The sequence below is a fragment of the Psychrobacter lutiphocae DSM 21542 genome (assembly GCF_000382145.1).
In the GTDB taxonomy this organism is placed as follows: domain Bacteria; phylum Pseudomonadota; class Gammaproteobacteria; order Pseudomonadales; family Moraxellaceae; genus Psychrobacter; species Psychrobacter lutiphocae.
This window is the reverse complement of sequence record NZ_KB907625.1, coordinates 80,291-123,604: the sequence shown is the minus strand read 5'-3', so window position 1 is coordinate 123,604 and position 43,314 is coordinate 80,291. Positions and strand designations below refer to the sequence as shown.

The window sequence follows — 43,314 nt, the reverse complement described above, 5'->3', positions numbered from 1 at the left end:
TTACAGTGATTGTCATGGATAATGCCAGTATTCATCATGCCAAGATTATCCAAGCTAGATTACCCATTTGGCAAGAACGAGGCTTGTTTATCTTTTATTTACCGCCTTATAGTCCGCATCTAAATATCATTGAGCGGTTATGGAAGGAGGTAAAACAGGCTTGGCTAAGACCTTGTGATTATGTTTCTTTCGATACGTTGTCTTATGCAGTTAATCGGGTTTTTGCTAATATTGGTGATTCCCTGTCGTTAAATTTTTCTACATTTAAAGTATAGGTATTTAATTTTGTTCGATTACTTAAGAGTTCTTGTTATATATTATATAGATATATTCAACTATAATTGATAAATATAGTATTCAATTATTATATAATCCTTATATTAACTATTCAAAAATATAAATATGAAAAAAATAATATTAATATCTATTGTAGCATTTACCTCTATGGGTGCGAATGCTTCAGAGTGGGTACATCTTTCATCAGTCTCATTAGAGTCAGGTTTAAATATTAGTTTTTCAATTGATGCTGAATCTATATCTGAAACAGGAAGATATAGAACAGCTTTCAGACGTGTGGATTATTCTGAAACACAATTTGATGAAGAAGGTTCATATAACTTGGTAATTACTCTTAATATGTGGGATTGCAACAATAAACCAAAGAGAAATAAAATTTTATCTTTTTTATCTCGTTTAGGTAATAATACTGTGTCTTTTTTTAATTATAAATCCGAGGATTGGCAAATTATATATCCTGATACAACAGGGGAAACTTTAGCTACCTTCGTCTGTTCCTATTAATTAATCTTTAGCGCCTAACACTACCTTCCCTTAAACTGCGCTTCACGACGCTCAACCATCGACATCACCCCTTCTTTGGCATCATCAGAGTTAAACAGGGGCGGTAAAAAGCTATGGATATTCGCCAGTGCACTGTCAGCGCCATGACGGGCGGCATCTTGTGCAGAGGCTAATAGGGACTGAACGCCAAGCGGTGCGGCTTTGCTAATCTCGGTAGCCAGTTCAAAGGCTCGATCATACTGCTTACCTTTGGGCACCACTTCACTGACCAGACCTAGTTTATCGGCAGTAGTGGCATCAAATGGCTTACCGGTTAATAGGTACGGCATGGCTTTTTGCCAACCTGCCGCCGCCACAAAACGTACGGTTGCGCCCCCAAATGGCATGATGCCACGCTGCACTTCCATCTGTGCGAAGTTACAGTCGTCGCTCGCAATGACCACGTCACTGTTGAGCATCAGTTCAATCCCTGCGGTAAAGCAAGTGCCTTGTACTGCAACTACCACAGGTTTGGTGCGCTGTTTGCCACTGATGCCCCACGGGTCAATCTGAGTGCTATCAAACGCAAATACCCCTTTATCAAGCTTGTCTTGTAATTCCATCAAGTCCAGCCCTGCGGTGAAGTGCTCACCATGCGCAAAGATAAGCGCACAGCGCAGCTCGCTGTCAGCTTCATAATCAGTGAGCGCCTGTGATAACTGGGCAATCATATGGCTGTCAAAGGCGTTGCGCTTATCAACTCGATTAAGACCAATGAGGCAAACATAGCCGTCTGTTTGGTAGGTAATTCGTTTGTTCTGTGTGTTTTTCGTATGAGTTATTGTCATAATTATTCCTTATTTACTGTTCCCAAAATGGTATTGTTTGAGGCTGCGATTGTTATTATTTAAAGGTGTGTATTTATTATTATGTCGTATCTGTGCTCTTAAACCATCAACTATGAGTAATATCATCATAGGTAAGCTAAACCTGTTACACTAGCGGTTACTCCTTTTTAATTTTATAAGTTTTAACACCCTATGACACAAAACACAAGTCACACGACCAACACAAAAAACAGCACAACAACAAGTGATAAACCAGCTACGACACCTCAACGTAAACCTACTACAACGGTTAAACCCCAAGCTAAAAGCACCTTGCACCCACGCAATCCACATCAAGGTCGCTACGACTTTGAAAGACTGACCAAAGCTCTACCTGAGCTAGCTCAGTATACGATTACAAACCCTAGCGGTGAGCCGACCATTAACTTTTCTGACGCTGAAGCGGTGCTGACTCTTAATAAAGCCTTGTTGGCGCTGCATTACAATATTAAATATTGGGATTTGCCTAAAGGCTATCTGTGTCCGCCCATCCCTGGTCGTGCTGACTATATTCATCAAGTTGCTGATTTATTGAATGACAATAACAGTGGTTCAGAGAATAAAAAGCCGCATGTATTAGACATAGGTACTGGCGCCAGTTTGATTTATCCGATTGTCGGCAGTCAAAGCTATGGCTGGTACTTTACCGCAACCGATATTGACCCTGTGTCGATTAATACCACAAAAACCATTTGTGAAGTTAATCCCAATCTAAAAAAGATGGTGACCGTTAAGCAGCAAACCAATCCAAAAAATATCTTTAAAGGTATTATCGGTGAACACGATTACTTTGATATCACTGTCTGTAACCCTCCGTTCCATGCCTCGATGCAAGATGTGCTCGATGCCAATAATCGCAAACAGACTAAGCTACAAAAAAACCGTGCACGTCGTAACCCCAACAGTCAAAACGCAAACCGTTTCGCTGATGCCAAAAACAATCTGAATTTTGGTGGACAAAATGCGGAGCTGTGGACCGAAGGTGGTGAATATGCCTTTATTACACGCATGATCAACGAAAGTGTTGACTATGCCCAGCAGGTCAATTGGTTCACTACTTTGGTTTCTAAAGCGGAAAACTTAAAGCCTCTTGATGCGCTACTACGCCGAGTTGGTGCGCAGCAGATTAAGACGATTAATATGAAGCATGGGCAAAAGTCGAGCCGAGTTTTGGCATGGCGGTTTAAATAAGTGCAACCAAGATACGAGGTAAAAGCTCCTTGCATTTATTTTATTATTTTGCCAAAATCTGAAATACTTAGTAATGGATTTAACTATCTGACAGCCTGTAATTACAAACCTTGAATTTAAAAGGATTTTTATGCGACTTATTATTGCAATCTTCTTACCATTTTTATTGTTTTTTACTATTGGTCGTCCATTTGCTGGTATTATTTGTTTAATACTACAAATTACCTTAATTGGTTGGTTACCTGCTGCTATTTGGGCTGTGTATGCGTTAAGCCAATATAAGACAGATCAAAAAATCAAAAGAGCAAAACTATCATCTTCAGCAAGACCTTAGTCATCTTTTTTACTCTGGTCTTTATTTTAATACCATTGACAAATATTAGCCTTAATGAAGATCGGCTTGCTGCTATCTTCTTTATCTAATACCAAATCTGAAAATTAAGATATCGAGGAAAAAGAGTGCAGACGCTACAAGTAGTAGGTTTAGCGAGTTTGACAAAGATAGGTTATTTTTCAGAAAAGGTATAAAAACTAAATTACCATTTTAATACCAATAGCGATTAACACCAAACCGCCTAATATTTCTGCTTTATCTTCCAGCCAAGTACCGGATTGACGACCTAAATAGACTCCAATAAAACTCGATACAGCCGTTATCATAGCAATAATCGTACAGGCTAACCATGCATTAACGGATAATAGGTTTAAGGTAAAGCCCGCTGCTAGTGCATCGATACTGGTAGCAATCGCCAAAGAACTCATCAACTTATGATCAATCTTGCTCGAAGTATCAGCGGCTTCTAGTTTACTAGCTTCATCTTGACCTGTCACAGCTTCGTACAGCATTTTGCCGCCCAAACCGATTAAGATGAGACAGCCAATCCAAGGCGCCGCCGAAGCCAACCACCCCAATACGGCAGAGCCTAACAAATAGCCGATTAAGGGCATTATGCCTTGAGCGATACCAAAATACACACCCGCTGCTAGAGCCAATTTCGCTATTAGTGATGAGCATTTTTTTGATAACTGAGATGAATTAGTGTGTTTAGCCCCAAGCCCAATAGATACCGAAAACGCATCCATTGCTAAGGCTAAGGCCAATAATATGAGTTCAAGCATAGTTTAACAATCCTCAGTTGCCGAGTGGTTAATGGTTAATAAACCAAACCGCTCAGCTTTATAGTCAGCGAAAGGTTTGAGTGTATATTAACACCTAGCCAAACTTAACCTTGTTTCACGTGAAACAAAAAAAAGCCACCTTACAATTAAGATGACTTTTCTCAAAACAAACTAAAAATATACCTAATACAACTTTAGATATCTAAGTTAGTCACTGTTAATGCATTCTCTTCAATAAACTGACGACGTGGCTCTACATCATCTCCCATTAGGCAGGTAAATAGATGGTCCGCAGCAATCGCATCTTCAATGGTCACTTTTAACATACGACGATTTTCAGGATCCATTGTCGTATCCCATAATTGATCCGCATTCATCTCACCCAGTCCTTTATAACGCTGAACTGATAAGCCACGGCGGGCATCTTGCATGACTTGTTGCCATAGATGATCAAAGTCACGCAATGGAGTATCTCTTTCACCACGGCGGATAAAGGCAGTGTCTGTTAGTAGGGTGTTCCACTCTTGAGATAGGCGCATTAAGCGTGCATATTCACCTGAGTTAATAAAGCCTGCATCCATTAGATAATGCTGTGCCAACTGATGCACATAGATGGTAATACGTGGTAACCACTGTGGTTTTTTTGCCACCTTATCATCCGCTTCTGTACCAGCACTATCATCGACAGTACCAGTCTCATTCGGCTCAATATCTAGTTTAAACTTAAACTGATTATTGGCATCTTTTACCGCTTCTGACTCATCATCACGCATAGGTTCATGAATGTTATCTAGCTCAATGACTGGGTGCAAATCGCTACCAAAACGCTCTAGTTGCGCCTGTAACGCTGTCTTCCACTTACTCATGGCGTCATGGTCATAAGTCATGTCTGTGGTCAGCTTAGGCACGTGAGTAAGCGCATCTAATAACACCGCAGGATAGCGAATCTGGAGTCGTGACTTAACCAATTGCGTTTGGTTATAGTCATTTAATAGCTGCTCTAGCGCTTGACCAGTAATGGCTGGCGCATCTTCGCTGATGTGTAGATTCATCTCATCGATAGTCGATGACAACAGATACGCTTTTAACGCCTCATCATCTTTTAGATACAGCTCCTGACGGCCTTTTTTCACCTTATACAAAGGTGGTTGAGCGATATAAATATAGCCACGCTCGATCAGCTCTGGCGTTTGACGGAAGAAGAAGGTCAACAGCAAGGTACGAATGTGTGAACCATCAACGTCAGCATCGGTCATGATGATGATTTTGTGATAGCGCACTTTATCTGGATTATATTCATCTGGACCAATACCACAACCTAGTGCGGTAATTAAGGTACCGACTTCTGCAGATGACAACATCTTGTCAAAACGAGCACGCTCGACGTTTAAGATTTTACCTTTTAGTGGCAAAATGGCTTGTGTCTTACGGCTACGACCCTGTTTTGCAGAGCCGCCCGCAGAGTCCCCTTCCACAATATACAATTCTGATAATGCTGGATCTTTTTCTTGGCAATCTGCCAATTTTCCAGGTAGGCCTGCAATGTCTAACGTGGTTTTACGACGGGTTAATTCACGGGCTTTACGTGCGGCATCACGCGCACGGGCAGCATCAATAATCTTATTTGCAATCGACTTGGCTGCGGTTGGGTTTTCTAGCAGATAGTCATTAAACTTATCGTGCATCGCAGACTCGACCGCTGATTTTACCTCGCTTGACACCAGTTTATCTTTGGTCTGGCTCGAAAACTTAGGATCAGGTACTTTAACAGACACAATGGCAGTTAAGCCTTCACGCGCATCATCACCTGTGGTATGTACTTTTTCTTTTTTCATCAAATTTTCGTTGTCCATATAAGTATTTAGACAACGAGTCAGTGCCGAACGGAAACCTGATAAGTGAGTACCACCATCTTTTTGCGGAATGTTATTGGTAAAACACAATACCTTCTCGTTATAAGTATCTGTCCACTGTAGTGCCGCTTCTACTACGATGCCATCATCTTGCTCACTGACAAAGTGGAACACCTCATTAAGGCCTTCTTTGCCTGAATTGATGTAAGCCACAAATTCAGACAAGCCGCCTTTGTGTTCAAATACGTGCTGCTTATCGATACGCTCATCAGTTAATACAATGCGGACACCTGAGTTTAAAAATGACAGCTCACGCAATCGTTTCGCCAACACTTCAAGATCAAAAGTCGTGCCAGTGAATACATCAGGGCTTGGGTAAAAGCGGATTTGAGTCCCTGTTTTTTTGGTTTCTTCTAGCATTTTGATGTCTGCATCTGGCACGCCGTCACTATATGTTTGCTGATAGTGATGGCCTTCTCGCCAAATATTCATCACCAATTTTTTTGACAGTGCGTTCACAACCGACACACCCACGCCATGCAGACCACCAGATACTTTATAGCTGTTGTCATCAAACTTACCGCCAGCATGCAGTACAGTCATAATAACTTGAGCAGCAGATACCCCTTCTTCTGGGTGGACATCGACTGGAATACCACGACCATTATCCATTACGCTGACAGACTCGTCTTCATGGATGATGATGTCGATTTGATCACAGTGCCCAGCTAAGGCTTCGTCAATTGAGTTATCCACTACCTCAAAGACCATATGGTGCAGACCGGTACCATCATCGGTATCACCGATGTACATACCTGGGCGTACACGCACCGCTTCTAATCCACGTAATACACGAATGTTTTTTGAGCTATATTCTTCTTCATGCAACGCTTCAGGCACTGCCTCTGGTGGCAATCCTGCAAGTGCTTCTTGCTCGGTATTGTGGTTTGACTCACTCATGATATATCCTTTCCTAAAACGGCGATACTGATACACTCAGCAATTCAACTGGCATCTGATATGATTGTCTATTCCATCATTTTTTTATCGAATAGTCTTTTATCGAATAAAGTAGCAGGCAATGGCTTATACTTGGCGAGCGCTTAGGTAAAGCTAGCACAGAACCTACACAGTCCAATTTTGCCAAACACCTGTTTTATCATGCCAATAAAATAGGGGCAAAAACTAGCCCTTATTATAGCATTTACTGACAATAAAAGCATGGGCGATATTGGCGGCAATTACCCCTTATAATAGGGGTTAGGCTGTGTTATAGCGTCTTGTTGCGCCATTTATAATTTCTACAAATAAACAAACTGGTTATCTGTTTAAAAACACCTCACACCGCCTCAGTAACACTACCTTGTTTCACGTGAAACAACTTAGCCTGTGGCCAATAGTTGATTATCTTATCCATAATTTGTGTATCTAAACTAGTAATAAATACCTGACACGACAGCTTAGATAATGTCTGAAGTAAAATCTCTAATCCCCGCTCATCGAGTTCAGCGGTGATATCATCTAACAACACCACTGGCAATGCCTCACTCACTGCTTCCTCTAAAGAGACACCAGAAGACGATAAAGAGACCAACAAGGGCAACTGTGACAATCTTAGTGCGGTAATCAATAACTTTTTCTCACCACGTGACAGCACATTCGCCGCCTGCTCACGCAGGGTATCCTCCCCTAACGTAGGTTGGCTTAGTTCTGATTGAAGTGCTTGCTGCTGCTCAAACTGAAGTTGCCGTGTCTCATCATCATCTACCCATAACACTTGCACATCGGCTCGATGACAACCAATGCGGGTATAACCCATATGACAATCCTGAGCCAGACGTTGTTGCAGCAGTTCATCTAAAGCAAACTTAGTATTATAACCAGCTGAAAATTTAAGCTGAATAAAAGGCGCATATTCTGGTAATAACTTCTCTATTAACTCTTCAAATACTGGCTTCCATTCTACAAATGCCTGCTGTCGATAATGAGTAATCAAAGCCGCATGTGTCGCTAACCCTTTATCCCATGCCATCAACTCTTGCATTTGGTAAGTCGATAAACGTGGCGACTGCTTTAATAATACATTTCTTTGTTTGAGCAAACGTTGATACGCCAGCCACTGCGGATGAAACCCAGGTTTCACGTGAAACGCTATCCAATCGAGTAACTGACGACGACTACCACTGCCCATTTCTAAGATATCCATAGAAGATGGATCTATCAGTAAGCTAGGTAATTGTTTGGCCAAAGCACTTTGTACATACACGTTTTGTTGCCCCAAACGCATCACACTACTGGCATCTTGTGCCTTTTGAATGGCCATACTGCCCCCATCAGCAAATTTGGCATGCACAGTGGCAGTCTTTGCATGATGGGTGATGTAGCGCTTTGGCTGATGATGACGGAAGCTTTTACCACGAGATAATAAATATAACGACTCTAACAAGGATGTTTTGCCACTGCCATTAGCGCCAACAAACACATTGCACTGGCCAAGACTTATATTAACAGTTTGCAAATTGCGTAATTGATAAATACTTAGATGCGTCAGCATAGTAACAACCTTGCCATAGTTATCGAGCTTGAATACATTCGTTTTATCACTTTATTAGAATTAAGATTAAGATACCTAGTTTAAATCAGCAACGACTAATAAGCACCCGTTAACCACAGACTTATACCTTTTCTAAAAAACAACCTATCTTTGTCAAACTCTCTAAACCTACTATATGTAGCGTTTGCACTCGTTTTTCTCGATAGCTTAATTTTTAGATTTGGTATTATTATGCTGTATTTTCTGTTATTAACACTTCTATTTCTTATGATCATCAGTTTTATTATTTCCAACCCATTGATTTAACATAATATACCTTCTGTCCTCCACACTTTGATTATGTTAAATGAAATAAACTAAAAGGCAGCTTATGTAGCGAAAAATAAACGCCAAAAAAAAGCAAGATCTTCAAGATCTTGCTTTTTTAAAGGGCTACACCACGTCGATTAAGGAGTATTACGTTAAATACGCATTGGCATAATCACATACTGATGCTGGCTATCGTTGTGCTGATTAACCAATACCGAGCTATTGGCTTGACTCATATTAAGCTGTACATCACCGCCTAACACATCAAGCACATCTTGCAAATAAGCGGCATTAAATGACAACTCAATAGGTTCACCTTGATACTGAACTTGTAGCGCTTCAACAGCCTCATCTTGCTCAGCATTATTAGCACGTACCTCTACCAATCCATCTTGAGCAAACTTAAAAATCACCCCACGTGATTTTTCATTACTTAAAATAGAAACTCGTCTAAGTACATCAAGCATTTTTTCTTTATTTACCAGTGCAACTTTATCAGTGTTGGTTGGCATCACTCGGCGATAATCAGGAAACTTACCATCAATCAAACGTGCGGTGAAGGTTATCTTTACTGAGTCATCTATTTGACCTGTGCTGTCAACGTTTCCAAACGGTAAACTGACTTGCAAAAACTCACGGCCAAAGCTTAAGATTAGGCTACCGTCTTTATCCCCCACCAGTTTGCCTAACTCATTGGCTAAACGCTCAAGTTCAATTACGGCTTTGCGAGGCAAAATAGCCTGCAAGGTAAAGTCATCTGCGACATCAATTACACTACGTGCAAGCGCCAAACGATGTCCATCAGTCGCCACAGTGGTAAGTTGCCGCTGTTCCACTTCAAATAACATACCTGTTAAATAATAGCGCACATCTTGAATGGCCATGGCAAACTGAGTCTTGGTCATCAAATCTAATAGCACCAAACGATTGATAGTCAAGGCTGTAACGTTAGCAGGACTTCCTAAAAGAGGAAAGTCTGCTGCTGGTAATGTCCCAAGCATAAATCGACTTTTACCACTAGTGATGACACAGCGCTCATTACCTTCGGCATTGATATTAATCTGGGCATCTTTTGGCAATAGTTTGCATATCTCATGTAGCTTGGTCGCAGGTAGCGTTGTCGCACCTATTACACCTGAAGCTCCATTACCTAGCTTGACTTCAGCACTAAGCTCAACTTCTAAGTCAGAGGCAGTCAAAATCAATGCTTGCTCAGTAACCTCAAGCTTAATATTACCTAAAACTACCATGTTATGACGTCTATCTGCCGCCTTAGCAATCAGATTAATGGCTTTTAGCAGCAGTTCACGATTTATCGACAGTTGCATAATAATAGGACTCTTTTATTGGGTCTTAAATTGGGTCAAAAATTAATCATATATGGCTAGTATAACTAAATATTAACGGCTATGCACCGTAAGTATGCCCCACTCTACCCAGCTTGTAAGGTCATCGCCAATGCCTTGTACTCTTTATCCAGTACTGGATCTTCTCGACGCAATTCTGCCACCTTATCACAAGCATGCATGACAGTGGTGTGATCACGACCGCCAAAGGATTGTCCAATATCTGGAAAACTGTCTTTGGTTAATTCACGGGCAAGTGCCATCGCAATCTGTCTGGGTCTTGCAATACTACGGGTGCGTTTTTTGCTCATCAAATCCTTTACTGATACATCATAGTATTCGGCAACGACTTTGCGAATATTATCCATACTCACCGCCTGTGAGCGGATGGCTATCACGTCTTTTAGCGCATACTGCACCATATCCAAATCAATAGGATTCCCCGTTAAATTGGCAGTGGCTAAGACTTGGTTTAACGCGCCTTCTAAGCGCCTGACGTTGGATACCACGTTTTGCGCTATAAACAGCGCACACTCTTTGGGTAATTCTACACCAGATAGATGTGCTTTTTTCTGCAAAATCTGCATTCGTGTTTCCATCTCTGGCGGATCAATCGAAACCGCCAATCCTGATGAAAACCTTGAGCGAAAGCGCTCATCAAACTCTGTCATCTGTGACGGATGCCTATCTGAGGCCAAAATTACCTGTTTGCCTTCTACCATAAAATCAGCAAATAATGACAAAAACTCACTGCTGGATTTGTTTTTCCCAGCCAATACATGCACATCATCAATAATCAACAAATCAACGCGTTTAATTTTTTTCTTAAACTGCTCAATTTTTTGATTACGTAACGCATAGACCAGCTGATTAATGAATTTTTCGGATGAAAAATAATAAAAAGTTTTGCCAATTTTGAGGTACCGATGTGCCACCGAGTGCATCAAATGAGTTTTACCCAAACCAGATGCACCATACAAAAACAAAGGATTATGCCGATTTTGAGACTGTTTTTTTCCCAATTCTAAGCAGGCTTTGTAGGCCAACATGTTAGATTTACCAGTCACAAAAGTCTCAAACGTATATAAAGGATTAATATAACTTAATGCCTTGTCACTACTGATGGGGGTATCAGCTTGTTTTTTCAGCGTAGCAGATGCTGGCGATGATGTAGAGGATATTTGCATACTATCGACAACACTACTAACCCCATGAGTCGGTTTTGATTGCACACTACTTTCAACCTGTATCACAACCTGCTTTATGCTACCTTGGCTATGATGTTTGGCCAATTTCTCAATTTCTGTAAAGTGATGTTGTTGTACATGTGACACAAAATACTGGTTGGGTGCTAGCAGTTCTAAAGTGTCACCATACTCATTAGCTGATAATGGACGCAACCACATCGTAAACTCATTTTCTTTGAGCTGATATCTTAAGTCATCAAGACATCTATCCCATAACGACAAACTATCTGACATGACCTATCCTATTTTGATAGAAAAAAGATGCGCTTAAAACAACAAAAAATAGGGGATGGGGTGGCTATTTTCAGCAACCCAATCTTATTTATTGGGGTTACTTTAGCATACAAATTGAGAAATATCACCCTAATTATTCTGTGGATAACTTTGTGGTTAATGTTGTGGATAACTTAAAATAGCAAGTTATACAGGTTTTAGTAACAGCTTATCAACACCTTTAACCACAACATAATATTATGATTTTATTAGCTTTTTTATAGTTATGCACAGATAATCAAGGTGCTAATAATAACAAAAGAACTATTATATATATTATTATGGGGTAAACTGATTTCTGTGGATAAGTTTTTTAACTCGAATGTTGTTTTTTTTAACAGCTACCTTTACCAACAGTGGTTTACAAGCTTATTACCATTCTAAAACAAGCTGACTAAAACATCAGAAAATCCTAAGACTTGCATAATAATTGGTTGTATTATGACTATCACAAACACTAAACTATTAAAATTTTAGTCTACTAAAATAATAAACAAGACATGTTATGACTAAATCATAATTAGAATCAAAGATAGAGTTAGAAGTAGCATTGATAACTAATAACTACCTTGACATAGGGGAAGCCTAATAACTACTCCTTTCTTTGCAACCAACTCTTAACTTTTGTGCTAACTGTGGTTTTACCTAGCATACTTCATTAGCAACAGGTTTAATTACCAGCAGATATAATTGAAGGTTACGTTTGGTTGGGCAAAAAATACTAGAACCTGTCTTTATTTTGGAAGTGGTAATAAAAACAAGATTAATTGTAGTTAGACTAGAAAAATACGCAGATAACATCATTGCCATTATGATTAGAGAACCACTAAAGCTCGCTAAGCCTACATGAGTAGTACTTGCATTCGCATATCTTGCAACCATTTTAGACTGCTTTGATTATATATTGACCAAAAGTCAGTAAAGATGATTTTTTAATCTTTACTATTTAGTTTTTATTGATTTAATCGTATTATTTTCGGTGTTTTTTTGTTAAGTTTTTCTTATTGTATAACTGTATTTTGTTTATTGCTTTTCTTATTTTTATTTAGTTAAATTTAACTATTTGTTTATTGTGCTTATTATGTTTAGTTTTAGTTTTAGTTTTAGTTTTAGTTTTAGTTTGGTAGGCTTATGTCTATCGTTTTAAAAACGCTTCTTTGTATTGACACTAAGCAACTGATATGGCATAATCGCTTGCTACTACAAATTCTTAGTAAACTCTATTTATTTAAAATTTACATTCTTTTCTTTGCTGTCAAAGGTGATTTATGAAACGTACATTCCAGCCAAGCGTTATCAAACGCAAGCGCACTCACGGTTTCCGTGCTCGTATGGCAACTAAAAAAGGCCGTCAAGTTTTAGCACGTCGCCGTGCAAAAGGTCGTCATCGTTTAACAGTATAGTTAGACTTTTACCGACTTGCCGATACTAAATAAACTTAGTTTTGATAAACCCTAGTATTGATAAACTTAGTTTTGATAAACTTAGTATTGGGTTATCTGGTAAGACACAATACTGACAACTTATGATAGGCACATTGATTTTTATTGTATTAAAAGCACCTAGTTATTAGGTGCTTTTTTTGCTTATAGCATCCAAAAAACACGACATCCAAATAACGTATATAGCACCCTCGACACCTAACATCCTTAATAGACATACAGACGTCAATGGTTGATGTTGTTGTTCAAGGTGTTGTTGTTACTAATTATGCTGTTTTACGCTATCTAATTTAGGTATATTGACCAACCATGACCGATTATAGTTATCCCAAAACAAAGCGTTTATTAAAGCCAGATGAGTTTAAACAGGTATTTAACCAGCCGTTGTTTAAAGTGCATCAAACACATCTAATGGCATTTGCTTATTCCTCTAATCGCACTCAAGCAAGATTGGGTATGGCAATTACCAAAAAGAAGATTCCGACAGCGGTTGCTCGAAATCGTATCAAGCGTCTGATACGAGAGCAGTTTCGTCACAGTCATGGTGATTTACCTGCATTAGATATGATATTTATTGTCAAAAAATCGCCAAAAGCATTAACCAACATTCAGTTAACGCAAGAAATACAAGAGTTGCTGGTCAAAATAAAACATAAACATAAAGTGGTTCAAAAAAGGCAAACTGTGTAGGCAATATGAGTAAAGCAAATGGCTAACACAAGCAACCCCCGAGTCAACTTAGCGTCACGTATCTTACTGCTCATTATCAAAAGTTATCAAACCTTTATCAGTCCTGTGCTACCCGCACGTTGCCGATATTACCCAACTTGTTCTGAATACGGTAAGCAAGCCATCAGTTGGCATGGTGCGGGTAGGGGTGGACTGTTGACAGTGAAGCGTATTTGTCGCTGTCATCCATTGGGTGGTCATGGTATTGATTTTGTGCCTTTGCCTTTATATAAAGATCTGTTTTACCCAGTTGTTAAGATGGAACAGGGGACAGCTTTAAAGTCACTCCCTACTGTTTCACGTGAAACAATGTTGATTGAGCGTGGTGTTTATCAAGACAACAGCAGTTATAGCGCTCGACTTAATGCGCAGATGCAGCGCACTAATAATGTGTTAGGCTAATCCAATTCTTAATTGATTACTTACCCTGATTAGGGGTGTAGTTTTCGCATGAGCAGCGGCTGTTTTGGCTTAAAAACAGATTCTATATCATTTACCATGGTTTTTTAGTAAAATAGTGACCATTTTGTAAACGTTTTTAAGGTTATTTACGCCATACAAGCTACTTTAACAAGGTTGTTTTGGTTAGCAAAAAAGAGCCACTAGCCCTGCTGTTTGTTTATAAAACATAATTGTAGAGTAATACATTGTTTTATCTTTTTGGGTAAGGCGTAATCATAGTTTTATCTTGTTGGGTAAGGCGTAATCATAACGTTTGCCTTGTTTTGGTTTTAATTTTTATAACATTTTTAGAACATTCATTTTGAGTTGTTTAGGACAATCTTATGCAAAAGATACTACGGGTGCTCATCATCATTGCGATGCTGATTACCGCTTATTTGTTGGTGCTAGCATGGCAAAAAGACTATGCCAATGCGCCAGCCCCATCAGCAGACGCAGTAACCCCTTCTGTATCCACCACGACTGGTTCAGACATTCCAACCAGCTCTGGCGTCAGTGACAGTGATATTCCTGTGTCATCAGTGACGGACATTCCTGGCACCCCACAAGTGGGTGAGACCACTGAAGTGGCATCAGATCAGCTGATTAATGTCACAACAGATCGCTACCAAGTCAAAATTGATCCTCAAGGCGGTAACTTAGTATATGCTGCATTGCGTGATTATAATGCGACTTTAGATAGTGAAAATCCGTTTGTCTTATTAGAGAACTCAGCTCAGCGTGTCTATATTGCTCAGTCTGGTTTGATTGATTTCAATAACAATGGTGATGGCATTGATAAGCCAGGTAACCCTGCAAAATACAGCTATCAATCTAGCAGTTATGACATGCAGCCAGGTCAAGATATCCTAGAAGTGCCTTTGGTATATGAGCAAGATGGTTTGCGTGTGACCAAGACCTTTGTCTTCACTCGTGGCAAATACCCAATCAATGTTAACTACAACATTAATAACACCACAGACAAAGACTGGAACGGTACCTTGTTTGCTCAATTAAAGCGTGACAGCAGCAAAGATCCTGGCATGGATGGCAAAGGTGCACTAAGTATGGCAACCTACTTAGGCGGCGCTTGGGGCGTACCCAATGACGAATACAACAAACTTAAATTTAAAAACTTTAACGATGGTGAATTAACCGCCAACAGCAGCAAAGGTTGGGTTGGTATCGTACAGCATTATTTCGTTTCAGCTTGGACACCAGGCAACTTTACCGGCAAATTCTTTAGCCGTGAAACCGCCAATGGCGACTACATTATTGGTATGCTGAGTCAGCCTCTGGCCGTTCCAGTTAACAAACAAATCAACGTTAATGCGACCTTATACGCTGGTCCAAAAGTACAAGAGCAGCTAAAAGGTTTTGCACCAGGCTTTGAGAAAACTGTTGATTATGGTTGGGCATGGCCAATTTCTAAGTTCTTATTCTTAATCCTATCGACCATTCATAGCGTAGTCGGTAACTGGGGTTGGGCGATTATTGGTTTGACCTTATCAGTGAAGTTGGCCTTGATGTGGATCTCGCACAAAAGCTACTATTCAATGGCAAAAATGCGCGCTCTAGCGCCACGTCTGGCTGCATTGAAAGAAGAGCATGGCGATGACCGCATGAAGATGTCACAAGAGATGATGGCGATTTACAAAGAAGAGAAGGTCAATCCAATGGCGGGTTGTCTACCTATCTTACTGCAAATGCCTATCTTCCTTGGCCTGTACTACATGCTGGTAGAAAGCGTTGAGTTACGTCATGCACCATGGATTTTATGGATTCAAGACTTGTCATCGATGGATCCTTGGTTCATCCTACCTATCTTGATGGGTGCCAGTATGTTTGCGCAGCAGTCGTTTAGCCCGCAGCCGACTGATCCAATGCAAGCCAAAGTGATGAAATTCTTACCAATTATCTTCACCTTATTCATGCTATTCTTCCCAGCAGGCTTGGTACTATACTGGACCGTGAACAACTTATTTACCATGGGTCAGCAGTACTTAGTCAACAAAAAAGTTGAAAAAGAACAGCGTGAAAAAGCCGCCAACGCCGCAAGTTAAGCGCAGCATTTAATCGAACTGAATGAACAAATTAGCGCCCATATTCATCAATATGGGCGCTTTTATTTTGTCTGCTTTTTTAACGAATATTGGATTGATAACCCTCATAACCAGCCCCAAAAAGCTAAGAAAAAAACTAAGACAACAGCAAAAAACAAAAAGCATAGCCTCAGCATCTGGGCTATTTTCACCCTACCAAATATGCCTCTTCCTATCCCTTGTTTCTATCCACAGTGACGCGCGCTTCGTCCCTCAGCGAAAAACAGCTTACTAACTTATGTTGAATATCACTCACCAAGCACCTACTATAAGCTTATTAACTCTATTCTTATCACATCAAACCCAATATCACCATTCAAATTGAGCCCATTTTTATGACACAGATATCACAGACAAAAACAATTGCCGCCATTGCGACCCCAGTGGGTCGAGGCGGTGTGGGTATCATCCGCCTGTCTGGATCCAAGGCCTACCAAATTGCCTGCCAACTGACTGGTAAAGACAGTTTTACACCAAGATTAGCCAGTTTTTGCCGTTTTTATGACGCCGATCACAATGTGCTAGATGAAGGGCTGGTACTCTACTTTAAAGCACCTCATTCGTTCACAGGAGAGGATGTCATCGAGTTGCAAGGTCATGGCGGCATGATTCTACAAAACCAGATGCTCGCCCGTGTATTCGAGCTGGGCGCACATCAAGCGCAAGCTGGAGAGTTTTCTTATCGTGCCTTCGAAAATGACAAGCTGGACTTACTGCAAGCAGAGGCCATTGCTGATGCGATTGATGCAACCAGTGCCGCTGCCGCCAGTAGTGCCATTCGCTCATTAACCGGTGCTTTTTCGGTGAAGATTAATGACATCTTAGAAGCCTTGATTGAGCTAAGATTGTATGTCGAAGCATCAATAGACTTTCCGGACGAAGAGGATGTCGACTTTTTAAGTGATGGGGTTATTGAAGGTAAGTTGTCTGCCATTCAGAAGAAGCTAGCCACTATTATGGCGACTGCACAGCAAGGTCAGCTACTGCGGGATGGGGTACATGTGGTGCTTGCAGGGCGACCTAATGCGGGCAAATCAAGCTTGCTAAATAGTCTGGCAGGGCAAGAGCGTGCGATTGTCACCGACGTGGCAGGCACCACTCGAGACACACTGCAAGAGACCATTGTGCTCAATGGGTTAACCATTCATCTCACAGATACCGCTGGTTTACGAGACACCACAGATGCGGTAGAGCGCATTGGTATCGAGCGAGCACGCGATGCCATTAAGCAAGCAGATCTGCTACTTTTGGTGTATGATTTATCGCAGCAAGAAGACCCTATTGAATTAGCCACTGAGCTATTTGGTAGCACGGATACAGGCGCACCAAGCTTCGATACCAGCAAGCTATTGCTTATCGGCAATAAGAGAGATTTGGTTGAGCAGGGTGACTCGCCACACTTGGCTGATCAAGAGACAGTTGCCGGTTATCAGCAAATTAATGTTTCATGTGAAACATCAGAAGGTATTGAGCAACTAATCACCACCTTGTGTGACAAAGTCGGCTTTCATCCCCCTGAAAATAGCCTAATAGCCCGTACCCGCCACATTGATGCACTCAGACGCACCCAACAGCATTTAGCGGATGCCCATGAGCAATTGGTAGCCTATCAAGCCGGTGAGCTGGTCGCTGAAAGCTTGCGACAAGGCCAGTATAGTCTGGGTGAGATTACCGGTGAATTTAGCGCCGATGACTTACTAGGTCGTATTTTTGGCAGCTTCTGTATTGGTAAATAGCGCCAGAATATTAGTCGTTTAGAAAAATAACACGAGCCATTTCGATAAATAACACGAGTCATTCAGATAAATTGCAACAAAAAATGCAAGATTCAAATACTCGAAGACTGACAGATGCAAAAACGATAACCGCTATTTAGCCGTAAGTTTTATTAACCATATCCAAAGTTTGCTAGAAATCCATTAAAGCTAGAAGTTTATTAAAGACAACTAAGAGAATACGCCATGCAGTGTCCTTATTGTAATGCCGATGACACCAAAGTCATCGATTCACGTTTAGCCGCTGAAGGGGCGCAAGTTCGCCGCCGCCGTCAGTGCAATCAGTGCCAAGAGCGCTTTACCACTTTTGAAGTGGTCGAGGTGGTGATGCCACGCATCATTAAGTCTAATGGCCGTATTGAGCCGTATGACTCACAGAAGCTACGTCGATCTATTCAGTTGCCATTACAGAAGCGTCCAGTCACCTTAGATGAGCAAGAGGCAATGATCAGCCGTATTGAGAAGCGTGTTCGTCAGCTGGGTGAGCGTGAAATAAGCAGTAAAGACTTAGGTGAGATAGTTATGAGTGAGTTAAAAGAGCTCGATGACGTTGCTTATGTACGCTTTGCCAGCGTCTATCGTGACTTCCAAGATATAGAGGCTTTTCGTCAAGAATTACAAAATATTCGTCCTATTGACGAGCAGTAAAGGAGTTTGCTGCGATGAATACAATCACTTCAAATAACAGCGCATCTACCACTGTTTTATCCGCCAATGATGCCTCGGTAGTGGCAGCACATGAGCAAATGGCAATCGATAATTATTACATGATGTTAGCGATTGAAGAAGCTAAAAAAGGACGTTTTTCGACACGACCAAACCCAGCTGTCGGATGTGTCATTGTCAATGATAACTTAATTGTTGGTTCTGGGTTTCACCCCAAGGCAGGCGAGCCCCATGCAGAAGTTTTTGCTTTAAGACAAGCTAAACAATCAGCGCAAGGAGCAACTGCTTATGTGACCCTTGAGCCATGCAGTCATACTGGCAAAACACCGCCCTGTGCACGTGCTCTTATCGAGTCTGGTGTGGCTCGCGTGGTCGTTGCTGGTTTGGATCCAAATCCTAAGGTCGGTGGACGTGGCATAGCTATGCTCAAAGAGGCGGGCATTGAAGTAACTGTTGGAGTGGGAGAGAGCCAAGCAGCACAGTTAAATGCAGGCTTCTTAAAGGCGATGCGCACTAAGATGCCTTATGTACGCTTGAAAATAGCCACCAGCTTAGATGGCCGCACTGCTATGGCCTCAGGGGAATCAAAGTGGATTACCGGTCCTGCTGCACGTGAAGATGTACAGGCTTTACGTGCTATGAGTGGTGCTATTATCACAGGCAGTCAGACTGTTATCGACGATGATCCTAGTTTAAATGTGCGCTCTACCCAGTTAGGCGTTGAGCAAGAGCGTGTTCCACAGCCAAAAGTGGTCGTCCTTGATAGGCGAAGGCGGCTACAAGGCAGCGACTATCAAGTATTACAGCGCCAAGATACTCTAATCTGGTCTCAAACTGATTTAAGCCAGTTATTGCAGACGCTAGTTAGAGATTATCAGGTATATGATGTGCTGGTGGAGGCAGGTTCTCAGGTGGCAGGCAGTTTTTTAAAAGCAAACCTGGTTGATGAGCTTGTTGTTTACCAAGCACCGTGCGTATTGGGCAATAAAGCAAAACCGATGCTGATGTTAGATGTTGATAATTTGGCAGAACAAAGACGTTTTAAACTTGTTTCTGTTGCTCAGTTTGGTGAGGATTTAAGATTGGTATATCAACCTTATACAGATAGTTTAACGTCAAACTAGAGCATATCCTTGGGTTTAATTTGAGATTGCAAAGTGTTGATTTAAGCGGGCTTATTGAATAGTTATCCACAATTGATAAGTTATTTATTCGTTTTTTTTGGTTGATCTAGAGTGTTTCACATGAAACTGTGGATTAATTAGGTTTCATGTGAAACATTGAAATTAGCTTTTATTGCTTAAGGCTTGTTGTGTAAGGGTTTCACGTGGAACCAAAGTTGTCACCATGAGTGTTTGGTGTTTCTGCATCACTTGTGGATAACTTTTTTTATAATCCCTTTGCTTACGGTGTGTTTGTTGGTAATTTAAAAGTTATCCACAGGTTGTTTTAATTAAGTATTAATGTATAAGTAACAGAAAAATAGCCATTAACAGAGAAGATAATAGGAGTCATTATGTTTACAGGAATAATAGAAAGTACGGGTATTTTAAAATCTATCGAAGAGGTAGGAGGAGATGTTCGTTTAACAATAGAGTCCAATAACTTAGATTTTAGTGATGTGAAACTAGGTGACTCTATTGCCAGTAATGGTATTTGTCTCACTGTAATAGATATGACAGATAATAGTTATGCAGTAGATGTTTCACGTGAAACTTTAGCAAAAACCACCATGAAGCATTGGCAACCAGGCGACACCTTGAACTTAGAAAAAGCCATGCTACCAACAACCCGTTTTGGAGGGCACATGGTGTCAGGTCATGTAGATGATGTGGGTGTAATCAAAGTGATGCGTGAAGATGCACGGTCTATTTATATTGAAATTGCCATTCCTGATGCGCTAAAGAAATATGCTGCCACCAAAGGTTCTATTACAGTAGATGGGATTAGCTTAACCACCAACCTAGTTAAAGATAATATTGTCTGTTTAAATATTATTCCACATACTGCGGAAGTGACCAATATTGGTCGTCACTGGCAAGTAGATGGTGAAGTGAATATTGAAGTGGATTTGATTGCCCGTTATCTTGAGCGTTTAAACAGTTTATCTTGAGCATTTAAACAGTACCGAAGCCGAATAAAGGTGAGTAGAGGTGCGTACAAGTATGATTTACGACTTATTTTTTAAGGTTTAAGTGACGGATATTACAAAAAAGGGCTTTAAATTATGACAAACAGTGATCAAAACACGCAAAAACAGCGTGTTATTTTTGCAGGTACGCCTGAGTTTGCTGCCATCAGTTTGCAAGCGCTCATTGAGCAGCAACAGGCGCTAAATATAGAGATAGTGGCAGTCTATACCCAACCAGACCGTAAAGCTGGGCGTGGTCAAAAGCTAACCGCTTCTCCTGTGAAACAGTTGGCACTTGAGCATGGTATTGTAGTTGAGCAGCCATTAACTTTTAAAAAGTCAGTGGCAGAAGGGCAGGTAGCTCGTGATACCTTAGCCAGTTATCAGCCAGATGTGATGGTAGTGGCAGCTTATGGATTGATTTTACCACTAGGCGTGTTAAATACGCCGACTCATGGCTGCCTAAATATCCATGCGTCCTTATTACCACGCTGGCGTGGGGCAGCGCCGATTCACCGTGCGTTATTGGCTGGCGATAAGCAAACTGGCATTACCATTATGCAGATGGATAAGGGCTTAGATACCGGCGATATGCTGTATAAAGTGGCCTATGACATTGCGGCTGATGAGACTACAGCTAGTTTGCATGACAAAATGGCAGCACTTGGTGCTAAAGCCATTGTCACTGTTTTAAAGGACTTGCCTTACTATCAAGCAAGGGCTGAACAACAAGACGATAACTTGGCCAATTATGCAGAAAAGTTAAGTAAATCTGAGGGTGAAATCGACTGGTCGCAGCCTGCTGAGCTTATTGAGCGTCAAATACGTGGCATGCATCCTTATCCAGGGGCTTATACCTTTTTGGCGGACTCAACCAATAACAGCGAGCCAAAACGGGTGAAAGTATTGGCAGCATTGCCAGTAAATCCGTCACAAACGACCGTTGTTGTGCCAGGTACGGTGATTAGTGTCGGTAGAAATGCTATCTTGGTGGCTTGTGGCAAGCCAGAGTCGGATGCTGATGCAGAAAATACAACCTTGCGTCTCACTAAGTTACAGTTTGCAGGCAGTAAGCCTGTCAATGCTGAGCAAGTTTGTCACGGCAATCAGTTGAATGATAACGATCAGTTTGTGCCACAAAGTCAGTAATTTAAATTAAACCCTCTCAAATCCCCCTTTGATGAAAGGGGGAGGTGTCTATTAAGTTTCAACCTGTCATCCAATTAATTTATCCAAATTAGGCCATCAATGAGCAGTCAACCAAACCATGTTCCACAGCATAAAAAAAACGTCCGTGTCGCCGTCATCAATACCTTATTATCCATCCAACAAGGGCAGTCATTAAGTAGCTTGTTAGATCCGTTATTAAATGGCATCAATGGCGATGATAAAGGTTTTGCGCACGCTTTATTACTCACCACGTTACGGCATTGGCACGCCACCGCACGTCTACTAGACAGCCTAGCAGACAACCCAATTGATGAAATCGAAGTGCGCACCACCATTCAATTGGGGATTACCCAGCTGCTGTATCTCAATGTCGCTGACCATGCTGCGATTCATGAAACGGTCGAGGCGGTGAAACACATCGACTTTGCGCGTGCGTCAGGTCTGGTCAATGCCATCTTGCGCAAAGTGGCAAAAAATACCCATAAATTCCGTAAAAAAGCCAATAAAAACCACAGCTTGCCAAACTGGTTAGCACAACAGTTAAAAGCTGATTGGCGTGAGCAATATGATGAATTGACTCAAAGTCTGCGTCAGTCAGCCCCGATGTTTTTGCGGGTAAATGCTCTGCAAACCGACAGTCAAAGCTATCTAGAACAGCTTGCAGAAGAAGAAATTTCAGCCGAACTGGTGTCACTCGAGACAGCTATTAAATTGGACGGTATTGAAAATAGTATTGAGATTAAACAGCATGCGATTGCGCTGGTCGATAGCGTGCCTGTCAGTCGCCTGCCTGAGTTTGAAGAAGGCATTGCCAGTGTCCAAGATGCGCATGCACAACTGGCAGCACCTATTATCGATGCGCTGCTGCAACAGGCAGCTAGTGCCAATCCAAAACAGAATATACGCTTGCTTGACGCTTGTGCGGCACCAGGCGGTAAACTGGCGCATTGGCTAGAACTATTGGGTGTGCAAGAAAGCGAGCAGACTGGACTGTTTCACGTGAAACAGTCGGATAATCAAGAGGCTAGTCTTAGTAAAGTTGACCTGCTTGCCATTGATAACGAGCCCAATCGTATTACCCGTATCTTTGAAAACTTAGAGCGTTTGCAACTGCCAGCGCCCGTGGTCAATAGCAAACTGCATTTGGAAATCGAGTGTGTTGATGCGACTAAGTGGCAGGCAATAGCGGTAAAAGAGGCGGGTGATGAGTCGACTGGCTTTGATGCTATTTTACTAGATGCGCCTTGTACTGCAACAGGCGTTATTCGCCGTCATCCAGACATTACCTTACTGCGTACTGAAGAAGATGTGCAATATACCGCACAGTTACAACAGCAAATCTTAGACAACTTATGGCCACAATTGAAGGTGGGTGGTCATTTGTTATACGTGACTTGCTCGATATTAAAGCAAGAAAACGTGGAACAAATGCAAGCGTTTCTTGAGCGTCATAAGGATGCAGTAGCACTCCCGTTTGATGATAGGCAAACCAACTGGGGGATTGAACAGGTAATTGGCCGTCAGTGCTTGCCGTTAAATGAGCAGGATCAAGCAGGTGGAGATGGCTTTTATTATGCCATTATTAAAAAGCAAGGTTAAAAAAAGGTTGGAAAGTGGGATTGTATATTAAGTTGCTGTTAATTTGAGTCAGTTACGACAAGCGCAATATGCCACGACGCTAAATCAGAGTAAGTATTCTGCTAAGGTTAGCAGTGGCTCCTACGGTGGTGTGATTGCTTTTGCAAGTGAGCCATCTCAAAATAAAGTGCAGACATGGGGTGAGGTCTATTTCCCAGAGTTATCTGCTCAGCTAAGCCAAGGTTATATGGGATATGATGGCTTTGCTATTAACAACAATCAGTTGGTCAGACAGTTTAAGCTATATTTGGACGGTGATACCAATGCCAATCTTACTGGCAAAACTCGCCAGATCAGCTATCGTTTAAAAGATGGCGATGCCTCACATCAGTTTGTGGTGGATAAGGTGGTTGAGTTTTAAGTTAATTTTAGCCTGAATTCCTAAATCTAAGTATCTAAACTTAAGTACCCAAACTTAAATACCTAAACTTAAGTATCTAAAAAGGTTTGAAAAAAAAAGCCCGGTGCTAACTTAGAACTGGGCTTTTGTGTGCTATAAATCCTAGTCAAAACATGACCAATCCGCTTTACAATGGATTAGTTGAAGTATTTGCTTAACCCTGAATCTAGCGCTTCTTTGATTTTGCCTTTCAATGGCTTAGCCAAAAAGCCTAAAGTGGCTTCAAAACGTATTTTGTTGGCATCCAAAGTGGCTTTGCCATCGATGCCTTTACGAGTAATTGTTACTTGGTCTTCATTGTCGCCTTCGATATAGTTGGCCTCGATACCAAATTTATCTTTGGCGCTTTCTAGCCATTTTTTGGCTTGTTCACGGGCGGTATTAAAGTCAAAGTTGTGTTCTTTTTCGATTTCGATATCTGCCATGGTGTTATACCCTTATGATAAATGGTTAAGTGGTTAAATTGAGTGTCTATACTGAACTGACAGTTTTATCAGCCAGAAATATATATAGTCAGTGAACGATTAATCGGTTACTGTATTAACCTTGCTAAGTCTACATTTGTGGTGCTTAGGCTCGGTTGTGTTGTAACTATTTTAGACTTCTTTGACTATAATAGCCTATTTATATCATTTAATTGTATGGCTAACAATTCAGTTGTGTAGTGTGCGTGAAAAAATAATCATTAAGGGGTGCTATGCACGCTTACTTTTCAAAAAAAATATTCAGCTTTAACCTTCAATTCATTAATAAGACTTTATTGGTGTTAAAGGTTTTATTGGTGCTAATAGCTATCAGCAGTATATCAGTAGCATTCGCTGGTAATAGTGAGGCTGACTATGAAAAAGAGCTTTTAGAAAGTGAAGGCGGTCAATTGGCAACTGAAATCATAGATAGGCTGAATACGTCTGTATATCGTGGCAACAGTAATGAGCAAATGGTCAGTGAGTTTATTAAAAAATACTTCGATGAGTTGTATGTTGTTGAAGTGAAAATAGCAAATGAAATGGCGAAAGAAGAAAGTGATAGAACACTAATGGATAACTATCTTGAGCAGAAGCGACAAATATTTAATCGCTACTGGTTACAAGATGATCCTCAAACCGTTTACTACTATTATCCGATAAGTTGGTCTGGTACACCTAGCCATGATTGGTCGAAAGTAGAAAACGTGTCTATTTTTGAAACAGGCGATGAAGTTAAACCACAGTATCTAATGAGTTATACCTATGAGGGTATTACCTACGTATTCTCGCTTATTTATCATAATAATGAACTTAAGATTCAAGACTTTTTTTTTAAGATTTCATAGCTTAAGCAAATGCTTGTAATTACTGTAAACGTCAACTGGAGGCGCGGTTTAGCCCCGATTGAAGCGGATATACTGTCTGGCAGAACGAGTTGCATGCGCTTGCGATGCGGTGGCTCACGAAGTAAGAGACAGCGCATCGCTTAGCGAATGCCTCGGTATGACGGACAGATAGTAGCGAAAAGCGGGATTAGCTCCCATAAAAGTAAAAAAAGCATCACATACCCCACCACAAAAACCAATAAACCGTTTATTTAATATGGCTTATCTCTCAAAATATGATACTCTTTTTGTTATAAAAATTTATGTAATCTTTTGACAGGATAAGACGAGATATGAAATATATCAGTACACGTGGTCAGACTGAGCCGATGGAATTTAGCGATGTGTTGTTGATGGGGCTGGCGCCAGATGGTGGTTTGATGCTACCTGAGAGCTATCCGCAGATTGATGGGGCGACTTTGGATGAGTGGCGTGGTTTGAGCTATCCGGAGCTGGCGTTTGCGATTATGCGCCTGTTTGCGACCGATATTGATGAGGCCGATTTAAAAGACATTATCGAGCGTACTTATACCAAAGAAGTGTTTGGTAGCGATGAGATTGTGCCGGTGCGTCAGCTAAAAGATGACTTGTATATCTTAGGTCTGTCAAATGGGCCAACGCTGGCATTTAAAGACGTGGCGATGCAGTTTTTGGGTAATGCCTTTGAGTATGTGTTAAAGCAAAAAGACAAGCGTTTGACCATTATTGGCGCAACCAGTGGCGATACCGGTAGTGCGGCAGAATATGCGCTACGTGGTAAAGAGAACATTGAAGTATTTATGATGTCGCCATATGGCAAAATGAGTGAGTTTCAGCGGGCGCAGATGTATAGCTTAACCGATGCTAATATTCATAATATTGCGATTAAGGGCATGTTTGATGACTGCCAAGATATCGTGAAAGCGTTGCAACAAGATGCTGATTTTAAAGCCAAATACAGCTTGGGTACGGTGAACTCAATTAACTGGGGGCGAATATTGGCTCAAATCGTGTATTACTTTAAGGGCTACTTTGCTGTAACGAACAGCAATGAGGAAAAGGTCAGTTTCTGCGTGCCTTCGGGTAACTTTGGTAACATCTGTGCCGGTCATATTGCCCGTGAGATGGGTCTGCCGATTGACCGTCTGATTGTCGCAACCAATGAAAATGACGTGCTAAACGACTTCTTTAATCAAGGCGTCTATACCCCACGTCCAGCGGATAAAACTTATGTGACTTCTAGCCCATCTATGGATATCTCGAAGGCGTCAAACTTTGAGCGTTTTGTGTATTTGTTATTGGATAAAAACAGTAAGCGTGTGCATGAGTTGTTTGATGGGGTGAAGGCGGGTAACGGCTTTGACTTGTCAGGTGTGCTTGAAGCGGTGAATACCCGTTATGGCTTTGCGGCAGGTAAGTCAACTCATCAAGACCGTTTAAATACTATTAAAGACGTTTATGAAACCTATAATGATTTGATAGATCCGCATACTGCTGACGGTATTAAAGTCGCACGTGAGTTACAAAAAGAGGGTGAGGTGATTATCTGTGCCGAGACTGCGTTGCCGGTTAAGTTCTCAGAGACCATCTTTGAGGCAGTTGGTGACTCTTTATCAGAGCAGGACATTGAGCGTCCTGAACATACCAAAGATATCGAGAGCCTAGAGCAGCATGTGACGGTATTGGATAATGATGCCAGCTTAGTTGCAAATGAGATTAAAAAGGTGGTCACACCGGTTTAACATAAGTTTTAATCTGCTTACATAATTTCTCTAAGCCAAAAAAAAACCAGCGAATTGATCGCTGGTTTTTTTTGTTTGCTTGCTTAATTGTTATTCAAATACGCATTCTAATACCTTTTCTGAAAAATAACCTATCTTTGTCAAACTCGCTAAACCTACTACTTGTAGCGTTTGCACTCTTTTTCCTCGATATCTTAATTTTCAGATTTGGTATAACTTTGTATAGCCTAGCTTTGTTTGACAAAAGGTGTTGGCTTAGGCGTGTTCTCGTTCGAAGGTGGTAAAACAGGCAGTTCAATCTTAGGTTGATCACCAGTTAAGGTTTTTAAGAAGGCAACGATATCTGCTGTTTCTTCAGCAGTAAATTCACGATTTAACTGGATTTTACCCATAATATTGACTGCATCTGCCAACGAATTAACTTGACCATCGTGGAAGTACGGATAGGTTAAGTCGATGTTACGCAATGTTGGTACTTTGAACAGGTGCTTATCTTCATCTTTGCCAGTGACCGCAAAGCGACCCTCGGCTAAGTTTTGGGTGGTATATTTTTCAAACACACCAAACTTCTGGAACGAGCCACCACCGACTGCAGGGCCATTATGACAAGCGATACAACCACTGTCTTTGAATAATTTATATCCATTTAATTCTTGTGCGGTTAGGATGTCGTCATCACCACCTAGCCATTTGTCAAAGCGTGAGTTTGGCGTGACTAACGTATCTTCAAAGATGGCAATGGCACTGGTAACTTGATCAATATTAATATCGTCTTCAGTACCAAAGGCATCGTGGAATAAGGCTTTGTACTCTGGGATTGAATTAAGCACCTCAACCACAAACTCGTGGCTAGATGCCATCTCTAGTGGGTTTTCGATTGGGCCACCGGCTTGTTCCATTAAGTCTTTGGCTCGACCATCCCAGAATTGAGCCAGCGAGTAGCGGCTGTTAAGTACCGTAGGTGAGTTGATCGGGCCTTCTGCCCAATTGTAGCCGACAGACGTTGGGATATTGTCTGTACCGCCTTTTGCCAAGTCGTGACAGCTGTTACATGATAGTGTGCCAGATTTAGAAAGACGAGTATCAAACCACAGCATTTTACCCAGTTCTACCTTTTTTGGCTCAGTCACAGCTTCCACTGTGATCGGCTCAATGGGTTCATCACGCACGCTGACAATGGGCTCAGGTGCTTGCTGGGTCGCCTCGGTATTGCTGCCATCTTCATCATTGGCGGCCACTACCGTTGTTTGTCCACCTGGACGGATATATCCAGATAAGGCAACGACTAATACCAGTACTAAAAAAGCCACAACACCCACTAAGGCATAGGTTACCTCTTTTCTGGGGTTGTTTTGATTTGCATTTGCCATAGGTCACCTACCTATTTATTCATATTGTGATAATAACAAGTTGGGTTGGGTCTGGCCTTATATTGGCCTCAATAACAAAATTACTAATAGCGTTAATGACAAAAACTGCCGCTAAAACTTGAATGTTTTCCACATAAACATATTAGCAAATCGACAGCATAGGATAAGAAGCTGTTCAATTAATGCAGGGGTGTTTTTATATTAAAAACCACTTATTTAACAAATAATATCAGTCAGTTAAAGACTTTTTATTTTAATTCCATAATACCATTAAGGATATTGAAAGTATAGACTGAAGCGTCAGTTGGTAAGCAACAAATCGTAAATGAGAATAAAGAAAAAAAGCCAATAAATAAAGCCTTAAATTAAGTGTAAAGCTTGGTAATATTTAACTTACAAGTTGTGCTTGTAGTACATTAGATATGACAGAAACAAAAAATTAAATAAAATTAATGTTTGCTATGAGTATTACTGATATTCATGTAGTATTTAGTGTGAGGTTGGTCAAGTAAGGATGATTGAGTCAGAAGGACTTCGATGGCAATACACTAATCTCAATTTAGTATACAGGCTGTATAGCTATATGGTGTGACTCCCTTCTTTTTCAAAGGAAGGGCTGGGGATGGATTTTTTGGAAGAAATCCCCCTAAATCCTTGAGGAGAGATAAAGCAAAGCACTGCTTTGCCCCGACGCAAGAGAAAATTTATGATTTTCTAAACTGAAAAAGGGGGACTTGTTATCTTTTTTAGTATTTTGTAATAGATGAAATAAAGAAGCATACAACAAAGAGCAATTAAACTACTGATATAAACGGATATAACAAGGCGCACTGTCTATGATACCAATACCCAAGCCCACGGATGGGCAACTGTTAACAGCAGAACAACAGGCAGTGCTCGTTATCTGGCAGCGGGTAAATACCTCGCTATCTGCGTTTTATAAGCTGCAACAGCACTTTGGTTCAGCGGTTCTGGCCAAGCAAGCGACAGCCAGCCAGTGGACGCAGCTTGGTATTCATCATAAGCATGTTGAGCGTCATCAGCAGGCTACTGACAGTAGTGATTGTGCCTTTGTTGAGACGCTTGAAAAGCAGCTTGCTAATAATGAGTTTCAGCTCGTATTTCAAGGTGAAGATGGCTATCCACAGCAACTGCTTGATTTGTTTGATCCACCGCCAGTACTGTTTTATCGGGGTGATTTAAGTCGTTTACAGCAACCACAAATTGCCATTGTCGGCAGTCGCAAACCCAGTCAAAAGGCACAAAAGTTTACCTTTGATATGGCGCAATATCTGGCGCAAGCTGGGTTTGTGATTACCAGTGGGCTGGCACAAGGGGTCGATGTCCAGGCGCATTTGGGTGCTTTGGCGCAAGCACCAGAGGCAGCAGGGCGGACGATAGGGGTGATGGGAACAGGGATTGATGTGTGTTATCCAAGTCAGCATCAATATTTGTTTGAGCGCATTATTCAAGAAGGCGGCTGTATCATTAGTGAGTTGTTTCCCAAGACGTTGCCGCATAAGCACACTTTTCCCCGTCGCAATCGGTTGGTGGCAGGGTTAAGTTTGGGTACTGTGGTAACCGAAGCGACTATTCAAAGTGGCTCACTGATTACGGCTAGATTAACCTCAGAGCAGGGGAAGCAGGTGTTTGCTTTGCCAAGTAGTATTGATAACGCCAATGCCGAGGGGTGTCATTACTTGATTCGAGAAGGGGCAACTTTGATCTATCATCCCGATCAGGTAATAGCAGATTTATCCAGCCAGTTATTGATGCCAGTTTATCAACCTACGTCCAACGCTGCACACGATGCAAGTACTCGGAGTCTGCCTAACTCTTATCAAGACACGCAGTCAGAGAGTCAGTTAGATAGTCAGTTAGATATCCCCCCAAATCAGCAGACAAACAGGCGTATCAATAATCAAGAAAACGAGCAGAAAACTCAGCGATCAGGGTCGTTGTTTAAGCGTCAATCGCAACAGGAAGGCGCAGTTAATAGTGGTATTAAAATCAAAGCAAAAGCTAAGCCCGTGTTAACCACTCAAAAGCCAGTGAAGATTGCTCAGCACTTACAACCACTGTGGATGCACCTTGAGTTTGAACCACAAGATCTAGATGTACTGGTGCATAAGACGCAATTAGATACCGCTGCTTTATTAACGCAACTGATCGAGCTCGAGCTGCTGGGGCTCATTGCAGAGTCAGGTGGGCGCTATCGGCGCATCTGACCCTCTACTGGTCATCAAGCCCATCTTTACCATTTATCCCTATAATCAACTAGCTTGCCATACAATCAATCAGCCTTTTAGCGATATAATGATTGACTCTCTATTAAATGATATAAGCATAACGACATTAACATGACTTTTAACAAACAGATGAAGGCGATGACGGATCAAGTGACTCACTCAAGTGAGCAGGCGGCAAATTGGCTGCACCAAGGGCAACTGCTGGCTTATCCGACCGAAAGCGTCTGGGGTATCGGTTGTGATGCCTACAATCAGGCAGCGGTTGAGCAGATACTAGCCATCAAACAACGCCCAGCAGACAAAGGTATGATCGTGGTTACCGACAGCGCTGAGCGTATCGCCCCTTTGTTGGCAGGCTTAACAGAATCCAGACGTCAGCAAGTGATTGACAGTTGGCAGTCGCATCAGCTGGGTGAGGGGTGGGTTAATAAACAAGCCCACACTTGGCTATTGCCGTTACCGACTAAGGCACCACACTCATTTCCTACTTGGGTTACGGGCAAGCATGCCTCCATTGCAGTGCGGGTGATTCAGCATCCGCAAATCATACAGCTGTGTGCCAATATGGTCAGTGATACCAATCCGTATGGACTGATTGTATCGACCAGTTGTAATCCATCTAGGCAGCCTCCAGCGAAAAATTTTGAGCAGGCGTATGCGTATTTTGGTGAGCAGGCTGGCTATTTGCTGGGCGATACTTTGGGTTATACCTTGCCCAGTCAAATTCGTGATGCCGTCAGTGGGCAGGTGATACGTTAACTTCTTTTGAAAATTAGAAAATTAGAAAATTAGAAGTTTGGAAATTTAGAAGTTTGGAAATTTAGAGGTTGAGAAGTTTAGGAAGTTTAGGAAGTTTAGGAAGTTTAGGAAGTTTAGGAAGTTTAGGAAGTTTAGGAAGTTTAGGAAGTTTAGGAAGTTTAGGAAGTTGCGAGGTGATTTGTTGTTTGCCTGTTAACATACAAATATTATTTAATTTCTGTCTTGACAGAAATATCTGAAAATAACATACTGTGTGAATGGTTAGCTCGTTCTAACCAAGTACATACATCCACATCAGCCAATTAAACCAGCTAATTAAACCTGCCAATTAACAATATAAAGTAAGAGTAAGCCTAGATGACGTTAAATCCAGCCACAGAAAGATTTGTATTGCATTGGGGTGAAATGGGGACGCAGTGGGGCGTGAATCGCACCATGTCTCAGATTCATGCGCTGTTGTATATTATCGGCCGTCCATTGCATGCAGAAGAGATTACCGAAACGTTGGGAGTCGCGAGATCCAATGTATCTAATAGCTTAAAAGAGCTACAAAACTGGGGTTTGGTACAAAAGGTGTCTATTTTAGGTGATCGCCGAGATCACTTTACCACGCATACCGACGTGTGGGAGTTGGCACGTATTATCATTATTGAGCGTCAAAAGCGAGAGCTGGCACCGACAGTTGATTTTTTACAGTTGTTAATTGATAGTCCTGAATTTGCACAAGAGAGTATAGAGGTACAAAGCCGTATTAAAGAGACGCAAGAGTTTGTCGATACCCTAACGACTTGGTCGCAAGAGATGCTCAAATTACCGACCAGCACCTTAAAAAAGATACTTAAACTGGGCGCACGTATTAAAAAGAAACTAAGTTAGGGTGTGTTCCTAATTTGACTGGGTTCAAGTTAGGGCAAGTGAGAAAAATTTTTAACTAACCATTTCTGTTTTGACAGAAATAACGGAAAAGAAAAGTAAGAGACTTAGATTAACACATGAAGTGCAATATCAAATGATGGTGAAAAAAAGACAAACAGAAAGCAGGAAGCAGAAGAGAAGAGGATAAGAAGAAATAAAGCGATTAAAAAAATCGTCGCTGATAATCAGGATGACGAGGACAAGATAAAGGCAACACAAAGATGAAGACAACATTGGCAATGACTATAAGGACATACCCATGCAAGCCAAGTCGCAAATACAACCCAAAGCCCAGCGGACAAACAAGCAACTGACCAACAAACAGGTTGCCAACAAACAAATACGCAGACAAGCACTTGCCCAAGTCGAATGGAAGGACTTGCGTCAATTAAGCCAATGGCAAGTGGCTTACAATTTGATTTTGCCGTTCCCATTTCTAGGATTGTCTTGGTGGTTTGCAAGTCAGTCATGGTTTGTCTTGGCTTGCTTAGCGACTTATTTCTTTTTTGCCTCAGCGTTCCGTCAGGCACATGATGGTTATCATTATAGCTTGGGGGTGAAAAAAATCACTACCAGTATGTTACTGATATTGATGAGCGTATTGTTGTTAACCAGTTTGCATACGATTAAGGCCACCCATATGCAGCACCATCGCGACCCATTGGGGGAAGAGGATATTGAAGGCAATTTGGCAAAGCTAAGTTGGTGGCAGGCGTTAATCGGTGGCGTCAGTTATCGGTTGGCTATTTATCGTGAAGGTTTTCGATTGAGCAATCAGCGTAACCGATTGAAAGCAAAGATAGAGTTTGGCTTGATTGGCATGGCCGTTATTACCTCATTGGCGCTTATTGTTACTGTTGTTTTAATGCCGTTATTTACATCCATCACCCCTAGTTTGAGCTTGGCAATGGATCTGCCTGTTATTTCTGCAAATGTTGCAACTATTGAAACGGTTGCAAAAGTGGCCGCTTATCATTTGATTGTGATGTTTTTGGCAAACGCCTTGGTAGGTATTATTGCCGTTTGGGGCGTGCATCATGATGCAGAAGATAGCCTTGCTCGCACCGAGCGCAATAAGATAATTAATTTTCTTACTTTTGGGCTATTATTTCATGTCGAGCATCATTTATTCCCTGCCGTTCCGACCAATCATTTACCACAATTGGCCGACAGGTTGGATGCCAAGTTGCCACACTTGACTCAGCACAGAGTGACGCCAAGCTTTAGGAAAGTGACAGAGTTAAGCGTAGGTTTTTTTGTCAAGGTATTGGCATGGTGTCAGCAGACGTTTGGCCAAAGCTGCTATAAAAGTAACAATAAGAGTAATAATAAAGACAACCAGTGCCCAATTCGCAGGCGCTTGCTGGCTTAGGGCTCAGAGCTTGGTTTTTAGTTTTTAGTAAATTGGAATCAATACGCCAATAAGGTTTCACGTGAAACATAGAGCGGTTTGTTTTTATATTGGTTTTTTTATATTTGTATATTTGCTTATCGAGATGAACCGTTCCACGTGAAACAAGTAAAAACTCAATAGAAAGGATAAATACAAAGGACTAAATAGGTAGAGCAAAGATAGAGCGCAGATAGAGCAAAAAGCTTGTATCACATTCAGGAGGTTATCCACCATGATTATTATCAATGACAAAGCAATACAGACGCAATCAAGTTATCCGGTGACCATGTATTATGACAGTGCTTGTCTGCTGTGTACTAATGAAGCGCATAAACTGCAACGCTATCGCCCACAAGACATCCATTTGGTGCCCGTAGATTTGGGATTGGAGGCGTTAAAGCAAGGTGGATTTAGCCGAGAGCAGGCATTGACCTATATCTGTGTGCAGGATGGGCAACACAATTGGTATACTGGGATGGATGCCATCCGACTGTTGCACAAGGTGGCGCAGACGCGTTGGGCTAGATTTTTGTCTTTACCTGGGATTAAGCAACTTGGCGATTATAGCTATCCATTGATTGCGCATAACCGCTATCGGTTCCCCAACTGGTTGTTAAGTTTGTTTTATGGCAAGGCGGCAGTGCAAGCCTGTCAGTCAGGGGCGTGTCGTGTACCTAGTCTGCCTATATCAAGCAAACCAAGCTCTAGCAGGTCACGATCGAGCAAGCCAGGCTCAAATCAGTTAAGCTCAAACCAGTCAGGTGCAAGTTAGGCATCCACAAGTCAGTCAGCATCAAGTCGTTTTGCCACGGCGCAGCAACAAGATAAACCCAGCTAATACCGACACCACCAATGATAATATCGTGCCAGTCAGCAAGGTGTTTATAAAGGCAAACCCAAAGGGTTGAAGCATTTGATTGATACCTAAATATTTATCGGTAATCCCGACAGAAATAATGCCAGCCCACAACTCAAGCGAGATGGAGATACCAAATATGACAAAGATATTCAGCAACTGTAAGACGGCTTTGATGTAGACACTTCTGCGCAGCGCTTGATGCAGTTTAAGATAGCCTTTCTTGATAAAATAGGCATCGACTAGGCCGTAAACCACAATAAATACTGCAATACCTGCGAGCATGCCAAGCAGCGCAGGTACCTTCGAAGCCAGCACTAGGTTACCCCATACAAAGCTGGCTAAGGCATTTAGCAATACCCAAAAACCCCAAAATAACCAATGATTTTTCACAAAACCCCTCAATGTTTATTGGCTTATTGCCTATTAATTTAACGCCTATTAATTTAACATCAATCTACTTAAATCTAACAGTATCGGTTCTAACAAAGTCGGTTGGTTTTAATCGACCGTTAAGATTTTTCCGGCAGCAGTTTTAGGTAAATCTGCTAAGCATACCAAGCTGTCATTATTGATACCACTGACCAAAAACTTATCAGAATCGGCAAAATACTGCACTACTTGCACAGGGTTGTAGGATAAAGATTGATCCTGTTCCACTATCCACACATAGCCTTTAATGGGGCTGGTTGGGCGAGGGTGTTTGGCAGATAGCTTGTCCAGTAGTGCTTCGTGAATGGCTTGTCGAGGCAGGCGCACGCCAAGCTCGATTTGACCATATTCAATCCGCATCGAGGCGCCCATTCCTGGCTCTAATAAGTCGCTGTTATTGTGCTCACCTTGAATCAGTGACGCACGTACTGTCAAGGTATTTGTCTCTGCATCTGGAATAATATGGCTGATTTGGCCAGCATATTCAGCTTGTAAATCATACACAGTAAAGCTCACTGCGCGCCCTATGGATAGCTGTGATTGGGCAGTTATCGGTAGTTTTCCTGTTAATTGTAAGTTGTGAGTGCTATCAATATGAATGATAGGGTAGTTGACTACACTCTCTTCTGAACTAAGCTTTTCATTAGCATTAGCATTAGCATTAGCATTAGCATTAGCATTAGCATTAGCATTGCGGTTTTTATCAGTAGTAACTTTAAGCTCAGTGCTAGATTGAGAGTTAGGCTTAGTAGTTAACATCTCACTATTTTTAATATGAGTAACTTTACCTGTGATAGGCGATTTTATAATTAAGTGTGCGCTAACCAAGGGTTCCGATAAGGAGGGTTTTAGCTCGGTCTTACTATTATTCGTTTGATTATTGGTTGTTTGATGAGAGCTTGCTTCAGCAGAAGCTTGTTGCTCGTAATTCTTTTCGCTTGAGGGGTGTTGAGTGGTTTTTTGGTTAGATTGTTGAGCCTGAGTTGTTTGTTCTGCCACATCAGTACCGACTTGAGGCTCAGTTTTTCTAGTTAAGGTTAATTTTCTAGGTGTTTTTTTAGGCTCTATTTTTACTCCCTCAACATAAACATCTACCATATCGCTGGCTAGGTTTTGCAGTTCACTTTTTGTAACTTTGGCCTCAAGCTCAGCCAACACTTGCCCTTTGGTTACTTCCTCACCCTCTTTAATCATCAAACTACTTGAAAGTAGGGTATAGGGTATTTCAATATCTGCGCTCAAAGCGGGTACTAACGTGCCTTCTAAGTTAAAGCTAGGCTGATAACGTTCTGGAATACTAGTAAGGATTAAGTCGTGATTAACGACAACTTTGTTATCTGAAACAATAAAGCCTGAATCGGATTGGTTGTTATCTGTGGGTGCGCTACAGCTTGTTATTATGAGACTGGTACTAAGCGCACCAACAAGCAGACCCCTAATAAGACGACTGCGGCAAGCTGATCGAGAAGGTCGTGCAAATATCAAGGGTGATAACATAAATAAAGGGTCCTATATGACGGGTTATAAGAAGCTTTTCATCTATATTAAGCTATCAATCCCACAATCTTGTTGATAGATTGTGTTAACTTTGTGCAAAAGACTTGAAATTTTCATCAATGCCTTTATCAATCAGTAAGTGTTATAAATAGTGTTTTACATTAAAAAGCGTCATACAACATATAATAAGAAAAAAAATACATATGTATCAAGAATATCAAGTTTAGTAAAGGTTCAATCAATCTGAATGACATCGAACTAAATAAAGTCCTAAATCAATCAATATCCTATCTTATCCTAAAGGAGATATCATGAGTAATGAAGAGCTAAATCAACAAAATGCCACCAATGTGGATAGTGCACTAGATCAAGACGTACAAAATGAAGCGCAAACTGATGACGCACAACAGATAGATAAAACTCAAGAAAATCAAGACTTTGCAACGGGTAATGAAAAAACAGATATGACTGTATATGAAGAACGTATTGCCCAATTAGAGGATGAGGTAAAAGCAGCAAAAGAAGGTCAAGCCCGTGCCAATGCTGATGCCTATAATGCGCAGAAGCGAATGGAGCAAGAGACGGAAAAAAGTCGAAAATTTGCGCTACAAAAGTTTGCTAAAGAGTTATTAGAGGTGGTGGATAACCTTGAGCGTGCCATTGTTAGCGTTGAAGATGACAGCAATGCCGATGATGCCATCTTACAAGGCGTGAAACTGACTCACAAATCTTTCTTAACTGTGCTTAACAAGCAAGGCGTTGAAGTGGTTGACCCAGTACAACAGAAGTTTGATCCAGAGTTCCACGAAGCAGTGGGTATCGATCCAAATGCGCCAGCAGATACAGTAGGTGAGGTACTTCAAAAAGGCTATACCTTAAACGGTCGTTTATTGCGTCCAGCCATGGTTAAAGTGGGTCAATAACATCACAATAACGCCCTGAATATACATAATAAACACAAAAAAATAGATTTTAAGCCAAATATGGCTTGAAAAATATTAGCAGTAAACCGATATATAAAGACAACAAGCAAGGCTTACGACATTTTAGTAAATACAATGACTTTGGTAGATACAGTGGTTTGGTATATACGATGAACAGTAAGCTAATAGCTAACATGTAACTTAAATAGAAATAAACAATAAATAATCTGGAGTTTTATATTATGGCTAAAACAATCGGTATTGACCTAGGTACGACTAACTCTTGTGTCGCAGTAATGGAAGGTGACAAGGTTAAAGTTATCGAAAATGCTGAAGGTACACGTACAACCCCATCAATCATTGCTTATAAAGATGGTGAAATCCTCGTTGGTCAGTCAGCAAAACGTCAGGCAGTGACAAATCCTAATAACACGCTTTTTGCGATTAAGCGCTTAATTGGTCGTCGTTTTGATGATAAAGTGGTCCAAAAAGACATTGGCATGGTGCCATACAAAATTGTAAAAGCGGATAATGGTGATGCTTGGGTTGAAGTAAATGATAAAAAAATGGCACCACCACAGATTTCTGCTGAAATCCTACAAAAAATGAAAAAAACAGCAGAAGACTATCTAGGTGAAAAAGTAACAGATGCTGTAGTAACCGTTCCTGCATACTTCAATGACTCACAACGTCAAGCCACTAAAGATGCGGGTAAAATTGCTGGTCTAAACGTTAAGCGTATTATTAACGAACCAACGGCAGCTGCCCTTGCTTATGGTATGGATAAGAAAAAAGGTGATAGTACAGTAGCTGTATATGACTTAGGTGGTGGTACATTTGACGTATCTATCATTGAAATTGCAGATGTTGATGGCGAGCAGCAGTTTGAAGTGTTATCAACCAACGGTGATACTTTCTTAGGTGGTGAAGACTTCGACCTAGCATTAATCGACTTCTTAGTAGAAGAGTTCAAAAAAGAACAAGACTTCAACCTAAAAGGTGATGCGCTAGCGATGCAGCGTCTAAAAGAAGCTGCGGAAAAAGCAAAAATTGAACTATCAAGCGCGCAAAGCACTGAAGTGAACCTACCATACATCACTGCAGATGCGACAGGTCCAAAACACTTGGTAGTTACCATCAGCCGCTCAAAGCTTGAAGCATTAACTGAAGACTTGGTTAAACGTACTATCGAGCCATGTAAAGTAGCGCTAGAAGATGCCGGTCTAAAAGCCAGTGAAATCGACGACGTTATCTTGGTTGGTGGTCAGACTCGTATGCCATTGGTACAAAAAACAGTGGAAGAGTTCTTCGGTAAAGAGCCACGTAAAGATGTGAACCCTGATGAAGCAGTTGCCGTTGGTGCAGCGATTCAAGGTGCGGTATTGTCTGGTGACAAAACTGACGTTCTACTACTAGACGTTACCCCGCTAACCCTAGGTATTGAAACTATGGGTGGTGTGATGACACCAATCATTGAGAAAAACACCATGATTCCAACTAAGAAATCACAGGTATTCTCAACAGCGGAAGACAATCAGCCAGCAGTAACCATTCAGGTATACCAAGGTGAGCGTAAAGTTGCCTCACAAAACAAATTGCTTGGTAACTTCAACCTAACGGATATTCCACCAGCACCACGTGGTATCCCACAAATTGAAGTGACCTTTGACATCAACGCTGACGGTATCATGAATATTTCAGCTAAAGACAAAGGTACGGGCAAAGAGCAAAGCATCCAGATTAAAGCAGACTCAGGCTTGTCGGATGAAGAGATCGAACAAATGGTACGTGACGCAGAAGCGAACGCTGCTGAAGATGAGAAATTCGCAGCGCTAGCGCAAGTGCGTAACGAAGCAGACGGCCGTATCCATGCGATCCAAAAAGCGCTAAAAGAAGCAGAGGATAAAGTCACTGAAGATGAGAAAACTGCGGTTGAAACAGCTATCAGTGAGCTAGAGTTGGCTGCTAAAGAAGATGATCACGATGACATCAAGGCCAAGCTTGAAGCGCTAGACAATGCTTTCTTACCTGTTAGTCAGAAAATCTATGCCACTGGACAAGGCACAGAAGGCGTAGATCCTAACCAAGCAGGTGCTGGTGCACAAGCTGACACAGCAGCAGACGATGACGTTGTTGACGCTGAATTCACTGAAGTGAATGAAGACGATAAGAAGTAATTAGCTAATTTAGAGTTAGATTAGTTGTTAACAAAAAGACCGTGCTCTTAGAGTACGGTCTTTTTTTATGGGTTAAAGTTTTGTATTTAAAAAGAAAGAAGGCGCGCTTAGCTTAAACAGAAATAGCACTTAAACAACAACAGAACTTAAACAGAAGCAGACAACTGCTCAATCAAACGGTCACAGTCCTTATGGCTAAGCTTGGCATTCATTACTAACCGAATGCGTGCGGTACCTTCAGGTACTGTCGGTGGGCGAATCGGCAACGCATAAAACCCTGCCTTTTGTAGTGCCTGAGCTTTGTGTACCGCACTGGCATTGTCGCCCAATATATAAGGAATGATAGGCGACTGATACTCTGTATTAACAGATAAGGCCTTAACAGACGAGTCGCTGTTGATCGCCTGAGATACACGTAAAGAGGTGTCAGCTAAGTGTCTGCGTAACGGGTGTAGTTCAGACATTTTTGCCAGTATAAAACGAGTCCAGCAATGGGTAATGGGGGGCAGTGCGGTACTAAAGATAAAAGAACGCATTTGATTGACCAACCACTCTCGAATTGACGCATCACAAATCACATAAGCGCCCATCGATGCGAAGGCCTTACCAAAGGTGCCGACAATATAGTCGATATCTTCTAAGGTCTGGGTTTCTTCTGCCAGTCCAAGTCCATTGTGGCCTAGAACACCAACGGCATGAGCCTCATCGACATACAACTCAATGCGAGCATCCTGCGCTTTTAGATTGACTAACGCCTTTAAGTCAGCGCGATCTCCGTCCATACTAAAGATGCTTTCGGTCACCACAATAATACGCTCAACCTCATTGCCGGCTTGCTCAATTAAACTGGTTAAGTGCGTTAGGTCATTATGGCGATAGCGTTGATAACGGCAATGGGTATGACTTTTACCAATCAGACGCACCCCATCTATTAGGCTGGCGTGAATTAAGCTGTCGGTCAAAATTAAGGTACTTAAAGGCAGTTTGGCCAGTGCGGGCAAAATACCGATATTGGCATGGTAGCCACTGTTGACTACCAATACGGCTTTGTTAGATGTTCCCCGCTGTGCATCAGGCAAGGCAAGCTTGTACCAGTCTAATAGCTCGGCTTCAAGTAAGGGCAACTGGCTATGATTGCCAGTTAACAGTCGCGAAGAAGTTGATCCCATTTTGGGTATTGCAGAATCTGGCATTTCTTGTAAGTAGCTCAAAAATTGTGACTGCAGTTGTGTTTCGTTGCCCAATCCCAAGTAATCATTACTCGAAATATTCAGCAGTTTTTGATTATTTAGGATAATCCATTGATCTTGGTGCTTAACAGGCGGTAGTTGCCGATATTGATCTTTTGATTTTAGGGTGTCTAGTTGCTGAGCGACACTAAAACTTGTGGGTCCATTCATAAACTTCTGTCCTTATTGGTCTTATTTTATTGGTATAAATCGCTTGTTTTATAGAAAATATAGAGAAAACCTTGAAAAACAGGGGAGCGTTGGGCAAATAAGCGCTAGCAATATATCGCTTGCATTGCAGAAACCGCTAATTGTAACAAAAGTTTTCATAAACTGGGCTTTGTAACCCATTAGACAACTAAAATTTGCAAAAGTTAACCTGTAGCCTATCAAACAGCGACAGACTGCCCGAAATATTTTGTTACTATATAAGCATGGATAAGGGACAGAGTTAAAGACGGCCACAAGGCCAGCTAACTTGTCCTACTAGTAAAAATTTTAAAAATTAACATTAACAACGAAATTAACGTTACTGATTTTCAAAGATACTTTTTTTAAAAATACCATTTTTCAAAAATTGTATTTCAATCGTACTTCATAAGGAGAAGCACAATGAAACTATTACAGAAAACACTACTTGCATTAGCTGCTGGTTCACTAATGACAGTTGGCGCTCAAGCAGCCATTAACTATGGTAATGGTATGACAGCACAACCATACATTGGTGCCAAAATTGGTCAGTATGATTTAGACAAAGCCAAAGACGAAGCCTTTTCATACGGTATCTATGGTGGTGCCAAGTTTACTCCAATCTTTGGTATTGAAGCGGAGTATATGACCACCAACAAAGAAGACTTTGCTAAGAACGCATTGAACAGAAGTAAATACGAAGCTGATGTTTATGGCTTATATGGCACAGCAGAGTACCTATTCCCAGGCTCTAATATGTATGCCAAAGGCCGTGTAGGTGTTGCTAAAAACAAAGTTAAAATGAAAAATAGAATGATTGCTGGTAATACGCTTGTTAGTAACCGTTCAGAATCTGATACAGGCATTGCAGGTGGTGTAGGTCTAGGATATAACTTCACACCAAATGCAGCAGTTGAATTGGCTTATGACTGGTATCCAAAAGTTAAAGATATTGGTTATAACGGACGTGACTTAAAAGCAGAAGGACTTACACTAGGTGCTAACTTCAAATTCTAAGCATGGTTAATCTATAACACTGATGTATAGATAAAAAAAGCGATCGTTGCCCAGTAGCGGTCGCTTTTTTATCAGCCCTCTTTTGTATTAAGGGATAGATATGTTTAATAAAGCGTTGTTTGCTGTTGCAGTTGCCACAGCGAGTTCATTGGTCAGCGTTGGTGCCACTGCTGCCGTCAACTATGGCAATGGTATGGTAGTTGAGCCTTATGTTGGCATTAAGTTTGGTCAATATGACCTAGATCATGCGGAAGACAAAGGTATCTCTTATGGTGTCTATGGCGGTGCTAAGTTCACGTCAAACTTTGGTATTGAAGCTGAATATCTAGGCAGTAGTGATGAAGATTACCAAAGTGATTTTTCTAGACACTCAGAGTATCATGCGGATGTTTACGGTATATATGGTACAGCACAATATCTATTTCCAGCTACACCAGTATACGTTAAAGGACGTGTGGGTGTTGCCAAAAACAAAGTAAAGGTTGATGCTAGAACCTATCGCTATTGGCAACATGAAGGTGGTTACTCTGATAGTGGTCTTGCAGGTGGTTTAGGTTTTGGCTATAACTTGGCACCAAATGCCTCAGTAGAAATTGCATATGATTGGTATCCAAAGATAGATAATTTGGCAGATCAAGGCAACTCGGATGCCACAGGAATTACTCTTGGTGCGCACATGAGGTTTTAATAACACATAATAAAACAAGAGGCGAATCAGCGCTGATTGTAGCAACTTGTAGCCAGAACCGGAGCATCGTAACTTTATGTTTTTATTAGCGTTATTTTTTTTGCAAAACTTAACAACTGACCTATTAAATCACCACACACTTAACAAAGCACTTTGTTAATATATAATCATAACAAGGACAGAGGATGACGTTAAGGACGAGTAAGATAGCTATAAACGCATAAGCGAATAGATGGATAAATAGACGAATAAATACTAGCTGCTTAAGTACTTTCTTATATATTAGTCGTTTATCTTATATTCACATGTTTATATCTCTTAACTCATATACATCTTAACTTCTAAATTCGGTTAACTCTGTACCAGATAGATTATAGGAATACTTAAATAGGAGAAGAATAATGAAACTATTACAGAAAACACTACTTGCATTAGCTGCTGGTTCACTAATGACAGTTGGCGCTCAAGCAGCCATTAACTATGGTAATGGTATGA

37 protein-coding genes and 1 pseudogene are annotated in these 43,314 nt (G+C 41.3%); 27 read left to right on the top strand and 11 right to left on the bottom strand.

Annotation, left to right across the window (positions count from 1 at the left end; translation table 11 throughout):
- Window positions 1–275 (top strand): transposase (locus H140_RS13740; protein ID WP_019672132.1); only part of this gene is annotated, 275 nt, incomplete at its 5' end.
- Window positions 276–402: 127 nt separating this feature from the next.
- Window positions 403–801, top strand: coding sequence for a surface-adhesin E family protein (locus tag H140_RS0102765; protein ID WP_156819055.1), 399 nt, complete (start codon window positions 403–405; stop codon window positions 799–801).
- 20 nt (window positions 802–821) lie between these two features.
- Here the strand turns inward: H140_RS0102765 and H140_RS0102760 are convergent, their stop codons facing one another.
- On the bottom strand, window positions 822–1,628 hold the full coding sequence (locus H140_RS0102760; protein WP_019672130.1) for a crotonase/enoyl-CoA hydratase family protein: 807 nt from the start codon (window positions 1,626–1,628) through the stop codon (window positions 822–824).
- A 192-nt stretch (window positions 1,629–1,820) separates the two neighbouring features.
- Between H140_RS0102760 and rlmF the strand changes: the two genes are divergently transcribed.
- On the top strand, window positions 1,821–2,858 hold the full coding sequence (rlmF, locus tag H140_RS0102755; RefSeq protein ID WP_019672129.1) for a 23S rRNA (adenine(1618)-N(6))-methyltransferase RlmF: 1,038 nt from the start codon (window positions 1,821–1,823) through the stop codon (window positions 2,856–2,858).
- A 130-nt stretch (window positions 2,859–2,988) separates the two neighbouring features.
- Window positions 2,989–3,192: a YqaE/Pmp3 family membrane protein gene (locus H140_RS0102750; protein WP_019672128.1), complete on the top strand. Its 204-nt coding sequence runs from the start codon at window positions 2,989–2,991 to the stop codon at window positions 3,190–3,192.
- Window positions 3,193–3,389: 197 nt separating this feature from the next.
- Here the strand turns inward: H140_RS0102750 and H140_RS0102745 are convergent, their stop codons facing one another.
- From H140_RS0102745 to dnaA, 5 genes are all read right to left on the bottom strand, one after another.
- Window positions 3,390–3,977 (bottom strand): manganese efflux pump MntP, encoded by a 588-nt coding sequence (locus H140_RS0102745; protein WP_019672127.1) that lies wholly within the window; start codon window positions 3,975–3,977, stop codon window positions 3,390–3,392.
- Window positions 3,978–4,171: 194 nt separating this feature from the next.
- The gene (gene gyrB, locus H140_RS0102740; protein ID WP_019672126.1) at window positions 4,172–6,790 is read right to left on the bottom strand and encodes a DNA topoisomerase (ATP-hydrolyzing) subunit B; all 2,619 of its coding nucleotides are present in this window, start codon (window positions 6,788–6,790) and stop codon (window positions 4,172–4,174) included.
- A gap of 379 nt (window positions 6,791–7,169) precedes the next feature.
- Window positions 7,170–8,384 carry a DNA replication/repair protein RecF gene (recF, locus tag H140_RS0102735; protein WP_019672125.1) on the bottom strand — a complete coding sequence of 405 codons (1,215 nt, stop codon included), beginning with the start codon at window positions 8,382–8,384 and terminating at the stop codon, window positions 7,170–7,172.
- 461 nt (window positions 8,385–8,845) lie between these two features.
- A complete protein-coding gene (dnaN, locus tag H140_RS0102730) occupies window positions 8,846–10,021 on the bottom strand; it encodes a DNA polymerase III subunit beta (protein WP_019672124.1) in 1,176 nt (391 codons plus the stop codon).
- A 104-nt stretch (window positions 10,022–10,125) separates the two neighbouring features.
- On the bottom strand, window positions 10,126–11,520 hold the full coding sequence (gene dnaA / locus H140_RS0102725) for a chromosomal replication initiator protein DnaA (protein ID WP_019672123.1): 1,395 nt from the start codon (window positions 11,518–11,520) through the stop codon (window positions 10,126–10,128).
- A 1,307-nt stretch (window positions 11,521–12,827) separates the two neighbouring features.
- Here dnaA and rpmH point away from each other — a divergent pair.
- From rpmH to H140_RS0102655, 11 genes are all read left to right on the top strand, one after another.
- Window positions 12,828–12,962 carry a 50S ribosomal protein L34 gene (rpmH, locus tag H140_RS0102710; RefSeq protein WP_007394757.1) on the top strand — a complete coding sequence of 45 codons (135 nt, stop codon included), beginning with the start codon at window positions 12,828–12,830 and terminating at the stop codon, window positions 12,960–12,962.
- A gap of 348 nt (window positions 12,963–13,310) precedes the next feature.
- Entirely contained in the window at window positions 13,311–13,691 is a 381-nt protein-coding gene (gene rnpA, locus H140_RS0102705; protein WP_019672120.1) for a ribonuclease P protein component, read from the top strand.
- An 18-nt stretch (window positions 13,692–13,709) separates the two neighbouring features.
- On the top strand, window positions 13,710–14,132 hold the full coding sequence (gene yidD / locus H140_RS0102700) for a membrane protein insertion efficiency factor YidD (protein WP_019672119.1): 423 nt from the start codon (window positions 13,710–13,712) through the stop codon (window positions 14,130–14,132).
- Between the two features lie 383 nt (window positions 14,133–14,515).
- Window positions 14,516–16,234, top strand: coding sequence for a membrane protein insertase YidC (gene yidC, locus H140_RS0102695; RefSeq protein ID WP_019672118.1), 1,719 nt, complete (start codon window positions 14,516–14,518; stop codon window positions 16,232–16,234).
- 374 nt (window positions 16,235–16,608) lie between these two features.
- A complete protein-coding gene (gene mnmE, locus H140_RS0102685) occupies window positions 16,609–18,009 on the top strand; it encodes a tRNA uridine-5-carboxymethylaminomethyl(34) synthesis GTPase MnmE (RefSeq protein WP_019672116.1) in 1,401 nt (466 codons plus the stop codon).
- 225 nt (window positions 18,010–18,234) lie between these two features.
- Window positions 18,235–18,696 (top strand): transcriptional regulator NrdR, encoded by a 462-nt coding sequence (gene nrdR, locus H140_RS0102680; RefSeq protein WP_019672115.1) that lies wholly within the window; start codon window positions 18,235–18,237, stop codon window positions 18,694–18,696.
- 98 nt (window positions 18,697–18,794) lie between these two features.
- The gene (ribD, locus tag H140_RS0102675; protein ID WP_033426791.1) at window positions 18,795–19,838 is read left to right on the top strand and encodes a bifunctional diaminohydroxyphosphoribosylaminopyrimidine deaminase/5-amino-6-(5-phosphoribosylamino)uracil reductase RibD; all 1,044 of its coding nucleotides are present in this window, start codon (window positions 18,795–18,797) and stop codon (window positions 19,836–19,838) included.
- Window positions 19,839–20,230: 392 nt separating this feature from the next.
- Window positions 20,231–20,827 (top strand): riboflavin synthase, encoded by a 597-nt coding sequence (locus H140_RS0102670; RefSeq protein WP_019672113.1) that lies wholly within the window; start codon window positions 20,231–20,233, stop codon window positions 20,825–20,827.
- A 114-nt stretch (window positions 20,828–20,941) separates the two neighbouring features.
- Window positions 20,942–21,994, top strand: coding sequence for a methionyl-tRNA formyltransferase (fmt, locus tag H140_RS0102665; protein WP_019672112.1), 1,053 nt, complete (start codon window positions 20,942–20,944; stop codon window positions 21,992–21,994).
- A 99-nt stretch (window positions 21,995–22,093) separates the two neighbouring features.
- The gene (locus H140_RS0102660; protein ID WP_019672111.1) at window positions 22,094–23,614 is read left to right on the top strand and encodes a transcription antitermination factor NusB; all 1,521 of its coding nucleotides are present in this window, start codon (window positions 22,094–22,096) and stop codon (window positions 23,612–23,614) included.
- 43 nt (window positions 23,615–23,657) lie between these two features.
- Entirely contained in the window at window positions 23,658–24,014 is a 357-nt protein-coding gene (locus H140_RS0102655) for a hypothetical protein (protein ID WP_019672110.1), read from the top strand.
- Window positions 24,015–24,190: 176 nt separating this feature from the next.
- Here H140_RS0102655 and H140_RS0102650 read toward each other — a convergent pair whose 3' ends face one another.
- Window positions 24,191–24,478, bottom strand: coding sequence for a polyhydroxyalkanoic acid system family protein (locus tag H140_RS0102650; protein ID WP_019672109.1), 288 nt, complete (start codon window positions 24,476–24,478; stop codon window positions 24,191–24,193).
- A gap of 356 nt (window positions 24,479–24,834) precedes the next feature.
- On the opposite strand from H140_RS0102650, the gene H140_RS0102645 reads away from it, so the two are divergent.
- Together H140_RS0102645 and thrC are read left to right on the top strand one after the other, a co-directional pair.
- A complete protein-coding gene (locus H140_RS0102645) occupies window positions 24,835–25,365 on the top strand; it encodes a hypothetical protein (protein WP_156819054.1) in 531 nt (176 codons plus the stop codon).
- Window positions 25,366–25,697: 332 nt separating this feature from the next.
- The gene (thrC, locus tag H140_RS0102640) at window positions 25,698–27,125 is read left to right on the top strand and encodes a threonine synthase (protein ID WP_019672107.1); all 1,428 of its coding nucleotides are present in this window, start codon (window positions 25,698–25,700) and stop codon (window positions 27,123–27,125) included.
- A gap of 227 nt (window positions 27,126–27,352) precedes the next feature.
- Here thrC and H140_RS0102635 read toward each other — a convergent pair whose 3' ends face one another.
- Complete coding sequence (locus H140_RS0102635) at window positions 27,353–28,495, bottom strand: cytochrome-c peroxidase (RefSeq protein WP_019672106.1); 1,143 nt, start codon at window positions 28,493–28,495, stop codon at window positions 27,353–27,355.
- Between the two features lie 836 nt (window positions 28,496–29,331).
- On the opposite strand from H140_RS0102635, the gene dprA reads away from it, so the two are divergent.
- From dprA to H140_RS0102610, 5 genes are all read left to right on the top strand, one after another.
- Window positions 29,332–30,723: a DNA-processing protein DprA gene (dprA, locus tag H140_RS0102630; RefSeq protein WP_019672105.1), complete on the top strand. Its 1,392-nt coding sequence runs from the start codon at window positions 29,332–29,334 to the stop codon at window positions 30,721–30,723.
- A gap of 150 nt (window positions 30,724–30,873) precedes the next feature.
- Window positions 30,874–31,503: an L-threonylcarbamoyladenylate synthase gene (locus H140_RS0102625; protein WP_026348775.1), complete on the top strand. Its 630-nt coding sequence runs from the start codon at window positions 30,874–30,876 to the stop codon at window positions 31,501–31,503.
- Window positions 31,504–31,860: 357 nt separating this feature from the next.
- On the top strand, window positions 31,861–32,379 hold the full coding sequence (locus H140_RS0102620; protein WP_019672103.1) for a GbsR/MarR family transcriptional regulator: 519 nt from the start codon (window positions 31,861–31,863) through the stop codon (window positions 32,377–32,379).
- Window positions 32,380–32,677: 298 nt separating this feature from the next.
- Complete coding sequence (locus H140_RS13730; protein WP_019672102.1) at window positions 32,678–33,790, top strand: fatty acid desaturase; 1,113 nt, start codon at window positions 32,678–32,680, stop codon at window positions 33,788–33,790.
- Window positions 33,791–34,043: 253 nt separating this feature from the next.
- Window positions 34,044–34,583 carry a thiol-disulfide oxidoreductase DCC family protein gene (locus H140_RS0102610; RefSeq protein ID WP_019672101.1) on the top strand — a complete coding sequence of 180 codons (540 nt, stop codon included), beginning with the start codon at window positions 34,044–34,046 and terminating at the stop codon, window positions 34,581–34,583.
- 21 nt (window positions 34,584–34,604) lie between these two features.
- Here the strand turns inward: H140_RS0102610 and H140_RS0102605 are convergent, their stop codons facing one another.
- Both H140_RS0102605 and H140_RS0102600 read right to left on the bottom strand, forming a co-directional pair.
- Entirely contained in the window at window positions 34,605–35,060 is a 456-nt protein-coding gene (locus H140_RS0102605; protein WP_019672100.1) for a hypothetical protein, read from the bottom strand.
- Between the two features lie 108 nt (window positions 35,061–35,168).
- Complete coding sequence (locus H140_RS0102600) at window positions 35,169–36,596, bottom strand: efflux RND transporter periplasmic adaptor subunit (protein ID WP_019672099.1); 1,428 nt, start codon at window positions 36,594–36,596, stop codon at window positions 35,169–35,171.
- 311 nt (window positions 36,597–36,907) lie between these two features.
- Here H140_RS0102600 and grpE point away from each other — a divergent pair, with 311 nt between their 5' ends.
- Both grpE and dnaK read left to right on the top strand, forming a co-directional pair.
- A complete protein-coding gene (gene grpE, locus H140_RS0102595; RefSeq protein WP_019672098.1) occupies window positions 36,908–37,519 on the top strand; it encodes a nucleotide exchange factor GrpE in 612 nt (203 codons plus the stop codon).
- A 242-nt stretch (window positions 37,520–37,761) separates the two neighbouring features.
- Entirely contained in the window at window positions 37,762–39,696 is a 1,935-nt protein-coding gene (dnaK, locus tag H140_RS0102590) for a molecular chaperone DnaK (protein WP_019672097.1), read from the top strand.
- A 146-nt stretch (window positions 39,697–39,842) separates the two neighbouring features.
- Here dnaK and H140_RS0102585 read toward each other — a convergent pair whose 3' ends face one another.
- Entirely contained in the window at window positions 39,843–41,096 is a 1,254-nt protein-coding gene (locus H140_RS0102585) for an 8-amino-7-oxononanoate synthase (protein WP_019672096.1), read from the bottom strand.
- Between the two features lie 441 nt (window positions 41,097–41,537).
- On the opposite strand from H140_RS0102585, the gene H140_RS0102580 reads away from it, so the two are divergent.
- The 3 genes and pseudogenes from H140_RS0102580 to H140_RS16190 form a co-directional block, all read left to right on the top strand.
- Window positions 41,538–42,131: a porin family protein gene (locus H140_RS0102580; RefSeq protein WP_019672095.1), complete on the top strand. Its 594-nt coding sequence runs from the start codon at window positions 41,538–41,540 to the stop codon at window positions 42,129–42,131.
- Window positions 42,132–42,231: 100 nt separating this feature from the next.
- A complete protein-coding gene (locus H140_RS0102575) occupies window positions 42,232–42,819 on the top strand; it encodes a porin family protein (RefSeq protein WP_019672094.1) in 588 nt (195 codons plus the stop codon).
- Between the two features lie 401 nt (window positions 42,820–43,220).
- Window positions 43,221–43,314 (top strand): annotated as a pseudogene (locus H140_RS16190) (porin family protein); the annotation flags it as partial.

What these genes read in the sequence shown, in the direction of transcription:
- recF (WP_019672125.1), bottom strand. Translation starts at nt 8,384, where the DNA reads ATGCTGACGCATCTAAGTATTTATCAATTACGCAATTTGCAAACTGTT.
- gyrB (WP_019672126.1), bottom strand. Translation starts at nt 6,790, where the DNA reads ATGAGTGAGTCAAACCACAATACCGAGCAAGAAGCACTTGCAGGATTG.
- H140_RS0102765 (WP_156819055.1), top strand. Translation starts at nt 403, where the DNA reads ATGAAAAAAATAATATTAATATCTATTGTAGCATTTACCTCTATGGGT.
- H140_RS0102760 (WP_019672130.1), bottom strand. Translation starts at nt 1,628, where the DNA reads ATGACAATAACTCATACGAAAAACACACAGAACAAACGAATTACCTAC.
- H140_RS0102575 (WP_019672094.1), top strand. Translation starts at nt 42,232, where the DNA reads ATGTTTAATAAAGCGTTGTTTGCTGTTGCAGTTGCCACAGCGAGTTCA.
- H140_RS0102750 (WP_019672128.1), top strand. Translation starts at nt 2,989, where the DNA reads ATGCGACTTATTATTGCAATCTTCTTACCATTTTTATTGTTTTTTACT.
- H140_RS0102670 (WP_019672113.1), top strand. Translation starts at nt 20,231, where the DNA reads ATGTTTACAGGAATAATAGAAAGTACGGGTATTTTAAAATCTATCGAA.
- H140_RS13730 (WP_019672102.1), top strand. Translation starts at nt 32,678, where the DNA reads ATGCAAGCCAAGTCGCAAATACAACCCAAAGCCCAGCGGACAAACAAG.
- ribD (WP_033426791.1), top strand. Translation starts at nt 18,795, where the DNA reads ATGGCAATCGATAATTATTACATGATGTTAGCGATTGAAGAAGCTAAA.
- dnaN (WP_019672124.1), bottom strand. Translation starts at nt 10,021, where the DNA reads ATGCAACTGTCGATAAATCGTGAACTGCTGCTAAAAGCCATTAATCTG.
- dprA (WP_019672105.1), top strand. Translation starts at nt 29,332, where the DNA reads ATGATACCAATACCCAAGCCCACGGATGGGCAACTGTTAACAGCAGAA.
- grpE (WP_019672098.1), top strand. Translation starts at nt 36,908, where the DNA reads ATGAGTAATGAAGAGCTAAATCAACAAAATGCCACCAATGTGGATAGT.
- yidD (WP_019672119.1), top strand. Translation starts at nt 13,710, where the DNA reads ATGGCTAACACAAGCAACCCCCGAGTCAACTTAGCGTCACGTATCTTA.
- rnpA (WP_019672120.1), top strand. Translation starts at nt 13,311, where the DNA reads ATGACCGATTATAGTTATCCCAAAACAAAGCGTTTATTAAAGCCAGAT.
- fmt (WP_019672112.1), top strand. Translation starts at nt 20,942, where the DNA reads ATGACAAACAGTGATCAAAACACGCAAAAACAGCGTGTTATTTTTGCA.
- rlmF (WP_019672129.1), top strand. Translation starts at nt 1,821, where the DNA reads ATGACACAAAACACAAGTCACACGACCAACACAAAAAACAGCACAACA.
- yidC (WP_019672118.1), top strand. Translation starts at nt 14,516, where the DNA reads ATGCAAAAGATACTACGGGTGCTCATCATCATTGCGATGCTGATTACC.
- H140_RS0102650 (WP_019672109.1), bottom strand. Translation starts at nt 24,478, where the DNA reads ATGGCAGATATCGAAATCGAAAAAGAACACAACTTTGACTTTAATACC.
- H140_RS0102660 (WP_019672111.1), top strand. Translation starts at nt 22,094, where the DNA reads ATGAGCAGTCAACCAAACCATGTTCCACAGCATAAAAAAAACGTCCGT.
- H140_RS0102625 (WP_026348775.1), top strand. Translation starts at nt 30,874, where the DNA reads ATGAAGGCGATGACGGATCAAGTGACTCACTCAAGTGAGCAGGCGGCA.
- dnaA (WP_019672123.1), bottom strand. Translation starts at nt 11,520, where the DNA reads ATGTCAGATAGTTTGTCGTTATGGGATAGATGTCTTGATGACTTAAGA.
- H140_RS0102610 (WP_019672101.1), top strand. Translation starts at nt 34,044, where the DNA reads ATGATTATTATCAATGACAAAGCAATACAGACGCAATCAAGTTATCCG.
- H140_RS0102635 (WP_019672106.1), bottom strand. Translation starts at nt 28,495, where the DNA reads ATGGCAAATGCAAATCAAAACAACCCCAGAAAAGAGGTAACCTATGCC.
- mnmE (WP_019672116.1), top strand. Translation starts at nt 16,609, where the DNA reads ATGACACAGATATCACAGACAAAAACAATTGCCGCCATTGCGACCCCA.
- rpmH (WP_007394757.1), top strand. Translation starts at nt 12,828, where the DNA reads ATGAAACGTACATTCCAGCCAAGCGTTATCAAACGCAAGCGCACTCAC.
- H140_RS0102745 (WP_019672127.1), bottom strand. Translation starts at nt 3,977, where the DNA reads ATGCTTGAACTCATATTATTGGCCTTAGCCTTAGCAATGGATGCGTTT.
- dnaK (WP_019672097.1), top strand. Translation starts at nt 37,762, where the DNA reads ATGGCTAAAACAATCGGTATTGACCTAGGTACGACTAACTCTTGTGTC.
- H140_RS0102620 (WP_019672103.1), top strand. Translation starts at nt 31,861, where the DNA reads ATGACGTTAAATCCAGCCACAGAAAGATTTGTATTGCATTGGGGTGAA.
- thrC (WP_019672107.1), top strand. Translation starts at nt 25,698, where the DNA reads ATGAAATATATCAGTACACGTGGTCAGACTGAGCCGATGGAATTTAGC.
- nrdR (WP_019672115.1), top strand. Translation starts at nt 18,235, where the DNA reads ATGCAGTGTCCTTATTGTAATGCCGATGACACCAAAGTCATCGATTCA.
- H140_RS0102580 (WP_019672095.1), top strand. Translation starts at nt 41,538, where the DNA reads ATGAAACTATTACAGAAAACACTACTTGCATTAGCTGCTGGTTCACTA.
- H140_RS0102600 (WP_019672099.1), bottom strand. Translation starts at nt 36,596, where the DNA reads ATGTTATCACCCTTGATATTTGCACGACCTTCTCGATCAGCTTGCCGC.
- H140_RS0102585 (WP_019672096.1), bottom strand. Translation starts at nt 41,096, where the DNA reads ATGAATGGACCCACAAGTTTTAGTGTCGCTCAGCAACTAGACACCCTA.